Genomic DNA, 56,249 nt, shown 5'->3' with positions numbered 1-56,249 from the left:
CCAGGATCAGGTCGCGAAAGGAATAGGGTTCCGCGTCATGCTCGAAGGCATCGAACAGCGAGAGCAGGTCAAGATCGGCGCCGGACAGCCGCGATTGCTCGATCAGCGATTGCCTGGACAACGAGGACGTCTCCGGCGCCGTCATCAGCCCGAGCAGGCGCAGAAAGCCGTTTTCGCTGATCAGCGTTCGCCCAGCCACGCGCTCGGCGGCGACACGGCGCTCGATCTCGGCATCGCCGCCTTTCGTCAATCCGGCCCTGGCAAGAAATGTGCGGCCAAACACGACATGCGTGGTGCGCCGGGTGATGCCACGCCTGAGTTGGCCGTGCCGGCGCTCGACCTCGCGCGCGGCGAGCCTGAGCGGAAACGCCGCCAGCGCGCCGATCGTGCCGAAGACGGCGCCTGGAACCGAAACGGCTGGTGCCGTCATTTCTTGCTCTTGCCGACCGCCTTCAGCAGATTGGCCTTCAGCGGATTTTCAGCCGCACCGCCCGCTGCCGCCTTCTTGGCGGCCGGCTTGGCGACTTCATCGGCCTTGCTCTTCGACTTGGCCGGCGGCTTCGACTGCGAAAGGCTGGCCTTCAGCGCATCCATCAGGTTGATGACATTGCCGCGCTCGGGTGCTGCCGCGATGATCGGCTTATGCCCTTTGAGCTTCTCGCGGATCATGCCCATCAGGGCGATCTCATAGCGGTCTTCGTAGTTCTTCGGGTCGAAGGTGGTTTCCTTCTGCTTGATCAGCGCTTCGGCGAGTTCAAGCATTTCCGGGTCGGGCTTCCCGGCTGGAATGTTGCCGAAATATTCAGCCGTACCGCGCACTTCGTTCGGGTTCCTCAACGTGCACACGAACATGCCGTTCTCGCGCGCGCCGATCGTCACCACCCGCTCGCGGCTGGACAGCACAAGGCGAGCAATCGCCAGCTTACCGGATTTGCGCATGGCTTCGCGCAGCACGGCAAAGGTCTCCTCCGCCATCGCGCCATCGGGCGCCATATAGTACGGTGCGTCCTGGTAGATGACGTCGACCTCATCCTCGTCGACAAAGGCCTCGATGTTCATCGTATGGTTGGATTCGATCCTCACCGCATCGAGATCGGTATCGTCGATGATGATGTACTGCTTGTCCTCGTACTCGTAGCCCTTGACTAGGTCCGAGCGCTCGACGAGCCCCAGTTCCGGGTCGACCGGCTTCATGTTGATGCGGTTGTGGGTCTTCTTGTGCAGCTGATTGAACGAGATGCGTTCGCTGGCGCTGGTGGCGGGATACAGCCGCACCGGACAGCTCACCAGACTGAGCTTGAGATAACCCTTCCAACTTGCCCTGGGCGCCATGCTACACTCCTACGCGGCCATGCACTGACAAAGAACTGCAGCGCTTTCGTCCTAAGGACGATTGGCGCCGTGGAAATCCTACACCGACCCCGCATAATACCGGCAAATCCCTGACGAAATGTTTTAGCGCGCTGGAAGGGTCGGGAGCGGAGGATAGTTCAAATTGTATGAAGCGTCGATAATGCTCTTCGTCATCCTAGGGCGTAGCAAGGAGCGAAGCGACGCGGCGCAGACCCTAGGATCCATGCCGTGACATCGATCGAAGAATGCGGCGGATCAGAATAGCCGTAGATCGCGCCACCCGCTATCGTGGCCACATGACCGGTTACGTCTACATGACCGCAAGCCAAAAGCGTGGCACAATCTACATCGGTGTCACCAACGACCTCGGTCGTCGCGTACCCGAGCACAAGTCCGGCCAAGGCTCAGGCTTCACCAGTCGCTACGGTGTGCAACGCCTGGTCTGGTACGAAGAGTATTTCGACATTACTGATGCCATCCAACGTGAGAAGTCCCTGAAACGCTGGCCACGGCAGTGGAAGATCGAACTGGTCGAGACGACCAATCCGGAATGGTTCGAGCTCTTTCGCGGAACTGGTTGGTGAGCGTTTTGCACCGTCGCGGCGCCCTTAAGTCGCGGCATGGATCCTAGGGTCTGCGCGCGTCGCTTCGCTCCTTGCTTCGCCCTAGGATGACGAAAGAAGGGCCGGCAAATCCCGCGCGAACTCCTCGATCTCCGCCCAGGGATCCCCCGACGTTTCCAACAACCCCGGCAGCGACGAATAGTTCAGGTCCTGCGGCGCATCGATCGTCTCCAGATCGCCCCAGCTCACCGGCGTCGAGGCCGGCAGGTTGGTGCGCGCCCGCAGCGAATAGGGGGCAGCGGAGGTATGGCCGCGCGCGTTGCGATGATAGTCGATGAAGATGCGCTTCTTGCGGTTCTCCTTGCCCATTGTGGTGGTAAAAGTGTCGGGCGCCGTCGCCGCCAGATGGGTCGAGATGGCGCTGGTTGCCTGGTGAAGCTTCTTCCAGTTCTGCTTGCGCGTCACAGGAACCGTGATGTGGATGCCGTTGCCGCCCGAAGTCTTGGCGAAGGGCACCAGTCCCAGCCGCTCCAGCTCACCCTTGATGTGCACGGCGGCCTCGACCACCTCGCGCCATGAAATCCCCTCGCCCGGGTCGAGGTCGAAGACGATCTGGTCGGGCTTGTCGAGGTTGGCGCGATGCGTGCCCCAGGTGTGGAACTCGACGACGCCGAACTGCGCCAGCGCGAGGTAGCCCTTGGCGCCTTCCACCGAGAGGTAGGATTTGGTCTCGCCCTCGGAATTGGTCGCCTCGAACGTCGCCACCGAAGGCGGCATGCCGGTGAAGGCGTGGCGCTGGAAGAAACAGTCCTTGGGCAGGCCGGTCGGGCAGCGCACCAGCGACACCGGACGGCCGAGAATATGCGGCAGCATGAAGTCGCCGACCAGCGCGTAGTAGACGGCGATATCGAGCTTGGTCGGCCCGGTCTTGCCGAACAGCCGCCGGGTTGGGTTGGTGACCCAGATGGTGGCGAGGTCCGCCTCCGAGATCAGCCTTTTGCGCTTGGCCGAAACCGGCGTCGACAAGCCGACATCCCGCAGCCCCCGGAACACCGCGTGGCGCAGCGCATTGTCTGATGTGCGGTTGGCATAGTGGATGTGGGCCGAGAACAACGGCTTCACCCAGTTCATCTCGCGCATGATCTCGCGCGGCACGCCTTCCGGCGCGGTCGCCCCCAATGTCAGCGTCTCCAGCCGGGCGAGCAGGTCGGCGGCGGTTTCGGCATCGAAACCGGTACCGACCTTGCCGCGATAATGCAGCTCGCCATCCTCGAATTCGGCAAGGCCAAGCGCGGCGAGCCCCTCGGCCGCGTCGGATATGGTGAAGCCGGCGATGACGAAATCGCCGGTCTGCCGCGCCTTGGTCTTGGTCCAGCTCTTGGTGCGGCCGCTCTGGTAGGTCGCGGTCGCCCGCTTGGAGACCACGCCTTCCAGCCCGAGCTCCGAAGCCTGATCGTATAGCCCCTGCCCGGAACCTTCGACATGGTCGGAGAACTGGATGGCGGAGTTGGCGCCCAGCCCGCCAAGCAGTTCGGCCAGCAGCGCCTTGCGCCGAAGGAGCGGCGCCTTCATCAGGTCCCAGCCATCGAGATGCAGGAGATCGAAGGCATAGAAATGCAGCTTGCTGCCGGCGCCCTCGGCCAGTGCATCCTGCAGCAGCGCGAAGCGGCTGATACCCCGGCCATCGAGCACGACGATCTCGCCGTCGATGATGGCCTCACGGCACGGCAGTTTGGCAAAGGCATGCGGTAGATCGCCATAGCGCTTCGTCCAGTCGATGCCCGCGCGGGTCATCAATCTCACCGCTCCGTCTGTGAGATGCGCCATGGTGCGATAGCCGTCGAACTTGATCTCGTGCAGCCAGAGCTCGTTTGTGTTCTCGGCAAGGCTTTCGCCGCCCGGCGGCTTCGGCACCTGTGTCGCCAATTGCGGCTCGATGCGGCTCAGCGCCCGCGCCTTGACCGCGCCGGGCAGCGTGCCCGGCTTCAGCGACCCGGGCTTGGGCGCGGGTCTGGCCGCCGGTTTCGCGGACGCCGCCAGTTCCTCGATGCGCAATCCGGATTTCACGCTTTCCGGCCGCGCTTCCAGGATGTCGAGTGCGGTATCGGAGGCAAGGTCGCGCTCTTTGAACAGCAGCCAGTTTTTCTTGTTCTCATCCTCGCCGGGTTTGAGCTTCAGCCTGGTCAGCATCCAGCCGCCATTGAGCTTTTCGCCGGCCAGCCGGAACTTGAAGGCGCCTGTCCCGAGGCTCTTCTCGACATCGTCCATCGGCGCCCAGGTGCCGGTATCCCAGACGATCATCGGCCCGCCGCCATACTCGCCTTCGGGAATGACGCCCTCGAAGTCGATATATTCGAGCGGATGGTCCTCGGTCTCGACGGCCAGCCTTTTGTCGGCGGGGTTGAGCGAGGGTCCGCGCGGCACCGCCCAGCTCTTCAGCACATCGCCGACCTGCAGCCTCAGATCGTAATGGTCAGCGGTGGCGTGATGCTTGTGGACGACGAAGCGGTTGCCGTGAGCGGTGATCGGCCCGCCCGCCGGCTCCGGCGTCTTGGAGAACTCGCGCTTGGCGCGATAGGTTTTCAGTTTCGGAGACGTGGTCATGGCATGGAGCGAAGTATGGCAACCAAGTACCACCGCCGCGTTCCGTCACACCCCCCTCTGTCCTGCCGGACATCTCCCCCGCAAGGGGGGAGATTGGATGTCGCGAATGCTTTCGCCAATCTCCGATGGCGAAGAAGAGACGCCAAGCTCGAAGCTGCCGATCTCCCCCCTTGCGGGGGAGATGGCCGGCAGGCCAGAGGGGGGTGCTGTCCCTCCAGCGTTCCGGAAGGAGTGGGGATCACGCGCTCAATCGTCAGCAACCGGCGTCAGCTCGAGCTCCGCCGGGGTCAATCCTTGCTGCAGCTGGCTCAGCCGGAACTCATCCACCCAATAGGCCTCGCCGTCGACCAGCACGCGCGCCTGGTAGGCGCCGTCTGAAAAGCTCTGCGCGGTGATGTAGACCTTGTGGCGATCGAGCGCCTTGCGCACCGCGGCGCGCTTGGCATTCTGGCCGGAGACGGGACTGAACATGACGCTGCCCTCGGTCGCCCTGACAAACAACACGGCCGCTCCCGCGGCCCGGCGACTGGCCTCAAGGATGACGGAGACGCACGGTCCTGTCAATTTCGCGCAGCTCAGTCAAATTCTGCCAGGCTTTTGAAGAGGTTTGGGCCTCGGCCTGAATCAAAACATGAGACCGCTGTCGAAATTCGTTCTCCAGGAACGACATTGGTGCGGCGGCGATGAACATCGCGTTGCCGATCACGCCAGACAATGGGAGCACCACAATGGCCAAGATGCTTGTCATCTACAAAACCCCCGCCGATCCGGCTGCCTTCGACCGGCAATATTTCGACATCCACGTGCCGCTGGCCAAGCAGCTTCCCGGCCTGCAACGCTACGAGATCAGCCGGCGGCCGATCGTGAATGTCCTGCAGGGCGAGGTGCCCTATATCGTGGCGACGCTTTATTTCGACAGCCTGGAGGCCATCCGCAGCGCCTTTGCCAGCGAGATCGGCCGGGCCTGCGCCGTGGACAGGCGCAAACTCGCCGGCGATGACGATCTCGCGGCGATGCTGCTTTTCGATACCGAACCGCTGTGAACTGGCTTCAGTCCTTCAACCGCCGCAAACGGCGCATCACGCCCTGCACGGCCTTGAACAGCCCTGGCCGGGAGCGGATGAAAAGCTCGGTCTTCCCGCGCAGCCTGATAAAGGCCGTCGAGCCCCTGCCCCGCAGCGTAATCGGCACGCATAGCTCGGCCAGCACCGAACTCGACGCGCCGATATGCTGCTTGTAGCCCTGGCCGCCGACCGACAGGTCGAAATAGTCGAGCCCTCGCGCACGTCCCCACATCATCAGCTTGCCGATCATCGTCAGGCCCGGCGCAGCGTTGGCGACCGCGTCCTGATCGATCCCGAGCAGAAGGGCGTGCATGGTGCCCTTCATGATCAGCACGTACATGACGGCGAGATAGTCTTGACCGACACGCAGCCCGAAGACCCGCACCGATCCGTCGGTCAGGCCCCGCATGGCCGAGTCGCGGTAGAAGTCGACGACCGGCGCCTGGGTCAGGAGGTCGAAACGCCCGAGCTCACGAAACCGTTTCAGCCGCAGTTCAAGGAGCTTGTCGAAGAGTTCCTGCGTCAGCGTCGGCGTGTCGGCCTCGACCAGGGCGAGCCCTCCCATTTGTTCGAAGCGGCGGCAATGCTTGTGGAAATTCTTGGCGAAGGACGATTTGCAGATGCGCTTGATCAGCGTCTCAGGTTCGCCGTGCAGGACGAGGCCCGAGGCGATCTGGATCGAGTCGCGCGCCACCGAAAGCAGCGCCAGCGGATTGGCGGCGCCGTGGATCTGCTGCGGGATGCCCGCGATGTGGATGCGGTCCGCCGGCGGCAGAACCGAGCGGATCGCGGCCCAGGCTGCGTCGGCACCTTGCGTGGTCCATTCTCTCTTGTCCGCCAGCAGCGGTGCCGAATAATCGCATACGCCGCGGCTCAGCCATTCGATCACGGTGTGGCCGAGTGCCCGGCGCCGCATCAGCGGCAGCAACATGACAGGCGCGCCGGTGGCGGCGTCGTTGACTTCGACGACGAGCAACTCGGCGCCCTGGGGCATCAGCCGTTTGGCGATTCCTTCCACCCAGGCAAGGCTCTGGTGGCCAGTACACAGGCCATGCGCCTCAACGAGCAGCCATAGCAGCCTTACCGTGTCGAAGCTGGTGTGCAGCCGGGCCGTAAAGCGCTGGGTTGCAGCAGCACCGGCGACAGTCGGAGAAGGCGAGCCATCGGGCAAATCCGCTGTCGGAGTCGTTCGCATCGCGTAGCTTGCCACATGCTTCTCCTGTCATTGCGGCTCGCTGGATCCCCCACGCAAACGCCGCAAGCCTCGCATCAGTCCCTGGGCCGCCTTGAGCAGCCTTGGGTTGGAGCGCACGAAGGCCTCGGCCCGGTTGCGGAACTCGATGGCAGCGCCCGCGACACTGCCACGCATCGTAACCCCCTGGCGAAGCTCGGCCAGCACCGAACCCTTGGCGCCCATATGTCCCTTATAGCCCTGGTTGCCGACCGACAGATCGAAATAATCGAACCGCCGCTCGCGCGCCCAGCCTATCAGCCTGCCCATGATCAAAAGGCCAGGTGAGACGTTGGGAACCGCATTCTGGTCTATCGCTATCAGCAAAGCGTGAACAGTGCCTTGATGGACGACCAGATATTGAGCGGCGATCAGAGCCTCGCCAACGCGCAGCCCGAAGAGCCGCACCGATCCGTCCGACAGGCCCTGCAGGGCGGCTTTGCGATAGAAATCGACAACCGGCTCTTGCGTCAGCAGGTCGAAACGGCCCATTTCGCGAAAGCGGTTGAGCCGCATCCGGACCAGACCGTCGAAGATGAGCTCGACCAGGGCGGGTGTGTCGGCCTCGACAAACTCCAGGCCGCCGAGCCGTTCGAGCCGGCGCCAGTCCTTGCCGAATTCCTTGACGAAGGATGGCCTGCACAGACGCTTGAGGACGGTTTCCGGGTCGCCGTCGATGGCGAGCCCATAAGTGGTCTGCATGGAATCGCGCGTGGCCGCGAGCAAGGCCAGTGGATTGGCGACGCCGTCGATCCGCCGCGGAATTCCGGTGATGTGGACGCGGTCCGCCGGCGGCAGCACGGAGCGCACCGCCGCCCACGCGGCCTGCGCGGATTGTGCGGTCCACGCGCTCGCATCGGCCAGCAGAGGCGCCGAATAGTCGCAGACGCCGCAGCTCAGCCACTCGATCACCCGATGGCGAAAGGCTGGCCGCAGCATCAGCGGCACCAGCATCAGGGGCGCGCCGGTCACCGCGTTGTTTACTTCAACGATGAGCGCCTCCGCGCCGGCCGGCATCAGCCGCGCCACGATCCCCTCGACCCAGGCAAAATGCTGGTGGGCGGTGCAGACACCATCCGCCTGGAAGCGCAGCCAGAGCGGTCTGACCGCCTCGAGGCTTGTGTGCAATCGCGCCGTGTAGGCGTCGTTCGCAGAGACAGCGGCAGGTTGGGAGACCTGCCCGCCGGGCAGGCCGTCCACCGCAGCAATTTGCACTGCCTCGCCTGTCAAATCCATCTCCTACCGCTTTGCCGCGGCGAACGGGACCGCTCGCCGCCAAGTGCCCGGCCGGCTGTTGCGCTGCTGGTCCGGGTGCTCGATGTTCCACATGCGATGACGCACGAAATACCATGATGCCACGAGCACGAAGATCTCCGAGATCGCGGAACCCGCCAGCGACCAAGGTGGAGAGGCTATGGCCAGCAGGATCGCGATCAGCGCCAGCCCGACGATCGCGCCGCCCGTCGTGATGAACGCGACGATGCGGAAATCGCCGAGGATCTCGAGCACGATGCGGGGCATGATGTAGAGCATGATCGGGACAAAATTCGCGATCACGAACACTCCGATGAAGCCCACCGAGGCATCCTGTAGGGCTTGGGATTTTATCATCGGCAAGACCGCCATGATGGCGCACCCATAAACCAGGCCGCCGAGCCCCATGACGAGCGACCAGATTTTTGCCTGCGCCCAGACACGGGCCGTTTCGTTGTTCCGCATCAGCTTCGCCAGCTCCGGCTGCGTCATGTTCACGAAGGCAAGACTGATGATGCGCAGCGGGGCAAACAGCACCAGCACCGCCGCCAGCGGAGCATAGGCGGCAGGCCCGGCAATGCCGGCAACCAGCAGCGCCAGGCATTGGCCCTGGATGTTGGTGGTGGTGGCGCTGAAACCCGACCACCGCAGCTGGGGCCAGAGCCTGGCATAGCGCCGCCGCGTCGGCATGCGGAAGCTGATGCGGATCGTGCGGCGCGCCAGCCGAACCAGGACGACGATGCCAAACACGTTCGCCGCGGCGAGAGCATAGAACACCGTCTGCAGCGCGCCCTGGGCGAACCAGATGGTGAACCCGGTCAGGACGGTGCCGGCGATGGTGAAGGCGGCGTCGCTGATGGAGACGACCACCTGCTGGCGACGGGCGAAGAATGCCGTGCGCATGTGGCTGCGCAACGACCATGCGCCGACAAAGCAGCCGGCGGCGATGCCGCTCGGATCGCCCAGGACGCGCATCAGGATCGCGGTGCCAACGGCCATCAGCAGCGCCACCACCACCGCCGCCGTCCCGAAGGCGACATCATGGGCGTCGACGCCGGCGCTGTTGGTGCTTTTGCTCATCCAGATCGAGGCGGGAACGGCGGTGAGCGATCTGATGTAGGACAGGCCGACGCCGCCCATCACCATGCCAATGGCGAACAGGCCGTAGCCTTGTGCCGACAGCATGTGCAGCAGCGTCAGGTTGAGGGCAAAGTGAAAGCCGCTCTGCATCGCCTCGCCGCCGACCATCAGCACGAGGCGCCGCACCAGATGGCCCGGGTATCTCACGATCGTGTCTCCGCCTGGCGGCTGCTTGCCGCCCTGCCCGGCCTTGCCATGGTCGCCTTCAGCTTGTCGGCGGCGATCGCAGCGATCGCGGCCGCCGCGACCGGTTCGCTGAAGACCGCCTCATAGCGCGCGCGGCCTGCGGCGATAAAACCGCGCCAGGCCTCGGGGGTAAGGATGATCTCCTGCAATTTCCTCGACAGCGCCGCTGCGTCGCCTGGCGGCACATGCCAGCCGGTCTCGCCGTCGCTGACCACCTCGACCAGTCCACCGATCGCCGACACCAGCGGCGGCCGGCCATAGGCCATCGCCTCGATGGCGACACGGCCCAGCGATTCGGGGCGTCGCGACGGCACGGTGACGATGTCGGCCCAGCGATAATGCTCCGAAGGGTCCGGTATGAAAGGCAGGACACTGACACGCCCGGTCAGGCCCATGCTGCCGACCAGTTCGGCCAAGGCGCGCTCGCGCTCGACGCTTTCGAAGGCGCCGCCGACCAGCCGCACTTCGATCCTCGACTTGAGCTCCGCCGGCATGGAGGCGATCGCCTCAAGCAGCACTTCCTGGCCCTTGATCCGGTTGATGCGGCCAAGCAGCAACACCCGCAGCGGGCGCTTGCCGTCATAGGTCATCGCTTCGGCCGCCGGCGGGCCGGCAACGCCGTTGTAGACGACGTGCGAGCGCGCGGATTTGGGCTCACCGAATGCGGCGCGGGTTGCGCGCGAGTTGAAGATGAGATCGGCATGGCTCCAGTGCATCAGGCCGACGAGGATCCGGCGCATGGCGCCTTCGGGAATTTCATGGATGTGCAGCACCGCCTTGCTGGGCAGGAAGCGGGCAGCCAACGCGTAATCGGCGACGATCGAGGTGTTGACGTAGGTGAGATCGTAATTCCTGAGCCGCCGCCATGCTCTCAGCACGGCAACCGGCAGTCGGGCCATCTCGACGGTGGCAAGGCGCGCGATGGCCTGGCGCCTCAGCACCCATAGCGGCTCGAAGACGATGCGGCTGGCATGCGGTTCGAGGATCCGTACGATAGGGCCGCTGCGCGGCAGCACGACTTCGATGTCGGCGGACGGAAACGCCGCGCGCAACGCAGCGACGCTCTCCGCGAAGCTGCGGTCTGAACCATAGAGTTCATATCCCTGATGAACGCAGGCAATCCGCATCTTTGTATCCCGCCAGGTGCTGCACCATCGCATTGACTGACGATGTGCAGAAACCGCTACGCAAAAATCATGCCTGGCTTGATCTGCCCGGCCGCCGGCCAACCAACCATTGCACTGCCTCGTTTCGATGCAGCTACGCACAGAAGGGTTGACCGAGAATGAAACAACCACCGGTCCAACACTGTTTTTTTACAACCCGGAGCGATGATCACCTGCCCAAACGCGAAGATTGTGAGATGGCACGGAAATTGCGGTCTCTAATTATTAATGCAGCAATTGCTAATATAAAGAACCTCTGAAAGCGCCAACAGCCATGAAATCGGAAAAGCCTTCCATCCTGATCCTGGGGACCCGCGGCATTCCCGCGGCCCATGGCGGCTTTGAAACCTTCGCCGAGAAGCTCGCACTTTTCCTTGCCGGGCGGGGCTGGAAGGTCGGCGTCTACTGCCAGGAGGAGGTCGAGCGGGTCGACCGGAGGATGCGCACCGAAACCTGGCGCGGCATCGAACTCATTCACATCCAGGTCGCCTCGAAAGGACCGCGCGCGACGCTGGAATTCGATTGGCAATGCGTGCTCGACGCCGCCCGGCGGCCCGGCGTATGCCTGGTGCTCGGTTACAATGGCGCGGTCTTCCTGACCTGGCTCAGGCTGATGCGGCGCAAGATTATCACCAACATGGACGGCATCGAATGGCGCCGCCCAAAATGGGGACCGGCGGCACGCACATGGTTCTGGCTCAACGAGTGGATCGGCGCCTGGGCCTCGCACCGCCTGGTCGCCGACCATCCTGTCATCGCAGACCATCTGGCGACGCGCCGGCCGCGCAGTGCCATCACCACCATCGCCTATGGCGCCGACCCGGTGACGGCGGCACCGGAGGCGCCGGTTCGTGCGCTCGGCCTCGAGCCCGGCAAATACCTGATCTCGATCGCGCGCATCGAGCCCGACAACAACATCCTGCCGATCGTCGAGGCCTTCTGCAGCCAAAAGCGCGACATGAAGCTGGTGGTGCTGGGCACGCTCTCCGACGAAATCCCCTATCATGTCGCCATCCGCAAGGCGGCGAACGCCTCTGTGGTCCTGCCGGGCGCCATCTACGACCAGGCGACGGTGAAGGCGCTGCGGTATCACGCGCGCGCCTACCTGCATGGCCACACGGTCGGCGGCACCAATCCTTCGCTGGTCGAGGCACTGGCCGCCGGCAACATGGTGATCGCCCACGACAATCCGTACAACAGGTGGACCGCGGGTGCCGCCGCCATCTTCTTCAACGATACGCAGAGCTGCGCCGAGCGGATGCAGCAGGCGCTGGAGGACGACGTCCTGGTCAAGGCCTGCGGTGAGGCAGCGAGGACGCGCGCCCGCGAAGCCTTCCGCTGGGAGGATGTCCTGGTCGCCTACGAGAATGAAGCCTACCGGCTTCTCGGCGTAACCGCTGCCGAGAGGGTCGCGATCGACCGTCCCTCGGCCGGCGCGGTATGACGGGCTGGTCCCGACGGCGGCTTCTCAGGACGGCGCTGTCGCTGGCGCCGGCAGCAGTGGCGCTGGCACCGCTTTCGTCCATAACTCCCGCCCTCGCCGCCAGTGGCGAATGGCGCTTTCGCCGCGGCGTCAACGCCTGGCCCTGGTTTGCGCTGACGCGTGAATTTCCGGCACCGCGCACCGACTATACCTGGCCGCCGTTCCAGTCGCAGCGGCCGGTGCCGACACCAGACGATCTTCGCCGGTTGCGCAAGACCGGGCTCGATTTCATCCGCCTGCCCGTCGATCCCGGCCCGTTCCTGGCAGCCGACGCCGCCACGCGCGGCAAGTTGCAGGACATGCTCGACGCGGCCGTCACCGCCACAATCGACGCCGGTCTCGGCATAATCGTCAACGTCCAGGCCAATGGCGCCACCCATTACTGGAACCCCGACCGCATGGTCTCCAGCACCGCGGCGCCCGAATTCGCGGCCTATCGCGCGCTGATCGGCGAGCTTGCCGGCAGGCTCGCGCGGTTCACGCCGGGCATGGTGGCGCTGGAGCCGGTCAACGAACCGCCGCAATCCTGCGATTCCAACGTCTGGTCGCAGGTCCAGCTTTCCCTTCTGACGGCGGCCAGGGCATCGTCCGCGACCTTGCCGATGGTCGTCACCGGCGGCTGCGGCTCGATGGTGAGCGGGTTGACTGCGCTCGATCCCGAACCGCTGGTTGCCTTCGAGCCGATCCTGTTCACCTTTCATTTTTACGAGCCCTATCTGTTCAGCCACCAGGGCGCGCCCTGGATGCGCGAGCCCATCTATCGCGCGCTGAACAATGTGCCATGGCCGGCCTCCGCCGGTTCGCTCGACGCGACGCTGGCCTCCGTCAGGGCACGCATGGCCAAGGATAGCGAGACCTCCGAAGCGGACAAGAAAGCCGCCTACGCGGAAACCGAGCGCGTGCTGAAGGTCTATTTCGACGCCCGGCCCGACCGCTGGTTGATCGACAAATATCTCAGCCAGGCGCGCGACTGGGCCGACAGCCATGGCATTGCACCGGACCGTGTCGTCCTGGGCGAATTCGGCGCGCTGCGCACCGACGCGCGTTATGTGGCGGCGCCCAATCCCGATCGCGCCCGCTACATCGCCGATGTCAGGCAGAGCGCCGAGTCGTTCGGCTTCCCCTGGGCCTTCTGGGACCTCTTCGACGGCATGGGCATGATGGACGACACCACCCGCGCTCTGGACCCGGCGATGGTGGAGGCGCTTGGGTTGAGGATGCCGGAGTAGGCGTATTTCTAAATACGGTTGAGTTCCTTGGCGCCCCCCTCTGTCCTGCCGGACATCTCCCCCTCCAGGGGGGAGATTGACAGTTTTGGCGCCGGCTTGTCGCTTGCAACATAGGCGATTGGCGAAAGCCGGTGCAACATCCGATCTCCCCACTTGAGGGGGAGATGTCCGGCAGGACAGAGGGGGGCGCCGTAGGGCGCTACCTTCGCAACCCCGGTGCGCTCCGCCCCACCGCAGCCCGCGCCGGCCTGTACAGCACCAGCGCGATCGCCACGAATTTCGTCATGAGCGTCGTCTTGGAGGCAAGGCTCTCGGAGGTGTTGAGCAGGATCAGCCAACCCAGCATCGGCAGCCAGATGCCGGGATGGCAGCGGCGCGCGACCTCGAGCATGAAAAGGGTGAAGCCGAGCAGCATCAGCAAGGTGAAGAACGCGCCCTGGTAGAGGACCAGGCGGATGATCGGATTCTCGATGCCCTGCTCGAGGCCGCTGATGCGGCGCATGCTTTCGAGGAGATCGATATCGGGCCCGACGATCAGGTCGCGCAGTTCCAGATGCTTGAAGAGCTCGAACATTTCGACGCGGGCATTGGCGCTGCCGCTGTCCGACACGAAGCGCTCGAGCAGTGCATCGAAGAAGCCGTAGGAGAACAGCATGGCGAACACGACAGGTAGCAGCGAGGCGAGCATGACCGCCAGGGCGGCGCCCGGCAGGCTGATACGTCCTCGCCGCAGGTAAGCCACGCCACTGACAAGCAAATAGATGCCACCGAGAACAATCGTCGTCACCATCGCCGAGCGCCCGCCGAACGCGACCAGCGCGGCGAATTGCAACCCGACCAGCCCGAGCCGCATCGGCATCGACAGCGATCGTGAGCCCGAAAGCAGCGCCAGCACATAGATCGAGGTGATCGTGGCATTGGCCAGCGGATGCCCCTGAAGGGCGGTCGAGCGCAGGTCGGAAACGAACACCTCGCCGTCGAGCCGGTACGGGAAGATCAGCGTCTTGGTCGCGAATTCGAACAGCGCCAGCACTGCATTCGCCGTCATGATCGCATGAACGACCGTCTGCAGCCGGGCGAAGGTCCGTTCGTCGTTCTCGCTCAGCATCATCACCAGCAGCGCCGGTGTCACGAACGTGTCGATCATGCCGGCCATGCCGGGGCGTTGCCTGACGATGACGATGATCAGCAAAAAGATCGAAATGACTGCCAGCAATGCGCTGGCCGGCCGCCTGTCGGCGACATGGATGGTGTAGCCGACCGGATTGCCGAACGTGCATGAGCGCCAGACAAACGCCAGCACCAATACATAGGTGGACGGGTGGATCTTGGTCGCCGGATTGCCGATCAGGCCGTCATAATTGTAGCCCACCAGCCATAGCATGCCGCCCGAGACGGCGAACAGCAAAGCCACCGTCGCGACCAATCCGAAGCGGGTCACCAAGTCGACGGAGCTGCCGGCGCGGGGCGCGGCGGCTTGACCAGCTTCTGTCCAGCTGGCTGCCGGGTTGGTGGCCCGGACGGCAGCCATGTCAGGCCGCCTCGTCGACCAGCATCGCGCCTGTCGGCAGCCGCCCCATGACCGAAATGGCCTGCGTGGCTGCCGTGACATCGCGCATTGGTGTCGAATTCAGTGTGGCGACGATCAGGATCTCGTCGACCATGGACACCAGCGGCGAGGCGTTGAGATTATCGGCCAGCGCGCCGCCATCGATGACGACGAGCTCGAAGCTGCGGCTCGCCTGGGCCAGCATGTGCTGCGCGAAATAGGCGCCCTGCGCCTCCTGGAAGACCGCGGTCGGCCGGCCCCTGCCCAGCACCGCGACATTGCTGCCGGGCCTGTACTGGCTCAGCGCCTCGAAGGCGTATTCGCCACGCAGCACGTCGAGCAGGCCGGGTTGCGGGTCCTTTTGGCGGCTGCCGGCATTGACGTCGATGAACAGGACGCGGCTGCCCCGGGCAGCGGCTGCATTGGCGAGCAGGCGCGCCACCCTGCCGCGCTGCGCGGCGTCCTCGGGCGGCGACGTCAACAGGATCGACGGCACCAGCGGCCAGTTCGGCGGACGCCGGCCGGAAGAGAACATGCGCCGGAGCGCCAGCCCCGCGACCGCATCCATCTTCTGGCTGGCCGGTGCGGCCGAGCCGCCGAAAGGCCACCAGCGGCGACCGCCCGACTTTGCCGGCAGCACGCCCAGCACGGGGGCTTCGATGGCCGATTGCATCTGATTGCTGGAAAGCACCGTCGGCGAGGAATATTCCGCGATCAGCGCCAGGCCGGTGCCCAGGCCCAGGCCGCCGAAGATCGCGCCGACTAGCAACAGCGCGAGAGGCGGCCAGCTCTTCTTCAGGGCGGGCATGGCCTTGGAGATGATGCGCGCATTGGTGCTGTCGACATTGACCTGCTCGCGCGTTTCCTGCGCCCGCTGCAGATAGGTGGCGTAGACGGAGCGCAGCGCCTCGAGATCGCGCTGCAATTCGCGCAGCTTGACCGAGGCCTGGTCGGTATCGAGCGACTTGCTCTTCATGCCGGCGACCTTCGCTTCGAGCGCCTGCTGGTTGGCCAGCGCCCGCTCGTAGTCGGTTTCGGCGGCGGCGCTGATGCGGCCGAGTTCACGCGCGATGAGCGCGCGCGTATCGCGCAGCTGCTGCTGCGCCGCGATCATCGAAGGGTGGCGCGGCCCGAGTTCCGTGCCGAGCTGCGAAACCTGGTCGACAAGCGTTGCCTCCTGCGCCCGCAGGCTCGAAATCACCGAGGAACGCATGGCCTCGGAGGTCGCCTCCGGCGCACCGCCGGACCTGCGCAGTTGGTCGACCTGCGCCTTCAGCGTCGCGGTGCGGCTCTGCGCCGCCGAAAGCTGCGTATTAATCTCGGTCAGTTCCTGGTCGCTGACCAGATTGCCCGCCGCCATCACCATGTTGTTGGCGGACTTGTAAGCCTCGACGGCATTCTCGGCCTTCTGGACGCGCTTGCGCTGTTCTTCCAGCCGCGCGCCTATGGAATCGGAAGCATCCGTCGCCATCTTCGCGCGCGCGGCGGCCTGATCGGCCAGGTAGGCCTGCGCGATGGCATTGGCGAGCTTTGCCGCCTTGTCGGCGCTCTTGGCCGTGACGATCACGTCGAGGACCAGCACCTTGTCGGCCCGCTTCACCGCCAGCACCCGGCGCAGCGCATCGAGCGTCTTCCCCGTCTTGTCGGTTTCGGCCGATCCTGAACCTAGCAAGCCGCCGAGCCAACGGCTCAGTAACCCGCCCTGCCCGTTAAATTCGGGATCCTCGGTCAGGTTGGTCGCCTGGATGGCCCTGAGCAACACGCCCGTCGACTGGACGACGCTGACTTGGCTTTCCACGATCGTGATGCCGCCATCGGGCGGAACCCGGCTCGGATTGACGTCGTTGTTGACCACCTGCAGGTCTTGCGGATCGATGATGATTTCCGCCACCGAGCTATAGAGCGCCGGAGTGAACAACCCATAGAGCAGCGTCACGAGGGTCAACAGCGCGGCGGTCGCCAAGATCAGGAAACGGCGGCGCACCAATATGCGCTTCACGTCACCGAGTTCGACGGTCGAGGGTGCGTAAGACGGCGCCGGCACTGCCTCCGGAGCGTATTGCATCACCTCGGGAGGGTGTTGTTGCGGCATCGAGAGCAGGGATGATTGCAAGGGTCGCTCCGACAACACTCCATCTGCCTGCAAAGATCAAATTGCGGCGTGGTTCTAGCTATTCCTCCAATTGTTAAAACACTGTTAATTATATTGGGAAGTCTTAAGATTTCTGGCACGAAGTTTGCGTAGTAAAGGCACGGGTGTGTTGACACGGCGCGGGCGAGCGGGAAACGAATGGAAATGGGCCAGATTTTCACCCGACCCCGCCCGTCCGGCAATTCCCCATGCCCAATTTTCGATCAGCCAGATACCGAACGTCAGAATGCTAGGGGTGCGACATGCAGGTGAGCCTGCGCCTGGACAGCGAGGGCCTGCGTGCCTTTCACCTGAACCTGCTGCAGCGCCTGGCGGCGACGGCGCAGGTTTCCGTCGACGTCAGGCCAGCCGAAAGCGGCATTCCGGACAGCGCCGCGGCACTGTTTCAGCTTGAGACGGCCATTCATGGCCTGCCCGCCAACGGGCTGGCCAAACGCTTGCCGCTTTCGGCGCTCGGGCCCTACCAGGCGACGCAGCCCTCCGCGTCACCGGACCTGGTGATCGACCTTTGTGGCGACGTGAAGCTGGAAGGAACGCGGGTCTGGCGCGTCACCTATGACGGCGTCGCCGGCGAAGCGGCGCTACTGGCGCTGATCCTCGACGGCCGCACGCCGATTGCCCGCATCGAGGAGAATGACACCACTATCGCCGAAGGACGTCTGGGTACCGAATATGGCGGCATCGCACTGGCCACCTTCCAGGATATGCTGGCACGCACGGCAAGCCTGATCGTCGCGGCAATGACCAGCGCGACGCATGCCGCCCTACCCGTCCTGCCCGAGCCAGCGCAGGATGGCGCCCCGCCGCAAATACCCTCCACCGCCAAGCTCGGTGTCAGGGCGGGCAAGGCGCTGGCGCGGCGCATCGTCCAGAAAATCTACCACCTCTGCTACAACGCCCCGCACTGGAAGGTCGGCTGGCGCGACACCGCCGGGCGGGATCTGTTCGACCTGCGCGCGCATCCGGCAACCGGCTGGCAAGTGCTGCCCGACGACGGCAGCCGCTTCTACGCCGATCCGTTCCCGATCCTCTACCAGGGAAAGGTGACCCTGTTCGTCGAGGACTATATCCATCGTCTCGGCAAGGCCATCATCTCCGCCGTGCCGTTCGGCCCGTCAGGCCCGGTTGGCCGACCGGAGCCCGTGCTCGACCTGCCCTACCACCTATCCTACCCCTTCGTCTTCGAGCGCGACGGCGAGGTCTGGATGGTGCCGGAAAGCTGCGCCAACCGCACTGTCGATCTCTACCGCGCCACCGCCTTTCCCGGCGGATGGGTCAAGGAAGCGACGCTGCTGTCCGACATCGTGGCCAGCGATGCCACCCTGGTCGAGCATGGCGGGCGCTGGTGGCTGTTCGCCACCGTCCGAGATGGCGGCGGCGCGTTCTCCGACGCGCTGCATCTGTGGTCGGCGCCCGACTTTCGCGGGCCGTGGACACCGCACCCTAAGAACCCGGTGCTGATCGACATCGCCTCGGCGCGCCCGGCGGGCCGCATGGTCAAACGCGGCAACGACCTGCTGCGCCCTGTGCAGGACTGCCGCAGGAGTTATGGCGCGGCCCTTGGTATCGCACGCATCGCTCACCTCGATTTGAACGACATGGAGCAGGTTGTCGAGACGATCTTAACCCCTGGTGCGCTATGGAGTGGCCGCAAGTTGCACACGCTCAACGAGGCGGGCGGCCTGGAATTCATCGATGGCTCGGCGATCGCGCCGCGCTGGAAACAAAGAGGCGGCGGTCATTAACCTGAACATTGGTTACTACCAGCCGCTCGCGGTGGTTGCTTGAGGTTGATTTGGCTCGGGAAGATATTCCCACCACAGATTGTGGAGACGGAAGATGACCAGCGGAAAGGGCAATGAAATGACGATCGCTAAGGCTGGCGCGGCCGAAGTCGACGTGGCGATCGTAGGCGCCGGAATGGCCGGCACCAGCCTGGCAACGCTGTTGGGAAAAGCCGGACGCAAGGTGGCGCTGATCGATCCGCACCGCGTTCATCACGATGAGTTCCGGGCCGAGAAGATCGGCGCGGATCAGATGCAGCTGTTCGAGAAGCTCGGCCTCGACAAGACCGTCATGCCGCTCGTCACCCCGTTTTCCGATCTTTATGTCTTCCGGCTCGGCCAATTCTTCGCACGTGAAAAGAAGTGGGAATACGCATTTTCCTATGGCTCGCTGATCAACGGCCTGCGTGATGCCTTGCCGCCCCAAGTGCCATTGACGGTCGGCAAGGTAACCGAGGTCTCGACCGGACCGGACCGGCAGCGGCTTGTGCTGGTCGACGGCTCCGTCATCAATGCCCGCCTGCTGGTGGTGGCCACCGGCTACAGCGAAGCGGTGCGGCGCGCCATAGGCGTCGAGCGCATCGAAGAATCCAAGGCCCACTCGCTTTCGATGGGATTCGACCTCGCCATCTCGCCGCGTGATTGCACCTATCAGGCACTTACCTGCTACGGCAGGCGGGCCGAGGACCGTGTCGCCTACCTCACCATCTTTCCGATCGGCAACAAGATGCGGGCGAACATGTTCGTCTACCGCACCGTCGCCGAACAATGGACAAGGGACTTTCGCGCCGATCCGCAGAAGATGCTATGCGAACTGATGCCCGAGATTTCGGCGCAGTGCGGCAACTTCGAAGTAGCAAGCCCCGTCGAGGTCAGGCAGGTCAATCTGACCACGACGCAAGGCCACCGCCGCGACGGGGTCGTCTTCATCGGCGACGCATTCTGCACGACATGCCCGACGCCGGGCGTCGGCATCGGGCGGGTGATGATCGATGTCGATCAGCTTCACTCGGTTCACATTCCACGCTGGCTGGAAACACCAGGCATGGCGGCTGACAAGATCGACGCCTTCTATGACGACCCGGTGAAAGTGAGTTCCGATGAGAAAGGCATGCGTGTGAGCTTCTACGCCAAGCGGATCACCACCGAAACCGGGCTGGAATGGCGTGTCCGGCGCCTGCGCAACAACACCGCGCGCCAGTTGATGATCATCGGCCGCAAGGTGCGCCATCTGGGATCGCGGCGGCAGCCCGGTATGGCGTGAGGGATTCCTGTCTCGCCGTGGAGGGCAGCGAGGTGTCTTTCCTTCTCACGTCCCTGCGGAAAAGGAAGCCCTTGGTGTCTCAGGATGCGTCACGCCATCACCAAAAGCAAAAGGCGCGATCGACCGATCGCGCCTCGCATTTCGAAAGGCCAATGCGCCAGGCCGCTCAGGGCGGCGGCTTCGAACCGGGTGACGTCGCCGGCGCGGCCGACACGGCCGAAAGCCGTTCCCGCTTCTGCCAGCTTGGCTTCTCGTATTTCTTCACCGTATGGTGCCCTCCGCGTTGAATGCTGCCCCAGAAGAACCGCTTCGCGGCGCTGTGTCAATTATGCCAGGACGGACTCTCACAGCTTCGATCGGTGTCCTCACCCCAACTGCAGCCCAGCCTTCCTCGCTTCCTCGCGTAGGAACGGCAGCCCCACGCCAATCACATCGTCGGGATTTTCCGCCACCGGCCGCCACACGGCGAGCCCGCCGGCAATGTCGACATCGACATGGTTCATGCTTTCGAGCGTGATGGCGCCGCTGTAGCCGATGTCCGATATGGCCTTCATGCAGGCCGCCCAGTTGAGCATGCCGCGCCCCGGCACGCCGCGATTGGCTTCCGAGACATGGACATAGCCGAGATAGGGCGCCGCGGCGCGGAAGCCGGCCTCGAAACCCTCCTCCTCGATATGCATGTGATAGGTGTCGAGATGGATGAAGATGTTGTCGGCGCCGACGCGCTCGATAATCCGCGCCGCGTCGATGCCGCGGTTGATCAGATGCGTCTCGTAACGGTTGCAGGGCTCGATGCCGAGCTTCAGCCCATGCCCCCTGGCGGCCTTGGCCGCGCGCACCAGGAAGCGGCACATGCCGTCGATTTCGCCAGCCGTCGGCGCGCGGCCCGTGGTCTTGCCGATCGTGCCGTAGGTGACCCCGCCAAGGGCTCCGCTGCCCACCGCCGCGCAGACGCCAAAGGCCGGTTCGAGGAAGGCCAGCGCCTCGTCAGGCCGCGCCACCACGTCGAGTGAAGCAGGCAGTCCAAACGACGGAATAAGCTCGACATTCCACCGTTCGGCAAAGGCGCGCGTGCGCAGAGTGTCGATCTCTTCAGGGCGCAGCAGCGGGATTTCCAAAAGGCCGATGCCGAGCCCCTTCAGCCGCTCCATCTGGGGCTCGATCAGGTCCAGGTCCCAGACCGGCGCAATGGCAAATGTGTGCAGTCCAAAAACGTTCATCTCAGCCTCACCCGGAATGCGGGACGTTGCCAACGGATTCCCGCATCAAGACCCGGCAAGGCTCGAGCCGCGCCGTCGGCGGCCCCTCCTTGCCTTCGATCCGGGCGAACAGCGCATCCATCGCATGGCCGGCGATCTGGCGCACCGGCTGCACGACGGCGGCGATGGCCGGCCATGTCACCTGCATCCATTCGGCGTCGTCGAAGCCGATCAGCGAGATGTCGTTGGGGCAGTGCCAGCCACGGCGGCGGAATTCGGACAGCGCAACCAGCGTGCCCTTGAGGAACAGCGAGTACACGGCCGTCGGGCGCTCGCCTTTTGCAAAATAGTCGCGCAATTGTGCCCGCAGCGGTTCGACATCCGTTTCGGCGAGCACGACATCGATGCGCACATCCGGCGCCAGTCCGAGCGCCGTGGCGCGAAAGCCGTCGAGGCGCGCACGCACCGTCGCCGCCTGTTCGCCAAGGCCGACCACCAATATGTGGCGATGACCCTTGCCGAGAAGGTCGCGCGCCACCTCGGCACTGGCCGCGGCACTGTCGGCGGAGACCGTATCGAAGGCATCGTCGGAGAGCACACGGTCGATCAGCACGCCGGTCATGCCATTGGCCTTCATGAACGCGGCCGCCGGGCCATGCTCGTTGCGCACCGGCGCCAGCACGACGCCGGCGACCCGCCAGTCATGCATGCGGGCGAGAATTTCCGTTTCGCGCGCCTCGGATTCGCGGCTCGACGCCGCCACCAGCGTGTAGCCACGCTGCTCTGCCAGGCTTTCGAGTTGGGTGAGCATCTGGCCGAAGAATTCGCTTTCGAATTCAGGCATGATGGCGCCGATGATGCGGCGCTTGGCCCGGCGCATGTCGGAGGCCAGCGGATCGACGCGGTAGCCCAATTGTTCGACGGCATCGAAGACACGCTGCGCATTTTCCGGCTTCACCGTGGTGACGCCGGCCATGACCTTGGAAACGGTGGCCGCGGACACGCCGGCGCGGCTTGCCACGTCGTGGATCGACGGACGCCGCTGCTGGGCCTGCTTGTGCGCCATTGCTCCTCCTCCGAGGGCAGGCCCCGCATTTACCTGCTGCCGAAATGAGTAAATCGATTTTTCGTGGTTGTAAATCGTTTCACTGGCGGTATTTTGCTCGCCGAGAACGCGATGAGGATCGCGCCGGGAGGAATCGTCATGTCAAGCAAGGATTTGCCGCTGATCATCAGCGCGCCGGAACCACGCACGCTCGAGCTGATCTTCACGCCACCGCAGTTGGCACGTCTCAAGGCGAACTACCGCGTCGTCGAGACGACCGCCGACGGTGTCGCCAAACTGCCGGCCGATGTTTTGGCCGGAGCCCGCTACATCATCGGCCAGCCGCCGATCTCGGAAGAAACGTTGGCGCAGATGAAGGCGCTGCGCTGCGTCTTCAATGTCGAGACCAACCTCATCAACAACATGCCCTACGAGACGCTGTTTGCCCGCGGCATCCATGTCGTCACCACCGGTCTCGTCTTCGCCGAGCCGGTGGCCGAGCTTGGCCTTGCCATGGCGCTCAACCTTGCCCGCAACATCGTCGATGCCGACCTCGCCTTCCGACAGGGCAAGGAGCTATGGGGCGGCGACGGCAACCTGACGGCGCGGCTGCTTTCAGGCGCCGATGTCGGCATCATCGGCTTCGGCGATCTCGGCCGCGCGCTGAACCGCCTGCTCTCGGGATTTCGTACCCGCACCAAAGTGTTCGATCCCTGGCTGCCGCCGTCGATCCTGATCGACAACGGCGTCGAGCCGGCCTCGCTCGACGACGTGCTGTCGCAGAGCGACTTCGTCTTCGTCGTCGCCTCGGTGACCTCCGAGAACCAGGGCTTTCTGGGCAGCCAGGCCTTCGCCAGCATGCGCAAGGGCGCCGCCTTCATCCTGCTGAGCCGCGCCGGCGTGGTCGACTTCCCAGCGCTGATGGCGGCGGTCAAGAGCGGCCACATCGTCGCCGCCAGCGATGTCTTCCCCGAGGAACCACTGGCGCAGGATCATCCCGTCCGCGCCATCCCCGGCTTCCTGCGCTCCGCCCACCGCGCCGGCGCGCTCGACATCGCCTTCAAGCGCATGGGCGACATGGTGCTGGAGGACATGGACCTGATCGACCGCGGCCTGCCGCCGCTGCGCTCCAAGCGCGCCGAGCGCGAGACCGTGTCGAGGATGCGCTCGAAGCCGGCGGACAGGAACTAGGCCGAGACGCGGCAAGCAGACCGACGAGAACGAGATCACGGCCACGACCACCGGCTTTGCGGCTGCTGTGCGTGATTTTAGCATCAGCAAGAACTGAAATTCCAACGAGTGCGGGGCTGCAGGAGACGAAACGTTTTGACATCGGCCCTTTCCTGAGCGTCAAGTCCAGCTGGTAAACTTGGGCAAAGGGGAACAAAATGAGGAAAAGCTATGCAAAGCCGACGCTTCTGAAGCGCCAAAAACTGTCCTCGGTGACGGCGCTTGTCTGTCCGATCTCCCAGTGCGGAGACTGACCTGCGCGCGCGGCCCGGATCGTTGGAACCTTTATCCGGCCTTTGCGTTTTTCAGTCGGATCGTCTCCCATTCGATCCGTCACTCCTCCAATCAACACCCCGCCAGGCTTCGCCTGGCGGGCGTCTCTTTATTTTAGAGGCAACTTGACAACAACCGGACGCGGGGGCTTACGTCAGGCGCATCGGGGCATGGGGGATTCAAATGAAAAAGACCTACCAGAAGCCGCTTCTGGTGAAGCGCGACAGGCTGTCGGCGGTCACCGCGGTCGCCTGTCCGATCTCGGTATGCCCGCACTGAATCGAAGACTTGGCGAGACGACTTGGCAATCGAAGACTGGCACTGGCCGGCTGTAGAAAGCCCGTTTCCCCGAGGTAGCAGGCTTCTGATGGAACGATCGTCCCGCTGCGCGGTTTCTTAAAACAGCCGGGCGACGGCGAGCCCGGTCTACTCCAGAAGGCCCGCCACGAGTCGCGTCGGTGGCGGGCCTTTTCGTGTTGGCCCGCCCGTCGTGCGGTATTGGTCGAAGGTCCCATTCGCGGCAGCACGATCCTGTGCGAGATTGGCGGAATATAAGCACTTACTGAATAATGGTTCGGACGTCTGTCGGGGCGATGTCGTGCCAATCCGCAAGAATCTTGCCGCGAATCTCAGACGCTTGGTCAGCGGCCATGCGTCGGTCGCGGCCGTGTGCCGCGGATTGAACATGAACCGCTCGCAGTTCGAGCGCTACCTGCAAGGCAAGAGCGTGCCCAACCGGGCCACGGCGCGACTGATCTGCGACTATTTCCGCATCGAGGAGGATGAACTGTGCCGAGCGCCGGACGTTGCAGCGCCCGGACATCCTGCCCTGCCGCCGCTCCACCAGAAGCTCTACGAAAACATGGTGCAAGGCCCTTCTCCCGCCATCGCCGGCGGCACCTACTTCACCTATTTTTCGGTTCCCGACCGTCCCGACCTTCTGATGCGGTCGGCCACCTTCGTGCGGCGCGAGGCCGAGCTGGTGACCTTCAGGCGCGTGACCCGGTGGGCCGAAGGCCATCGGCAGGACGGAGCGCGGGCGCCGGGCTGGCACTATGGCGTGGCGATCTCGCGCCTGAACTGGATCTATCTCGCCGGCATCAACCGCCGCCAGACCGGCGAACCGTCGATCGTCGCCGTTCAGTGGGCGCCCTTCTCTGAACCGGTCCTGGTCGGCAACGCCTTCATTCTGACCGCGGCGGGGCCGGTCTGCGTGCCGGTCATCATGCGCCAGCAGGTTGGCAGGATCAGCCTGAGGCAGGCGCTGCAGATGTCCAGAGTGGTCAGCCTCGATGACCCGGGCGTCGACCAGCTTGTGGTAAGCCTTGTGCGTGAGCGCTAGAGTAGCATTGCTGGCCAATGAGAGGTTGGCCTGGGCCAATGAGAACACAAGGGTTCGCGATGCTCAACGCCTTCGACTATGGCGGCAAGGAAGCCGATACAGTGCATGCGCTGGAGGAGGACATCATCTTCGGCCGGCTGGCGCCGGGCGAGCGGCTGGTCGAGGACGTGCTGCTCGCCCGTTTCCCTGTGTCTCGCCACACCATCCGCCAGGCGCTTTACCAGCTGGAAAAACTCGGCATCGTCACGCGTGAGCGCAACAAGGGCGCCATGGTGCGCCGGCTTTCACCCGACGAGGTACGGCAGATCTACGAGGTTCGCGAAATGCTGCAGCGCCAGGCCGCGCTGATGATCCGCTTGCCGGCCAGCGATGCGCTGATCGCGGAGCTGATGGAGATCCACGATATCTATGGCGGCCATATCGATAACGGCTATCTGCGCGGCATCCACGAGGCCAATGACCGCTTCCACCTCACCATGCTCTCGGCCTGCGGCAACGCCTATCTCGTCTCCTCGATCGAGCACTACATGCGCCTCAGCCTGCCGGTGCGCGCCAATTCGCTGGCCGACAGGGAAAAGCTCGACGTCTCGCGAAAACACCACTGGATGATGATCGAGGCGATGAAGCGCCGGGACAATTGGGTGCTGGCGCAGCTCTGCGTCGACCATCTGCAGCCGAGCAAGACGTTTTATCTCCAGGAGATCGAGACCGCGCCGGCCGGCTGAAGCAACGCTTTCGTGCCCGCAACTGCGCAAAGACAAGGAGGCAGAGCGGTTCGCCGAACGCTCTCTTTATCTGATCTTGACGACGACCTTGCCCTTGGCACGCCCGGTTTCGACATAGGCCAATGCCTCGTTGGTGTTCTCGAACGGAAAAGTCCGGTCCATGACGGGACGTATGATGCCGGATTCGATGAGCGATGTGATCTTGCCCAGCTGATCGCCCTGCGCCCGCATGAACAGGAACGAATACCCGACACCCGCGCGCCTGGCCTTGCTGCGTATACTGCGGCTCAGCAGGCGCAGGACCAGCTTCAGAACCATGTTCAACCCCTGCTTGGCTGCAAATCCGGGATCCGGCGGACCGGAAATGGAGATGAGTTTACCGCCCGGCTTCAGCACATGCAGGGATTTTTCGAGCGTCTTGGCGTCCTGGCTGTTCAGGACGACGTCGTAACCTTGCAGGACGTTCTCGAAATCGTCTTTCTTGTAGTCGATAACGATATCGGCTCCGAGGCCTTTCACCAGATCTGTACTCGCCGCGCTCGCTGTCGTCGCGACGATCGCGCCGAGATGCTTTGCCAACTGGATGGCGAAGGTTCCCACGCCACCGGAACCGGCCTGGATAAACACTTTCTGGCCTTTCTTCAGCCCAGCTGTTTCGACCAAAACCTGCCAGGCGGTCAGGCCCACGAGCGGAATCGAGGCGGCTTCTTCCATGCTGAGGTTTTTGGGCTTCAGCGCCACGTCGGCTTCATCCATCGCGATAAATTCGGCAAACGCACCGATCCGGCCGTCGCGTGGCCGCGCATAGACCTCGTCACCGGGCTTGAATTTGCGGACTTTCGATCCGACCCGAACGACGATCCCGGCCACGTCATGGCCCAGGATGAAGGGCGGGCGATAGGGCAAAATCAGCTTGAACTCACCATCCCGGAGCTTGGAATCGAGAAGGTTTATACCGGCGGCGTGAATTTCGACCAGGACATCATTGTCCCGCAACTCGGGCTCCGGCATTTCGGCGAGCCGCAGGGCACCCTTCTTTTGATACTTGTCGACAACAAAGGCTTTCATCATGTTTTCTTTCTAAAATGATTTCGATGGCCGGCGCGAAACAGACCGGGCTTGCGTGTCGCATATGCGTTAGGTCACTCTCTTCGTTCAGACAGGCAGGCGAAATTGCTTGCGCAGGATTTTGTCGAACATCGCGGCCGGCGCGAACCGGCGCAGCATGCTGACCTGTCGCGCTGCCTGGCCGGCGGTGTAGCGCCGCCGTGGATGCCTGTCGGTCGCGACCCGGAGAACCACCTTCGCCACGACATCCGGCGGATCCGCCTTGGGCATCACGTCGCGAAGCAATGCCTCGAACCCTGCGCGCGCCTCATCATAGTCCTGCAGGACGGAATCGGGCTCGAATCCGTTCTGGTCGAACACGGTGCGCACGAATGCCGGTTCGATGACCGAAACGCGTATGTTGAAGGCGCGTACCTCGTGGTCGAGCGATTCCGAATAGCCTTCGAGCGCGTGCTTGACGGCTGAATAATGGGCCGAATACGGGGCCGGGACCAGTCTCAGGATCGAGCCGATATTGATGATGCGCCCTTCGCCCAGCCGGCGCATCGACGGCAGCACCGCGTGGGTGATGCGCATGACGCCGAACAGGTTGACGTCGAACAGAGCCTGCGACTGCGCGACCGAGGATTCTTCCGCGCCTCCCAGCAGCCCGACGCCGGCATTGTTGACCAAGAGATCTATACGGCCGGTCTTGCCGAGGACAGTTGAGACCAGGGACGCGACAGACGCGTCGTCGGTCACGTCGCAAACCAGCATCGATATCCCGTTCGAACTCTGGCTGGACGCCTTGCGGCTGGTGCCGAAGACAGTGAAGCCGGCGCGTGCCAAAATCTCGGCGCTGGCACGGCCAATGCCTGAGGAGGCGCCGGTCACAACAGCGGTCTTTCCCGAATTCCGATTCATTCTAAAGGCTCCAAACGTAAGAGGTCTTGCCTGTGATCGGCAATTGAATTATGATCGTAATATCACATTATGCTCATAATGCAATGGGAAAACGGGAAGGAACCATCATGCGCTATGACAAAGGCCGGAAGGATGCATCACGGAGCCGGATCATGGAGGTCGCTTCCCACCGCTTCCGAGGCGACGGCATCGCTGCCTCCGGCTTGGCCAGCATCATGAGCGACGCCGGGATGACGAACGGCGCCTTTTATCCGCACTTCCAGTCCAAGGCCGACCTCGTGCGCGAGAGCGTGGCCTCGGCCCTGGAGGCTCAGTCGCAGCAATTGCAGGATGTGCTTGCCTCTGGTGGCCTGGAACTGGCCCTGGCGATGTATCTGTCGCCCGAGCACCGCGATCATCCGCAGACCGGCTGTGCCTCCGCCGCGCTGCTGCCGGAAATCGCGCGTCAGCCGCCGGAGACACGCGCTTTCTACACCGAAAGGCTGCTGACCCTGGTGCGCCAGTTGGCGAAGGACCTGCCGCCGGGCATCCGTGATCCGGAAGGTGCGGCGCTGGGCGTCTTCGCCGCGCTCATCGGCGCCCTTCAATTGTCTCGCGCGGTGGAAGGAACGGAATTGTCGGACCGCATTCTAGCGGCGGGAGCGGATGCCGCGCGCACGCTGGCTCAACCGCAGCCGAAAGGCGAAGAATACTAGCCTAGTCTAGGCCGTAAACTCATTAATTCGGAATGACCGAAATGGGTTGAAGCTATCGGATATTGGATGGGGGAAGGCGGAGCTTGGCTTGCGAGGTAACTCTTTCGACAAGCTCAAGGGGGACAGCCTCCCGATGTGCAGTGAGCGTCAGCTTGCCATCAGCGTCAGCGTAAAACACCTCCAGCACAAGCACATAGGGGTGCTCGGTCTCATCCATCAATTCTAGCGCCATGCCGTCCCGGTGGACGTCACTTTGCATGTAAATCTCGTAGCGGCGGCCGAGGTGCTCAAAGCTCATCCCGTCATACTTTCAAAGCGATCAGCTGGCCGCAATGGTTTGAATGAGACTTTCATATTGAGACGAATTCTGATTCAGCTCCACATGAGCCGATATGACCTGACTGACTTCGAATGGCGCGCGATCGAGCCGCTGTTGCCTAACAAGCCGCGAGGAGTGCCGCGCGTCGATGACCGGCGGGTGCTGAACGGTATCTTCTGGGCGCTGCGATCCGGTGCGCCATGGCGAGACCTGCCTGAGCGATACGGCCGCGCACCACCTGCTACAATCGCTTCGTCCGATGGCGGAAAGCAGGTGTGTGGCCTCATGGATGCCATCACCAAAGCCCATGACGGCTGGGTGCAGATGATCGACACCTCCATTGTTCGCGTCCATCAGCAGGGCGCGACGGCAAAAAGCGGCATCGAGATCATTGTCTCGGTCGTTCCCGAGGCGGGCTGACAACCAAAATCCATGCTCTTGTCGACGCCTAAGGCAGGCCGATCAAGCTGACGCTCACGGCAGGCCAGATGAGTGACATCGCATCCGCAGCGGATTTGATCAAGGAATTGCCGGAGGGTGCCATGCTGCTCGCCGACAAGGGCTATGATGCCAACGCTTTGCGCAATACCGTCACCGAGCGAAAGGCATGGGCCAATATCCCGCCCAAGGCCAATTGCAAGGACCCGATCTGCTTCAGCCCCTGCCTCTATAAGGCGCGCAACCTCGTTGAGCGTTTCTTCAACAAAACCAACCAGTTCCGTCGCATCGCAACCCGCTACGACAAGCCGGCCGACGCCGCTCTCAAACTCGTCTCAATCCGCATCTGGCTACGCGGTAATGAGTCTACGTCCCAGTCATTGCATCGTGTTGTACACGCTGCTGGCTGTTGCCGGCTGCACGTCTTCGCCGGGCAAGGATTTTTTCACCGAAACCATCGACAGCCTGCATGCCAAGAATTCGCCCTTGCGGGCGGGATATGCCGGGCCGGCCACCGTCACCTCGGCGCAGAGTGCCGCGCAGCGCTTCAACGGCGCGCAGTATCAGGGGGTCGGGCCATTCGTGCGTGCGGAGCAATCCCTCTCTGCCAGACAGATAACGGCTATCTGCAAAGGCGCTGCGAAGGCTGGCTTTGTCGCCGAGATCTAGAGCTGGAACGGCGACTGTCGAACGACAACATCCCGCGCGCTGGTGCCACGGCGATCACTTGCAAAAGAACGAAAAAACCGTCGAAAGGTTTCCAAAAATATATTTCGATAAATCCCCACCGCTTCCGGCGTGTCATCGGAACTTTCCCTATCCCGACCCCGTTCCGGGCCTGACCGTTGCTTACACGGTCATAAGGCAACAGGGAAGGATCCTACCATGAACATCAAGATGATCTGTTTTGGCGCGATGACGCTTTCTATGGTCGCTGGCTCGGCTCTTGCCGCAGGCAATACCGGCACGTCCGCTCTCGACGACCCGGCCAAGATGCAGCCCTTCTACACCGACTCCAGCATGAAGACGCTGCGCAGCAACGACGACTTCGTCAAAGCCTGGAAGGCCCTGACGCCGGAAGACCAGACCGCGATGATGACGGCTTGCGCCGACGAGGCCAAGAACGCCAACCCCACCAACACCCATCCTGAATTCTGCAGCAGCGTGAAGCAGAACGGCGGCAGCAAGTAACCCGCCGGTCGCTCTAACAGGCAAACAGCCCCGTTCGCGGGGCTGTTTTTGTGACTGTCGGGCATTGGTGCTCGTCCGCCGCCGTACGCCCTAGCCGCTCCGCTGCCCTGTGGCGCCCGCCTCCTTTTTCTGGCCATGTTGCATTGCGATAATTTTGTTGCATTGCGATATCGACCGTCCCGGCCGACATTGCATCGAGCTGGGCTGGCGGGCTGGGCTTGCACGAAGGAGGCCTCGTGTCGGCATCGTTCCGGCCAGACATACAAGGGTTGCGCGCGCTCGCCGTCGGCGGCGTCGTTGCCTATCATTTCGGCCTTACGGCGCTACCCGGCGGCTTCGCCGGCGTCGATATCTTCTTCGTCATTTCCGGCTGGCTGATCACCACGCATCTGATGCAGGAGATCACGGAGACCGGCAGGCTCGACCTCTGGCGCTTCTATGCCCGCCGCGCCCGGCGCCTTCTGCCCGCCGCCCTGTTCGTCATCCTGGTCACGCTGGCTGTCGGCTACTTCATCCTGGCGCCGCAGGAACAGGCGCTCTATTCGCGCGGCGCCATGTATGCCAGCGCCTACGCAATCAATCTGTGGCTGCTGCGCTGGTCGTTCGACTATTTCGCCGCCGATGCCTTGAGCAACCCCTTCATCCACTTCTGGTCGCTGTCGGTGGAGGAGCAATTCTACCTCGTCTGGCCGACGCTGCTTCTGCTCGCCGCCTGGCTGCGCCCTGGCCGGCGAACNAACCGCCGTGGCGGTGATCGGCGTGGCCGGCCTCGCCTCTTTCGCCGCTTGCTTGTGGCTGACCAGCCTCTCGCCGGCCTGGGCCTTCTATTTCTCGCCGCTGCGCGCCTGGGAGTTCGCCGCGGGCGGCCTGGCAACGCTGGCGCCGACGGCCTCGTGCCGGCCGCAACTGCGGGCCGCGCAGGGCTGGCTCGGCCTGGCGCTGATCGCGGCGGCCTACCTTTGCTTGAGCGAAGACCTGCCCTTCCCTGGCTGGTACGCTCTGTTGCCGGTTGCCGGCACGGTGCTGGTGCTGCTGAGCGGCGCTGGCGAGCGGGAACTGACAGGCTGGNGGGCGCCCGCCGCCGCACTGTCGCTGCCGCCGCTGCAATGGATCGGCGCGCTCTCCTATTCGCTCTATCTCTGGCACTGGCCGGTGATCGTCTATGCGCAAATGCTGGTGCCGGATCTCAATGCGTCGCAGCGCCTCGGTTGCGGCGCGCTGGCGCTGGCGCTGTCGGTGTTCAGCTATCACCTGATCGAGAACCCGGGACGGCGTTTCGGCTGGCTGACGGCGGGCGCCCGGGCGTTGGCTCCAGCGCTGGCGCTAACGGGTGCCGGCGTGGCGGTGGCCTATGCCAGCGCGCATCTGGCCACCCGCAACATCGACCCCGCGCAGCGCGGCATCGAGCAGGCGGCCGAGCAGCCCTCAACCGCGCGCGCCCTCGACAAGAGCTGCCTGCTCGATTTCAACACGGTGAAGCCGAAACCCTGTGCGTTCGGCCCAGCCGACGCGGCCCACACCATCGTGTTGTTCGGAGATTCGCATGCCGACCACTGGTCGACGCCGCTGGTAGAGGCGGCCAAACGCAACGACACCAAAGTGGTCACCTACCTCAAATCGTCGTGCCGGGCCTCGCGGCTTTCGACCTTCAACGCGGTGCTGAAGCGCTACTACACCGAATGCGACGCCTGGCGCGAACAGGCGATTGGAGAAATCATCCGCCGCAAGCCGCGCCTGGTGGTGATCTCGGAATTCTCTTTCGGCAATCTGACCCGCGACATGCCCGACGCCAGCCGCGAAGCCGAGACCGCGCGCTGGCAGGCCGGCCTGCGCTCCACCTTGCAGGCCTTCAGCCAGGCCGGCGTCGAGACCGCCGTCATCCGCGACACGCCGATCAGCGACAGCTTCGCCGACTCCTGCGTGGCCCGCGCCCTGTGGTGGCGCGAGGCCCCCTCGCGCTGCGACACGCCAAGGACCGAAGCCGCCAATGACGGCGTGGCGGCCGCCGAGCGCGCCGTGGTGAAAAGCGTGCCAGGCACGCTCTATGTCGACCTCACCGACCGCTTCTGCGGCGCCACCGAATGCCACGTCTTCATCAACGGCAAACTCGCCTTCCGCGACCGGCACCATCTGGCGACAGCGTTTGCAAAAACGCTGGAAGGGCCGCTGGAGAAGGCGCTGTTTTAGGGAGATGGAAGAACGCTCTTTCCTTCTCCCCTGTGGTCGAGCGTTACGCGGATGGGAATCTGGAGGCAGCCAAACCTTGGAGGCATGTTGGCCTCCTTATCCACATCATAACCTTCACGGCCGGCCTCGTTGTGCTGCGTCGATTTCGGCTGCCAAAGCCAACCGAGATCGACGTGGATTGGGCTCGGTAGCCAAGACACGTTTTCTGACGTCTTGAGCGAAGCCGTCTTCCCAGGGATTGGAAGCGCGACAAACCCTTGCTCCCCCGCCCCTCACCGCCCCATTGCATCGGGCTCCCTGGTGAACACCTGGTTCGTCACAGCTGGCGAATTTTCGGAACGAGGCTGCATCTCGGGAGTTTATATTAGGCAAACCTTGAAAAGGAGGCAGCCATGAAAAAGCTCCTACTCGTCTCGGTTATCGCCATTGCTTCGGCGGCGGCGATGATCGCCCCCGCGGATGCTCGCAGTCACGTTTTTATCGGCATCGGCGGCGGTTATAACGATTATTACGGCAATGATTATTACGGTGGCTATGGCAGTCGCTACGTCTATAGCCCCTACGACGACGACTACGATAGCGGCTATAGACCGTACCGGCACCACCGGGGTTATTACTATCGGCACCACCGTTGCCACATCGAACTGGTCAGACACTGGCGCCACCACCACAGGATCGTTGAGGAAATCCGCGTCTGCCGATGACCTGACCTTCTGCAACTGACCCGGCCGGCGTCTGCCGGTCGGGTTTTTGCGCCGTTATCTCACCCTCACCGCCCCATCATCATCCCATAGTGCACCGCCAGCAGATCCAGCCCCACCTTCAAGAGCTTGGTCACAACGTCCCGGCCCTCGCCGGTCTGTTCGGCCAGGCTCTTGATCGACCCGCCCGCACAGCAGACCTTTTGCACCACGGCGGCGACCTCCCAGTGGCCGAGCGCCCTTGTGGCGGCGGCATTAGCGCGGCCGGCGTCCAGCACGCTGTCGGCAATGCCGCCGCCCTGGCGACCGCCGTCGACGCGTTCGGTCCAGCGCATGGGCTTGACGCTCGCCTGCTGGCTGCACTGGAAGTCCTCGCGGTAACGCTGGCCGGCCTCGCGCTGCTGGCGCGACAGCGAGGTGATGCCCAGAAGCGGATCGACATTGCGCACCCGCACGATGCCGCCGGTGGAGGTGAAACCGTCATTCGACACCTCGTAGACGCGCCGTGCCTCGTGCGTTCCGGCGTTCAGCCGCTTGCGGCCGAAGGCGTCATCCCTTAGCGCGAAATCATGGCCGACCTCACGGCGGATGCGCACCTGCTCGGCCTCGCCCTTCGGCAGTTTCGGCGCCTGCGGTTTGGCAGCTTTGGCTTTTTTGGGCATTGGTTGGCTCCTTGGGGTTCTTGGGGTGGTTGAAGAGGCTGGCGGGATGATCACCCCGCCGGCTTCGCGAGCGCTTGCGCCCCACGCCTCGCCACCGGTTCGTGCGGTGGAGAAGGGACATCGTGTCGCCGACGAAATCGGAGACGGGGAGCGGCATAAACGGCCGTTCGCTGATGCCCGCCTCCGCGCCGCGCTCATGGTCACGGTTGATGGAACCAGCCTCCAGCCCGCACGTTGTTTCGCGTCGATTCCAAGGAGAGAATTGCCGATGACGGCCTTCATGCCCGTGACGCTGCGCTTCTGCGACAACAAGACCATGTTGGTCGGCTCGGTGGCCGATGCCGCGACGGCGCTTCGGCAGCAATGGCCCGACAAAACCTCGCCCGGCTATCTCGACGCCGCACGGCTGGTGCGTCTGGCGGTCGAGGGCAGTTGCTGCCCGCGCACCGCCTTCGAAGCATTCATCCGCGCCGCCGGGCAGCAGGGCATATTGGTGGCCAGGCGCAGAAGCCGTGCGCATGACTGGCTGGACGCCGCCGCCCGCCCGTGAGGCAGGTCCAACCGCCATGCAACCGCCTGCTGGTCTCGCGCGTTTATGAGCGTCGGCTTGAAAGCCGCGCGCACTGCACGACCGAAGGTGAACGCCGTGGGTACGATGAAAACCGGAGTGCCGCTTAAAGTATGCCTGGACGGCCATGTCGAGGAGATCGACAACGTGGCCGACGCCGCCGATTTCCTGCAACGCTGGCCGATCGAGCGGCGCGGCCACGTCTACCGCAGCGCACTCAACGCCTGCAGCGCGGCCATTGCCGCGCAGATCTCGGAATCCGATGCGATAAAAGTGTTCACCGGCTTTGCCCGTGTCGCCGGCATTTTGGTTGGAGACAGCGGTCCGGCGATGACGCTCGAGGCCCGGACAGCGCAAAGCCGCCTGCCCAAACAGGGACGGCAGATGCCGAAATAGGGCGGCGAGAGTTCGTTCGTGCCGGGCTTGTTTCATTTGAAATCCTCAAATCCGCCGGCTGGCGCACACCTGCACGATTTGCGTTAGCGTCCATTCACTCATCCCGGCGTTACCCGGCAACCCGTCGCTGGAATCGCGCCTGGTGATAGCTGCAATAGCTTTTCAGCGCCTTGGTGCGCATGCCGCAGCACAGCATTTCGGCGCCCGGCCGCCCGCCCGGCGCATCCTTCTCGGGGTCTTCCTCCAGCGCCATGTCCAGCGGCGCGCGGCAGCGGGAAAACACGCAGTCGATGAACCGCATCGCCACGCCATGCGGCTGGCGGCCGATGGGTGCGCGCTGCGGCGCCGGCACCTCCAGGCGATAGGCCTCGCCATCGGCGATCAGCACACCCACCTCGCGCACCAACAGACGCGTCGGCAGCCAGGCCGGCGAAGGATCAGGCCTGGTCCGGATTTTGCGAGTGGCGCCGCCCCCGGCAATTTGTGCGTCGGGCAATTTTTCAGCGGCAACCTTGCCGTTGGCCCTGCTCTTTGCCCGCGTTCGGCCTTGTCGCCTGCTCTTCACCGCAACCCGCTTGACGCCGGTCGGCGATCCCTTGCGGTTGGCAAAACCAATCGCACACAGCATTGCGTTGCGGTGGACAATGCCGATGATGGCGTTGCGCGAAACCGGGCTGCCGCGCAGCGCACTGAACGCGGCGGCGATCCTCGAGGCCGAAAGCCCCTCCTTCAGCCAGCGGGCGATCTCCTGCAGTTCGGCGTCTGTATAGCTTGCCATTTCCAGGCTCCATCCAAAGGTTCGCCTTCGGCCACGCTTGAAAGCGCGCCGTCGGCCAGGCGTCAGGGTTGGGCCCGGTCTGGGCCGCGGTCAGGGTGTTCGATGCGAACGCCGGCTTCTCGCCGGCGATCAGCCGAAGCGGATCGATTGCCCGGCGAGGCGCGCAAGCCGCGCCTCGGCCGTCTTTCTATCGGAGGCGGACGCCGCCCTGCCCGTTGCGGGCTCCAACAGGATGACGGTGCCGTCCTGCGTGCGGATGCAGGATCGCGCGGGCAGGACACACCGGTCGAATTGGGGGCCGGAGCCGAGGGGAGCGGCGACTCCGGCCGTTCCGGTCGCCGCTGACGGGCGGACCGGACCCGAGGCTGGTGCAGTCAAGCACGGGGCCTCGGGCTTCACTCCGGCCGGGGAGGAGGACGGCCGGAGCGGAAGGGAATGGCTGGCGACTTCAGCCGCCGGAAGCGCCTCGCAAGAGGCCGGCGCTACCGCGCCATCGAAGCTGGACAGGTTTTGCATGGCCAGATATAAGCATAACTCGAAAACCGATGCAAGCCATTCTTTCATAGACGAGAGCAGCTTTCATCGCTCACATGGGTGCCATGGCAAAAACGGAACTGTCGATCAAGGTCGGGGCGGCGATCCGCCAGGCGCGCAAGCAACGCGGCCTGGTCATGCGCCACATCGCCGAGCACAACGACACCGATGTCGCCGCCGTCGGCAATTGGGAAACCGGCCGCAATCTGCCCAAGACCGAGAACCTGTTGAAGACCGCCGCCTTCCTGCGCGTCGACCCGGTCGCGCTCGGCCAAGGGCAGGTCGTCTTCCTCGACGATGCCGGTCCGGTGGCCGACGCCGAGATCGTCACCGATGCCGCCCCCCTGCCCGCCGGACCGATTGATATCGAGCTGCTGGGCGCGGCCGTTGGCGGCGACGACGGCGACTTCACATTCAACGGCGAGGTTGCCGGCTATGTCCAGCGCCCGCCCGGTATCGCGCATCTGCGCAAGGTGTTTGCACTGCACGTGCTTTCGGATTCCATGGTGCCGCGCTACGAGCCCGGCGAAATGCTCTATTGCGGCGGCCGCGATGCCGTCCCCGGCGACCATGTGGTGATCGAGACCTTCCCGGAAGAGAACGAGCGCAACGGCAAGGCCTTCATCAAGAAGCTGGTCAAGCGCACCGCGGGCGAACTGGTGGTCGAACAGTACAATCCGCCGAAGACACTTACCTTCAACCGCTACGCCATCAAACACGTCTGGCGGGTTATCCCGCTGAAGGAATTGCTTGGGTATTAGAGGTGGTGCGGTTCTTCCTTCTCCCCTTGCGGGAGAAGGTGGATCGGCGCGCCAGCGCCGAGACGGATGAGGGGTGCGTGACGGAATGAGGCGCTGGAGATCTTGCGCTCTTCATCTTGTCAGACCACCTCTCGGAAGTACAATGGCCGGGCGTCGGCGTGCCCTGGAACACCCCTCATCCGTCTTGGCGCTAAGCGCCAATCCACTTTCTCCCACAAGGGGAGAAGGAAGAACCAGCGCCACCGCCCCCATCAAGCCCGCCTCGACCGCTCCAGCGGCACCTCGCGGTCGCTCAGCATTTGCGCTTCGCTGCGGACGCGCTGGCGCTCGTCGATGAACGCGGCCTGGATCGACACCGCCGTACCCGGCAGCCCGTCGGCGCGGCAGGCGGAACACACGATGCGACCCGAAAGTACAGCCAGCGGCGTCTTGCCATTCACCCCGAACCGCTTCAGCTGATCGGGCCGCCACCACCTGTTGCGGCCGCAATCGGCGCACTCGACGGAGATCGAGGCGACCTGCGCTATTACTGCTTCCCTGCCCGGCAATGCCATCGCCCCTGCTCGCCTTTTGTTCGTGATTTGTTCTTATATTCCCGCGTTTTGCACGGAGAGTCGAGTCGCACTTTCAAGACTTTCCCAAAGTTTCTCTTCTCCATATTTTTGAGTTATGCTTATATTCAGTCACAAATGTGAGTCGGCCGGCGATCGCCGCGCCAGACCGGGGAGCCATGATGGATGACGCCGATTTCGCCCGCGCCTGCGGTTACACCGGCGACAGCCCCGCTTTGCTCCAGGCCTTCGAGGCGATCCGCCGCAACGGTATCGCTCACGCCCGCCATGACCATTTCAGGCGCAAGGCCGTCATCGACGAACTGAAGCAGGCGGAACTCCTGTTCCTGGCCGCGATCGGCCCTGCGCTGACGGCGCAAGAAGCCATCGAGGACACCGCCCATTTCATCGCCTGCTGGCGCAACATGCCGCGCTGGCGTCAGGAGCGTCGCCTGCCCGATCTGGTCCGGGCCAGGCAGCAGCGGCTCGTGGCGCGCTTCTTCCGCCGCTACGCACACCGTCTGTGGGCGCTCGAAGCAGCCTGAGGGCAGGCACGCCTGGACCAGCCATTTGCTGGTTCCATCAGCGGCCTTTTCTTTCTACATTGCCTGCGGGTGGCTGTTCGTTCTACGTGCATAGTTTGGAATGTTGAAGACTGCCCGCTCAAGAGTTCAGACCTGGATAACGGCCGGCGCGGGAACCATTGCCGCCCTGTTCGTCGCCGGCCTGATGGGAGCCTTCGGCGCCCTGCCCGCCCACGCACCGCCGCAATTGCCGCCGGACATCGCCATCGATGCCGGGCGCTGGCGTGTGCAGCCGGTGCGCGCCTATGTCAGCCATGCCGAGGTCCATGGCGTGCCCTTGAAGCCCGGCCAGAAGGCGCTGGTGCTGGAAGCCGACATGACCAACCGCACCGCCCAATCCGACAAGGCCTATTTCGATGTCTTCAGGCCGGACGGGATCGATCTGCCCGACGTTCAGCCGATGATCGCGCTGACCCGTGATGCGACGCTGACGCCGGAACTGCACCCCGGCATGACCGAGCGCATGGCCTATGTCTGGCCGCTGGCCGGCGACGCGGCCGTCCCACCAACGCTCGCCTTCGGCATTACCGCCGAGATCTTCAAGCCGCGCGACAATCTCTACGGCACGCCTGGCTGGTACAATCCTTATCGTCTCGGCACCGTCACCTTGCCGGTCGCCGATGTGCGGGCGACAGAAACGCCCGGGAGCGGATCATGAGAATCCGCGTCCTCGGCAATCTCGTGATTCTCGCCGCCACAGTCGCGCTGAGCTATGGCATGCAGGTCTCCAAGCCGCATTATGCCGACCTCATCGCGCCGATCCCGGTCGATGGCGCCATGCACGGCACGGTGCGGGCACGCAGCTTCGAGGTCCGCCTGGACAAGATCGTCTTTGCCCGCAAGCTCAAGACCAACCAGTTCGGCCAGGAGAGGCTTTTGACGACCGGCGGCCTGTGGGCGGTGGTGACGACAAACCTCGCCGCCACCGGCTCCTCCACCACGATCGCCGACGGCACCTGGCAAGGCCCGACCGGGCTGCGCTATCACCAGACGGAGCGGCTCGGCTATCGCCAGGACATGCCGCCGCATGGTGTCGATCCGGGCCTCGAAAAACGCGGCCTGTTCGTCTTCGAAGTGCCATCAGACCAGATCCGCGGCGCCAGGCTGCTGATCGCCTCGCGCCGGTTCGGCCCGCTCGACGCCCAGGCTCGCATCGGTCTCGACGCCGTGCAGACCGGCGCCGACGGTGAGCCGGCCGACATCGTGCCGGAATTCGATCTGGACGCGCAGCCGGGTGGAACATGACCGCCGTTTCCGCCAATGAGGAGCCAGCCACCGCCACCGACGCGCAGGCCGAGAAAAAATGGCGCCGGCTCAGCCTGGCGGCACTTGCCGTCCTGCTGCCGCTGACGCTGGCCGAGACCAGCTACGACAGCGTGCGCGCATGGCTGCGCGGCGAGGATCTCGTCGCCAGGGATGTCGACTTTGGCCAATTCGCGCCGTTCGGCGGCAGCGACTGGCGGCTGGCCGACCTGCGCGGCGGCAAGGCCGGCCGCTTGCCCGACCATGCCTTCGCCGTCATCGCCACCTTCTCCGTGACCATCGGCGACCCCGACCTGCAGAAGCAGTGGCTGGGCTGCAAGCTGATGCTGACCGATGCCGCGGGGCGCCGCTGGCTGCCCGACTTCATCTCGGGCGTCAGCCTGCCGGATGGCGTGATGAACTGCACCTCGGCAATCTTTTCCGGCGCCAGGAAGGGCGACGTCATCACCATCGGCGACATCTTCATCGTGCCCGAGGACGCCATCAAGACCATCCGCCCCGCCGTCGGACTGAGCAGTGAGCGACCCTGGTATCTGCGTTTTCAGCGGCCGCCGAAGTAGCTACTTTCTCCCCGTCACTATACGGGGAGAAATGCCCGGCAGGGCAATGAGGGGCAGCGCCAACGCTTCGGTAAGCGGCTGATTTGCCAAATGTCGCTGTCAGCGCCGGCTTGCATATCCAAGCTCAATTCTTTCGCGTCGGCGCCGCCCCTCATCCGCCTGCCGGCACCTTCTCCCCGTATAGCGACGGGGAGAAGAACGCTCTTCTACGCCGCGTCAGCCTTTACCTTCCCCATCCCCTTCGACAACGAAAACGCCGTCTCCAGCACGGCGGCGAGAAAGCAAATCCGCAGCGGCTCGATCAGGATGCCGGTGGAGGAGTCCTGGAACGGACTGCCGAACAGCAGCGTCACGCCGCGCGAGAAGATCTGCCAGACATCGAGCTCGTGCGGGCCGATCAGCCGCGTCGCGCCCAGCCACAGCCAGGCAGCACCCCAGTCGAGCAAGCGGTAGCCGACGACCAGCGTGCACAGAAGCACCAGGCTCGAGCTCACCGTCAGCCGCACGCCGTTGGCGATCGGCAGGTAGCGCGAGCGGTAGCCCTTGACGAAATGCTCGACGAAGTCGCGCAGGAATTTCGGCAGGCCGGCATAGCGCTGGCCGAACCGCTCCAGCCGGCCGTGCACGCGCATCAGGACGGCGTCGTCGCGCACATCATAGCCATAGATCAGCGCCGCCATGACCAGCCAGATCAGCGGCAGCAGCATGTAGAAGAACAGGTTCACCGCGACCGTCGACGGCGCGATCGAGGTGATCTCGACCGGCACCATGGGTGCCGCCGTCGCCATCGGCACCGGGCTCGCCAGTCCATCGATCGACGCCTGCACGGCCGACCAGAAATTGCGGCTCATCAGCCATTGCAGCGCCGAGTCCTTCCAGCGGCTGATGACGTAGAGGCCGACGAAGATCCAGTTGGTCTCGCAGATCACCACCACGATCTGCCAGAACGAAAGGGCCGTGGTCTTGTCCTGCATGAATTTGGCCAGCCGGCGGATCAGCCAGGACACCGCCACCGAGACCAGCAGCCAGCGCGAATCGAGCACGTCGAGCACATTGGCGCTCTGGCCGAAATCGGCCTGGTCGAGCGTTTCGCGCGAATATTGCCGCACGATGTCGCCAAGGAATCCCCATGCGGCGTAGTAGGCGAAGAACGGCAACAACGCGATGGTGAGCATGCGCACCAGCCGCGAGCCGCGCCGGTCCGCAGCATTGTTATGACTGTCGGCGGTCGCAGCCTTGTCCGCGCTGCGCTGCGCTGCAAGCACATTGGGCAGGCCCGGCCGCAGCACGTGGAACATCGCCACCGTCACCACCAATTGCGCCAGCGCCACCAGCGTCAGCATGGCGAGCCCGGCGAAATGGTTGGCGAGCGCCACCTTCGCCGCCAGTTGCAGCAGGATGTCGCCGGCCAGCACGCCTGCCAGCACCAGCGCGACGAGCTGCGGCCAAAACCGTCGCAGCAGCGTAAAACTCAAGCTGATCGGTCTGACGATGTCGGCAAACATGAGGTTCTCTCATGATGCCACCCGCCCCAATTCTTTCTAGCAAAGGACGGCTTTATTGCAAGGAATGCGAAGGAGCCTCCTGGCAAACTGCATGGCGAGACGCCCCCCTCTGACCTGCCGGACAGAGGCCCAGGCGCAAACCTCTCCTCACCGCCTCACCCGCGACTTCAGCCACCTGTCGAACGCCACCGCCAGGATGAGGATCAGCCCGATCACGATGCTTTGCGTGTAGGACGAGACGTTGTTGAACTGCAGCCCGTTCTGCAGCACCCCGATCAGCGCCGCGCCGACCACCGTGCCGCCGACCGAGCCAATGCCGCCGAACAGCGAGGTGCCGCCGATGACGACGGCCGAGATCACCGTCAGCTCGTAGCCGATGCCGGCGACCGCTTCCGAGGAGTTCAGCCTGGCCGACAGCACGAAGGCGGCGAGCCCGGCGAAGAAGCCGACGATGACATAGACCGAAACCAGGATGCGGTCGACGCGCAGACCGGACAGCCGTGCCGCCTCGGCATTTCCGCCGACGGCATAGACGGCGCGGCCGTAGCGCGTGTAGCGCAGCACGATGTGGCACAGGATCGCGGCCGCCGCGAAGATCAGCGCCGGCACCGGCACCGGGCCGATCAGCCCGGTGCCGAACCAGCGCATCGAGGCGTCGAAGCCGGAGATCGGGCCGCCATTGGAGATGGTCAGCGTCAGCCCGCGAAACACCGTCAGCCCGCCCAGCGTGACGACGAACGGCGGCACTTTCAGCCGGGTGATGGCTAGGCCCTGCACGCCGCCGGCGGCCGCGCCCACCACGACGGCGGCGAGCAGGGCGGCAAACCAGCCAAACCCTTGCGTGCCCGAGGTCGACAGCGACAGCGTGTTGGCGGTGCCGCCCTTGGCGACCACCGCGGCGACCATGCCGCAAAAGGCGAGCAGCGAGCCGACCGACAGGTCGATGCCGGCGGTGAGGATGACGAAGGTCATGCCGAGCGCGATCAGTCCGGTGATCGAGATCTGCCGCGTGATGTTGAACAGGTTGATTGGGTCAATGAAGCTCGGCTTCAGCACCGTGAAGACCACCACGAGTGCCGCCAGGAACAGCAGCGGCCCGAAGCTCATCAGCAGCCGCGCGAAGTTGATGCCGCCGCGCTCGTTCTGTTCCGTCACGCTCATCGTGCCCGCCCCTCGTCCCGCATCTGCCCCTCGTCCTGCCCTGAACCTTGCTTGTCGAGCGCCATCAATTCCATCAGTTTTTCCTCATTCGCCTCGACGCCCGGCATCTGCCCGGTGATACGGCCCCGCCGCATGGTGACGATGCGGTCCGACACCGCCAGCACTTCGGGCAATTCGGACGAGATCATCATCACCGCGATGCCGCGCGCCGCCAATTGCACCAGGATCTGGTGCACCTCGGCCTTGGCGCCGACATCGACGCCGCGCGTCGGTTCGTCGACGATCAGCACTTTCGGATCGCGCGCCAGCCAGCGCGCCAGGATCACCTTCTGCTGGTTGCCTCCCGACAGGCCCTCGATCGCCTGCTCGGCAGATGCCATGCGGATCGACAGCATCTTCCTGAAACCGGACAGCGCATCGCGCTCGCGTCGCTCGGCCATGAACCCGAAACCGTTGCTGAAGCGGCCGAGCGAGGCGACGGAGAAATTCGGCAGGATGCCGAGTGCCGCAAAGATCGCCTGGTGCTTGCGGTCCTCCGGCACCAGGCCGATGCCGAGCGCGATGGCATCCGCCGGCGAGGCCGGCGCGATTTGTCTGCCGTCGAGCGTGATGGTTCCGGCAGCGATCCGGTCGGCGCCGAAAATGGCGCGCGCCAGCTCGGTACGGCCGGAGCCGACCAGGCCGGCAACGCCAAGGATCTCGCCGGCCTTGAGGTCGATGTCGACATCGTCGAGCACGATGGCGTGCGGCGCCTCGGGATCGCGCACGGTGCGCAAACCGCGCACCGACAGCACGACATCGCCGGCCACCGCGCGCTGCGCCGGCCGCGCATAAAGCTCGGAGGCCGCGCGTCCGACCATCTTCTCGATGATCCGCGGCAATTGTATCGGCCCGCCCTGGCGGTCGAGATGCCCGGCCAGCCTGCCGTCGCGCAGCACCGTCATGCGGTCGCAAATGGCGGACGCTTCTTCCAGCCGGTGGGTGACGAACATGATGGCGACCTTGTCCTGGCGCAGCCGGTCCATGATCGACAACAGCCGCTGCACCTCGGTCTCGGTCAGCGCCGAGGTCGGCTCGTCCATGATGATCAGCCGGCTTTTCAGCGACAGCGCCCGCGCGATCTCGACCAACTGCTGCTCGGCCACCGACAGCGCGGACACCGGCGTCATCGGGTCGATGGAGAGGCCAACGCGGGCGATGATATCGCGGGAATCCCGCTCCATGCGCTTCCAACTCACCAGCCCGAACGGCCCGGTCGGCGCGCGACCGATGAAAATGTTCTCCGCCACCGTCAGTGTCGGGATGAGGCTGAGTTCCTGGTAGATGGTGACGATGCCGAGCCGCTTGGCATCCTGCGGGCTCGACGGCTGGTAGTCGGCGCCATCGAAACTGATGTGCCCGCTTGAGGGCGGCATGACGCCCGACAGGATTTTGAGCAGCGTCGACTTGCCGGCGCCGTTCTCGCCAAGCAGGCCGAGGATTTCGCCGGGGCGGATGTCGAGCGAGACATCGCTGAGCGCGGTGACCCCGGAAAAATGCTTGGTGACGCCTTGGACGGCGAGCAGGACGGGCGATGCGGCTTCAGCTGGCAAGGGTGGCTCTCTCGACAAAAGTTCCTCTCGACGTCAGCGCTTGAACACCCCCCTCTGTCCTGCCGGACATCTCCCCCGCAAGGGGGGAGATTGGCTGTCCATTCCGCTTTCGCCAATTTTCAACGCCGCAAGGAGAAGGCGGACATCGATACTGCCGATCTCCCCCCTTGCGGGGGAGATGTCCGGCAGGACAGAGGGGGGTGCTGTCCCACCGGCTTACCCTAGCCTGAGAGCCTACTTCGTCTCGCTCAGCCTTTCCGCCTTGTCGAGATTGTCCTTGCCTATGACGATGGGCGTCAAGAGCACCAGCTTCTCCTTTGGCTCGGTCTTGTCCTTGGCGTAGGCGACCGCAATCTGCACGGCGGTGCGCGATTGCTTGCCGGGGAACTGTTCGACCGTGCCGGCGAGCTTGCCGTCGCGGACCGCGACCAGCGCTTCCGGAAGCGCGTCGAAGCCGTAGATCTTGACGTCGGTGAAGTTGCGCGCCGCGCACGCCTCGAGCGCGCCGAGCGCCATGTCGTCATTGGCGCAGACGATGGCGTCGGGCTTGCCGTTGGCGGCAAGCCCGGCTTCCGTCACCGACAGCGCTTCGGCGCGGGCGAAGTTGGCGGTCTGCTCGAAGACGATCTGGTACTTGTCCTTCAGCGGATCGAGGATGTTGTGCACGCCCTTGTTGCGGTCGATCGCCGGGCCGGCACCTGGCTGGCCCTGCAGATGGAACAGCTTGGCGCCATTCGGGAACGCCGCCACCATGGCGCTGGCTTCCGCCTCGCCACCCTTGACGTTGTCGGCCCCGACATGGGCGAGGATGCCCTCGACGCCGTCGACGCGGCGGTCGATCGTCACCACGGGAACGCCGGCCTTGACGGCTTCCTCGATCGCCGGCGCCAGCGCGTTGACGTCGAGCGGCGAGATGACGATGGCGTTGACCTTCTGCACCAGTGCCGCCTCGATGTCGGCGGTCTGCTTGGTGGCCGAGTTCTGGCCGTCGCTCTCGGTCAGGTTGACGCCTTGCGTGGCGGCTTCCGCCTTGATCTCGTTCAGCATGTGCACGAAGAACGGAAAGCCGAGACTGGGCACCGAGCCGAGGATGGTCAGCTTGTCCTCGGCGAACACCGAGGGCGCCGCCACCATCATGGCGCCGAAAGCCGCGGATGACAGCAGGAATTCACGTCTATTCATGGTTGATCCTCCTCCACAAGAACGCACGGCCCCGGAAACCGGGCCGGTTTCAGGAAGGATCATGCGTCGGTTCAAAGTGTTGGAGCATCCTCCTTGCGCCCGAGAACGCATGCCGCTCCAGCTGATCGCCGTAGCAAAAACTGCCTCCCATCGGCATCAGCATCGGGATGCTAACCCAGGGTCAACCATTTGTGCAACATCGATATAACAGAGTTGGCTGAGCTATTATCTGAATTGTCGGAATTTCGGATTGTCGGCATCCTGCTCCTTAGTGGCTCGAGCCGGGGGAGCGAGAGCGCGGTTTCACATCCTTTGTTGAAAGATGGCCGTTCAATGTGTATAAATACACATCAATAGGCCGACATCATCCGACTGCTGGAAGCTGAGGGCTGGTTCGAGGTTGCTCGAGGTCACCGTGCCTCACCCCAGGCGCGATATCCCGATAGGCACTCTGCGCAGCATCGAAAAGCAATCTGGACTGAAACTGAGGTGACGGACATGAAGCAGTATATCGGACTTATCCATAAGGATGCCGGCAGCGACTTCGGTGTGTCTTTCCCTGATTTCCCCGGCGTGATCACCGCCGGCAAGGATTTGGATGACGCGCGATCCATGGCTGAAGAGGCGCTGGCCCTGCATATCGAAGGGTTGGTCGAGGATGGTGATGCCATTCCGGAGCCTTCCAGTTTGGAGGCTGTGATGGCGGACGCCGATAACCGTGACGGTGTTGCAATCCTGGTCGCGGTGAAGACCGAGGCCAGGAAAACAGTGCGTATCAACGTGACGCTGCCGGACGACGTTCTGCAACGGATCGATGCCTTTGCCGAAGCCCACGGCTATACTCGATCCGGGTTTCTCGCAAAGGCGGCTGAAAAGGTGATGGAGCTTGAAATGGCCTGATGCATTCCCAAAATGACGGCGTTTTGGGGAACGACATGCACAACAACAAGGTCTGGACATCCAAAGTCCATCTCCGGAGAACCGCATGAAGCCGCAAATCATCTGCCACATGCTCGCGTCGCTCGACGGCAGCCTCCATCCGAGCCGCTACACCACCAGCCCCGATGGCACCCGGGCCGAGTGGTCGAGCCTCTACGAGCACATCCACAACGACATGGCGGGCGACGCCTGGATCGTCGGCCGCATCACCATGGCCGAGATGAGCAAGGCCGCCGCGCACCCGCCGGCTAATGCCGGCCAGGTCGACCGGCCCTATCATTTCGCGCAAGGCCACGCGGCTACCTATGCCGTGGCGCTCGATGCTTCCGGCAAGCTGCACTTTGCCAAGCCCGACATCGGCGGCGACCATGTCGTGGTGCTGCTCGGGCGCGGCGTCGCCGACAGCCATCTCGCCGAACTCGCCGCCGATGGCGTGTCCTACATCATGTCGGAAACGCCCGACATCGATCTTGCAGCCATGCTTGAGGTTCTCGGCCGCGAACTCGGCATCCGCCGGTTATTGCTGGAAGGCGGCGCCGGCATCAACGGTTCCTTCTTCGCGGCCGGGCTTGTCGATGAGCTCAGCCTTCTCGTTGCCCCTGCCATTGACGGGCGGGCGGCAAACCAGGGGTTTGTCGAGTTCGGCGAAGGCGGCCTGGCGGGCAAGATGCAATTGTCGCTCACAAGCTGCGAAGCGCTGGTGCACGGGCTCGTCCACCTGCGCTACGCCGTCAGGCCTGGCTGAAGCCGCTTCCTCAGTATTGCATCGCGTCGAGATCGGCGATCAGCGTCGGGCCGGTCGGGTGCCAGCCGAGCCGTGCCTGGGTCAGCGCGCTGGAGGCCGGCAGGTCCATGGGGGCGAACATCGCCATCCAGCCGAAATGCTCCGCCGCCTTTTCCGGCGCGATCGAAACGACAGGCAGGTTGAGGCCCCGGCCGAGCGCCTCGGCGATCGCGCGCACCTCGACACCTTCCTCGCCGACCGCATGATAGCGTGCGCCGGGCTGGCGTTTTTCAACGGCGAGCCGGTAAAGGCGCGCCGCGTCGAGCAGATGGCCGGCGGAGTAGCGATTGCGGCCCTCTCCGACATAGGCCGAGACGCCCTTCTGACGCGCCATCTCGATGAGCGGCGAGATCAGCCCCTGCTTGACCGGGTTGTGGACCTGCGGCAGGCGCACCACCGACACGTTGACGCCGGCCTCCAGCAAGGCATTGCCGGCGAGTTCGGAGGCGATGCGGGGATTGGGATGGCTCGGATTGAAGACGTCCTCGACCGCCAGTTGGCCATGTCCTGGGCTGCCCACGCCGACACCTGAGGTGATCACCAGCGGCCGGTCGGATCCGGCAAGCGCGGCGCCGAGGGCTGCGATGACGCGCCTGTCCTTTTCGCAATTCTCGACAAACCGCGAGAAATCATGGTCGAAGGCTGTGTGGATCACGGCGTCCGCCTTCGCCGCGCCGTCGCGCAGCCCCTCGGGCTCCTCGAGGGTTCCGCGATGCACTTCGGCGCCAGCGGCGGCCAGCGCCTCGGCGCCGGCATCGGAGCGGGTGACGCCGACCACCTGATGGCCCGCGCCGATGAGTTCGGGAACCAGCGCCGAACCGATGAAGCCGGTCGCGCCGGTCAAAAAGATACGCATGCAAAATCTCCTGCACAGTTGCCCGCGCAGTATCGCCGGTCTATTATTCCATTAAAGTAGTGACTTTATCCTATTATAATTGCTAACAGGATCGACCATGCCCATCAATTCCGCCGGCACGCTCGCAGCCTTCCTGAAGGACCGGCGCACCCGGCTCGACCCGGCGTCGTTCGGGTTTTCCGGGCGCCGGCGCACGCCCGGGCTGCGCCGCGAAGAAGTTGCCCAGCGCGCCAACATCAGCCCGACCTGGTACACATGGCTGGAACAGGGTCGCGGCGGCGCGCCTTCGGCCGATGTGCTGAATCGCATCGCCAAGGGGCTGATGCTGACCGAGGCCGAGCGCGAACATCTTTTCATGCTCGGGCTGGGGCGCCCGCCCGAGGTCCGCTATAACGGCGTCGAGGGCGTCAGCCCGCGCCTGCAGCGCCTCATCGACACGCTCGACGCAAGCCCGGCCCTGATCAAGACCGCCACGTGGGACGTCGTTGCCTGGAACCGCGCCGCGCAGATCGTGCTGACCGATTACGGCGCCCTGCCCGCCGGCCAGCGCAATATCCTGCGCTTCATGTTCCGCAGCCCCGCCATCCGCGAAAAGCAGCACGACTGGGAAAACCTCGCCCGTTTCGTGGTCGGATCGTTCCGGGCCGATGCGGCACGCGCCGGCGCGGTGTCCGAGGTGCGCGAACTCGTCGACGAACTTTGCAGCACTAGCCCGGAGTTTGCCGCCCTGTGGCGGGAAAACGACGTGCTCAGCCATGGCGACGGGACAAAGCGCCTGAAGCACCCGGTACTCTGCGACATCGAACTGGAATATTCGGGGTTCGCGGTCGACGGCCGGCCGGATCTGAGCCTGACCGTCTACAACCCGATCGACAGCAAGGTCGCCGACCGCATCCGTGACCTGGCGAGGCGCCTCCCGGGGCAAAAGCTGGGCGATCCCCCGCCACGATGACGCAGCGGAAGGCTTACGCTTTGCGCTGGGAACCGGCCGAGCGTGGCTGGCTGAGATGCGGGCGCCAGCCATGCACCCGGTCCCGTCCCGCGGCCTTGACGCCATAGAGCGCCTCGTCGGCGCGCCTGACAAGATCGGCGATCTCGATCGAAGCACTGCCCGCGTCGAAGGTGCCGACCCCGATGCTGACGGTAACGATGCCCTTTTCGCTGCCGGCATGCGCCAGCCCGAGATCGCGCACCTTGGTCCTGAGGTTCTCGGCGATGACGAAGGCGCCTCGCGCGTCGGTCTCGGGCAGGATGAGTGCGAACTCCTCGCCACCGTAGCGAGCCGCAGCGTCGGCCGGCCGCCGCGCCGCCGCTTCGATGCAGCGGCTGACGGCGCGCAGGCAATCATCACCGGCCGGATGGCCATAATGGTCGTTGAACCGCTTGAACCAGTCGACGTCGACGAGAAGCAGGCTGAGCGGCGTCGCGTTGCGCCTGCAGCGTGCGAACTCGCGCGCCAGCGCCTCGTCGAAGGCGCGCCGCGTCATGAGTTCGGTCAGGCCGTCGCGATGCGCCAGCAGGTTCAGCTTCTCGTTGGCCGACAGCAACGCGGCTTCGACCTGCTTGGCCTCGGTGATGTCGGAAAACACGCTGAGGCTTCCGCCATCGCCGGTCGGCCGGGTCCGCACATCGAGCCAGCGCCCGTCGGCGAGCCGGATCTGGCGGTGGCTGTCGAGTTTCTGCGAGGCCATGATGGCGGCGATCCAGTCCTCGACCGCGTCCGGCGGCGTGATCGCCTCGCCGCGCGCCGCCGAGGCGCGCAAAATATCGCGGTAGTCGGCACCGGGCACCCGTATGTCGGCCGTCTTCGGAAACATGGAGCGGTAGCGGGCGTTGCAAAGCAGCAGCCTGCCATCCGGGTCGAACATCACCAGCCCATCGGCCATGTGCGTCAGGGCGTCTCCGAGCCTCGCCTGGCTCGCCGCCAGTTCGTTCTCGAGCTGCTTGCGCGCGGTGATGTCGCGGTTGTGCGTGATCAGGCCGACGATCGCTCCGGCCTTGTCGCGAAACGGCGCTTTCAAGGTCGCCAGCCAGCCATCGGTGCCGTCCTCATGGTGAAGGCGCTGTTCGATCGTGGACGAGACGCCAGCGGCCAGGACGGCAAGCTCGTCCTCGCGGAATCCCTGCGCCGTCTCGCGCGGGTAGAAGTCGAAATCGGTCTTGCCGATCAGCGCCTTGGCGTCCGTCGAATGCATCAGTTCGGCCGTTGCCGGATTGGCGACGATGAACCGTCCGTCGAGATCCTTCACATTGAGGCAATCGGGCAGTGTCTCGACCACGGCCTTGAAGATGCGCCGGGATTGCAGCGCTTCGATGCGACGCCGCTCCTGGTAGAGCGTAAGCCCCGACAACGCCACCGAGACGAAGATGAGAAGGGTCGAGGGGAAAACCACCTTCGGCAGGACGGCTTGTATGACGGACTGCGGCAGCATGCTGAGGCCAAGCAGCGATCCGCACGCGGTCGCGGCGCCCAGGATCATGATGTCGACCATGCCGGGCGAACGCCCCTTCAGGGCAAGGTTGCCGGCAACGCCGATCAGCATGGTGGCCGCGATCCCCACCGCACCGGCAAACGCGCCGATGCCGCCCTCGAAGGTCCGGAAGGCACCGGCCATGACGCCGGCGACGATGCCGGCTATAGGACCGCCGAAAAAGCCGGCAACGGCAATCATCGTCGCCCTGAGATCGACCAGGATGCCCGGCTGCAGCTGCATGGGGATCAGCATCAGGATGATGGCGCCAGTGCCCATCAAGAGGCCGAAAGCCGCGGCCTTCGCCGCGGCCGGCCTGCGGTCCAGCCACACATGCGTGTGGATCCAGACCGAAACGAACATCGCAACGACCGCGAGATTGGCCAGCAATTCGGACCAGGGCGAACCCATTGCACGCCTTTCCTGTCACCGGGCTTTCGCCGTGTCGCCTCTTCGATAGGCTCTCAATGACAACAAAGTGTTACGGTGGGCATTGGACCTGTGGTCTGCGAACAAATCGTCGCTTTCGATTTTACGTCGACATCAAGCTGCGCTGTTTTCTCATCCATCAACCGATCGGCCGAGACGGAGATTCCACTGTGGTGCGGCGCAGGATGGCTTCAGCCGCGAGGGCTTGCTCCTCCACGTGGCAAGCGAGGTGCGGGTTTCGGAGAGCTGGGTAACGGCCTGCTCGACCCTTTGTGTCTTGCCGCGCTCGGGCATAACATAATCTGCCATCAATACTGTCCGCTAAGATTGAACGTACTGAGGATAGCCAAATCCGCTTCCGACAGGAGGGATGCGTCGCAATCAGGGATCAGCCCCTTCGACGCATCCCTGAATCGATATCGCGGGACGAAAGCTTCGCTTTTTTCCGATGTGGCCGTCCAGGTGGCGGGGGCGGCGTGCACACACGTCTGGAAAGCAATCATGCGCGCCCATTTCTGGGCCATGTCGTCGCCCGCATACCCTTTCAAGACAAAGAACCCGTCGCATGTCGTCTTGAGGCAATACAGAAGTCTATCGAAATACCCGGTGAAGTATCTCTGGACAAAATCACGAGCGTCCACCTGCCGGCTGACGCTGAGTTTTTCGAGAATCGCTATCATTTCCCGGTGTATTTCAAGACAATGGGTCCGATCGTCCCCCCAGGTCGTATTCTGGGCACTTCTTTACATATGCGCCTATCCCGCCTTGATCTAAAAGAAGATACGAAATGTGATCGATGGTTACCGCGCCCGCGGTCGAAGTAAGATCTTCGGCCGCCGCGGCCCCGGGCAGGACAACACCGCTCATCCCACCGACCAGCACATAGACCGCGAAGATAGCCGCATATGATTTCATTCGCTGGCCCGTGGCTGATCCTGCACGCCATGCCTTTCGAGCGCCATGCCAAATCCGAGTTCCGGCGCAAACCGCGCACAACACTAATTTAGACTAAGATAATTGCCTGAACTACGAATTTATTTTCATACTGGACAGAAAAAATGGAGATTACAAGATAGAATTCCGTCAAGACACTTGATGCGTTCAGAACAGTCGGTATTTCTATTAATTTTATGCAATGTGTCAGCGATGCCCACCGGTTCGACCAATATGCACCTGAGCGCGCCTCGGCCGGTGTCACTTAGCCTCTGGGCGTCATCCCCAGATCACCCCCACCGCATCGTTCCGACAAAATCGATGAACGCCCGCAGCGGCGCCGGCGTCAGGCGGCGGCCGGGATAGTAGAGGAACGGGCCGGAAAATTCCTGCCACCAGGGCTCCAGCACAGGCTCCAGCCGGCCATCGTCGAAATAGGGGCGCAGCCAGTCCTCGAACAGCGAGACGATGCCGCCGCCGGCGACCGCCACCTCGAGCGCAAGGGCCATTGCCGTGCCGGTGCTGACCAAAAGCGGGCCGGTCGGTTCGACGCTCACCAGCTCGCCGTCGCGTTCGAACTCCCAGGCCGGCGTCAGGCCGCTGGCGAAGCGGCCGCGCAGGCAGGCGTGGGCGAGCAGGTCGCGCGGATGGCCGGGCCGGCCGCGCCGATCGAGATAGGCCGAAGCGGCGNCTTCCATGCGGATGTCGGGATAGGCGGCGAGGAAAGGCGGCAACAGGCGCGGCAGCACCAGCTTCGCCGCGACGACCGGCACGTTGAGCCGCAGCGTGCCGGCCGGGCGGCCGCGAAACCCGTTGACCACGTCGAGCGCCGCCTCGACTTCGCCCAGCGCCGGGCCTAGCCGCTCCAGCAGGCGCGCGCCGGCCTCGGTGGGAGCGACGCTGCGCGTGGTGCGATTGAGGAGCCGGACGCCAAGCTCGGTCTCCAGCCGCCGCACCGTCTCGGAGAGGCTGGAAGCGCTGACGCCGCCCACCCTGGCCGCCTCGCGAAAACCGCCGGCGCGCGCCACTGCCATGAACGCCTGGAGGTCTCCCAGATCCGTCGCCATTGTTCGCTTCTCCGTACAGGCTGTGCCGATTGCACCATATTATCGTGCAGGTGCGCTCTGTCTACATTGGGCCGATCCAAAGGAGATGAGACCATGACCAACATCAGCAAGGCCGGAACCTTCAAGCTCGGCGACCGCACTGTGAAGCGCCTCGGCTATGGCGCCATGCAACTGGCCGGACCCGGCGTCTTCGGCCCGCCGAAGGACCGTGACGCGGCAGTGGCCGTGTTGCGCGAGGCAATCGCCAGCGGCGTCGACCATATCGACACATCGGATTTCTACGGCCCGCACGTCACCAACCAGATCATTCGCGAGGCGCTGCACCCCTACCCGGCCAACCTCACCATCGTCACCAAGGTCAGTGCCCGGCGCGGCGCCGATGCATCGTGGATCCCCGCAATGTCACCGCAGGAGCTGACGCAGGCCGTGCACGACAATCTGCGTAATCTCGGGCTGGAAATTCTCGACGTCGTGAACCTGCGCTCCATGCATGGCATTCACGGACCGGCGGAAGGGTCGCTCGAACCACAGCTGAACACACTCGCAGAACTGCAGCGCCAAGGCTTGATACGCCATATCGGCATGAGCAACGTCACATCGGCCCAGATCGCACAGGGACGCAGCATGATCGACATCGTCTGCGTGCAGAACCAGTACAACATTGCGCACCGCGAGGATGACGCGCTGATCGACGAGCTTGCCGTGGCAGGCATCGCCTATGTGCCGTTCTTCCCGCTCGGCGGCTTCACGCCGCTGCAATCGGACACGCTCGCCAATGTCGCCAGGAAACTCGGCGCAACCCCGATGCAGGTGGCGCTCGCCTGGCTGTTGCGCCGCGCGCCCAACATCCTGCTCATCCCCGGCACCTCCTCGGTCGGCCATCTCCGCGAGAACCTCGCCGCCGCCGAACTGGAGCTGCCGGCCGACGCGCTTGCCGTGCTGAACGGTATAGCGGACGAGAAGGCAGCCGCCTGAGGCGGTTCGACCCGCGCCACTTGCGAAGCCGCCGCTGCCCGTGGCATCTGTCCGGCACAACGGACGATCCACACCAGCATGGCTTCACGACGACCACCACAGCCCACCAACCCGGGCAAGCTGCCCAAACCGCCCACCGGTAAACCGTTGGGCGTCAGCCTCAACCGCGCGCTGTCAAAACTCGGCCTGTGCTCGCGCACACAGGCCGAGCTGCTGATCGCGGAGGGCCGCGTGCGCGTCGGCGGCAAGGTGGTGCGCGATGCTTCCGCGCGCGTCGACCTGAATCGCGATAGCATCGTCGTGGACGGTGAAAAGGTGATCGCCGAGCGTAAGGTCTACGTCATGCTCAACAAGCCGCGCGGGCTGGTCACCACCCGCGACGATCCGCAACAGCGCGACACCGTCTACGCTCGCCTGGAAGGGCTCGACCTGCCCTTCGTCTCGCCGGTCGGCCGCCTCGACAAAGCGAGCGAGGGGCTGCTGTTGATGACCAACGACACGCGCTTCGCCAACCGGCTGATGGACCCGGCCTCGCATCTGCCCAAGACCTATCACGTGCAGGTCGCCACGGTGCCCGACGCGGCGATGCTGGAGACGTTGCGAGCCGGCGCCACTGTCGACGGCGAGATCCTGACCGCCAATTCGATCGACCTTCTGCGCAGCGGCGGCCGCACCGCCTGGCTGGAGGTCGTACTCGACGAAGGCCGCAACCGCCACATTCGCCGCCTGCTCGCCGCCCACGGCATCGAGGTTCTGCGCCTCATCCGCATCGCCATCGGCCGCTTGCCACTGGGCGACCTTGCCAAGGGTACGGCACGGCATTTGACGGCGGAGGAGTTGGCGTTGCTGGGTGGGTGAGCGAACGGGCCGGAGGCAACGCCCTGTGGCCCCCCTCTGTCCTGCCGGACATCTCCCCCACTTGGGGGGAGATCGGCAGCTCGATCGCCGGCTCTCCTCCTGCAACGTCGAAGATTAGCGAAGGCCCCGATGACATCCAATCTCCCCCCTCGTGGGGGAGATGTCCGGCAGGACAGAGAGGGGCGCCATAGAGCTCGACGGCGCGTACCGGATTCTCAGAAAAAATTTCGTCCCCCCCGATGATTCCCACCCCTCCGCGCTGTCTTCACCTACAGGCGCCGGAATCCTCCGGGCCGGTAGAAGCGAGGTGATCCATGGGATCGTTGAAAGGTCAAAATGTCGTCGTGGTCGGAGGCAGCCGGGGTGTCGGCCGCTCGATCGTGGAAGCTGCGCTCGTTGAAGGAGCGACCGTCCTCGCCGTCGCCCGCGGGCTGGCCGCCCTGAAGGAACTCTCCTGGGAAGCGTCGGGCGTCAAGACGCTTGCGACCGACGCCACGCAGGACACCGCGCCCGACGCGGTGTTCGCCGCCATGCAGCCGGACGTGCTGGTGATCTCGGCCGGTGCCTTCGCTGCGTCGGCGTCCATCCAGGACCAGAGCTGGAGTGACTTCTCGGCGAATTGGGAGACGGACGTCAAGGCTTCGTTCCTGTTCTGCAGGGCAGCGCTGCGGGGCAGGCTGAAGCCGGGCTGCCGCGTCGTGCTGATCTCCAGCGGCGCCGCATTCAGCGGCGGCCCGCCGAACTCCGGCGGCTATTCCGGCGCCAAGTGCATGCAGATGTTCCTGGCCGCCCACAGCCAGAAGGAAGCGGATCGGCTGGGTCTTGGCATGCGCTTCATGGCGCTGGCGCCGATGCGCATCATGGCCGGCACCGGCGTCGGCGAGCGCGGAATATCCAGCATCTCGGCCTATCTCGGCATCAGCCCGGCGGATTTCCTGGCCAGCCTGAGCGATATGCAGACGCCAGCCGATGTCGGACGCGCCGTGGTCGCGCTTGCCGGCGGCAAGCGGCAAGGCACTGCCTTCACGGTGAGCGGCAGCGGCCTTGCAGAGGCGGCATGACACGCGCAGGATGCCAGGCGAATTCCCGCAAATTCCGCACGGCAGGCTCGCCATGACAGACGCTCCCGGTCCGCTTGAGCCGTTGGGCCCGACAGACCGGCCGATCCTCGATCGGCCGGTCTTCGAGCGCCTGACCATGGCCCACCGCCGCGAGCTGAAGCTGCATTGCTACCGGATGATGGGCTCGCTGCACGAGGCCGACGATCTCGTCCAGGAGACGTTCCTCAAGGCATGGCGCGGCCGCGCGCAATTCGGCGGGCGCGGCTCGCCGCGCGGCTGGCTCTATACGATCGCGACCAACGCCTGCCTCAATGCCATCAAGGCGCGGGCCACGGCGCATCGCATTCTCGAAGAGCCCGCACGGCCGCCGACCGAGGGGCGTGCCGCTGCCGGGCCGGCGGCCGAGCTTTCCTGGCTGGAGCCCTACCCCGACGCCGAGCT

General features: G+C 64.3%; 53 protein-coding genes and 3 pseudogenes (1 of these 56 running past the window's edge). 30 read left to right on the top strand and 26 right to left on the bottom strand.

Features of this window, described 5'->3' with window-relative positions; genetic code table 11:
* A protein-coding gene (locus X743_RS148325) for a tetratricopeptide repeat protein (protein ID WP_023767195.1) crosses the window boundary here: on the bottom strand, nt 1-430 show its 5' portion. It extends 695 nt beyond the left edge of the window; the window shows 430 of its 1,125 coding nt (coding positions 1-430); the start codon lies at nt 428-430; its stop codon lies off the left edge, out of view.
* Nucleotides 427-1,332 carry a Ku protein gene (locus tag X743_RS148330; protein WP_023767194.1) on the bottom strand — a complete coding sequence of 302 codons (906 nt, stop codon included), beginning with the start codon at nt 1,330-1,332 and terminating at the stop codon, nt 427-429. Before X743_RS148330 ends, X743_RS148325 begins: the two co-directional genes overlap by 4 nt.
* A gap of 317 nt (nt 1,333-1,649) precedes the next feature.
* Between X743_RS148330 and X743_RS148335 the strand changes: the two genes are divergently transcribed.
* Complete coding sequence (locus tag X743_RS148335; RefSeq protein ID WP_023767193.1) at nt 1,650-1,937, top strand: GIY-YIG nuclease family protein; 288 nt, start codon at nt 1,650-1,652, stop codon at nt 1,935-1,937.
* An 81-nt stretch (nt 1,938-2,018) separates the two neighbouring features.
* Here the strand turns inward: X743_RS148335 and ligD are convergent, their stop codons facing one another.
* From ligD to X743_RS1000000172260, 3 genes are all read right to left on the bottom strand, one after another.
* Nucleotides 2,019-4,520 (bottom strand): DNA ligase D, encoded by a 2,502-nt coding sequence (gene ligD / locus X743_RS148340; RefSeq protein WP_023767192.1) that lies wholly within the window; start codon nt 4,518-4,520, stop codon nt 2,019-2,021.
* A gap of 246 nt (nt 4,521-4,766) precedes the next feature.
* Nucleotides 4,767-4,991: a hypothetical protein gene (locus X743_RS148345; protein WP_031250567.1), complete on the bottom strand. Its 225-nt coding sequence runs from the start codon at nt 4,989-4,991 to the stop codon at nt 4,767-4,769.
* Nucleotides 4,992-5,052: 61 nt separating this feature from the next.
* Nucleotides 5,053-5,256: a hypothetical protein gene (locus tag X743_RS1000000172260; protein ID WP_156934470.1), complete on the bottom strand. Its 204-nt coding sequence runs from the start codon at nt 5,254-5,256 to the stop codon at nt 5,053-5,055.
* On the opposite strand from X743_RS1000000172260, the gene X743_RS148350 reads away from it, so the two are divergent.
* On the top strand, nt 5,249-5,563 hold the full coding sequence (locus tag X743_RS148350) for an EthD family reductase (protein WP_031257971.1): 315 nt from the start codon (nt 5,249-5,251) through the stop codon (nt 5,561-5,563). The genes X743_RS1000000172260 and X743_RS148350 overlap by 8 nt on opposite strands.
* Nucleotides 5,564-5,570: 7 nt before the next feature.
* Here X743_RS148350 and X743_RS148355 read toward each other — a convergent pair whose 3' ends face one another.
* Genes X743_RS148355 through X743_RS148370 form a run of 4 tightly spaced genes read right to left on the bottom strand, consistent with a single transcriptional unit; the run spans nt 5,571 to nt 10,522 of the window.
* A complete protein-coding gene (locus X743_RS148355; protein ID WP_031257970.1) occupies nt 5,571-6,794 on the bottom strand; it encodes a GNAT family N-acetyltransferase in 1,224 nt (407 codons plus the stop codon).
* 12 nt (nt 6,795-6,806) lie between these two features.
* A complete protein-coding gene (locus tag X743_RS148360; RefSeq protein WP_023767188.1) occupies nt 6,807-8,051 on the bottom strand; it encodes a GNAT family N-acetyltransferase in 1,245 nt (414 codons plus the stop codon).
* A gap of 3 nt (nt 8,052-8,054) precedes the next feature.
* Nucleotides 8,055-9,356 carry a hypothetical protein gene (locus tag X743_RS148365; protein WP_023767187.1) on the bottom strand — a complete coding sequence of 434 codons (1,302 nt, stop codon included), beginning with the start codon at nt 9,354-9,356 and terminating at the stop codon, nt 8,055-8,057.
* Nucleotides 9,353-10,522, bottom strand: a complete 1,170-nt coding sequence (locus X743_RS148370) for a glycosyltransferase family 4 protein (protein WP_023767186.1) — start codon at nt 10,520-10,522, stop codon at nt 9,353-9,355. The genes X743_RS148365 and X743_RS148370 overlap by 4 nt, the downstream gene beginning before the upstream one ends.
* A gap of 313 nt (nt 10,523-10,835) precedes the next feature.
* On the opposite strand from X743_RS148370, the gene X743_RS148375 reads away from it, so the two are divergent.
* The gene (locus X743_RS148375) at nt 10,836-12,005 is read left to right on the top strand and encodes a DUF1972 domain-containing protein (protein WP_023767185.1); all 1,170 of its coding nucleotides are present in this window, start codon (nt 10,836-10,838) and stop codon (nt 12,003-12,005) included.
* Nucleotides 12,002-13,273, top strand: coding sequence for a cellulase family glycosylhydrolase (locus tag X743_RS148380; RefSeq protein ID WP_023767184.1), 1,272 nt, complete (start codon nt 12,002-12,004; stop codon nt 13,271-13,273). The genes X743_RS148375 and X743_RS148380 overlap by 4 nt, the downstream gene beginning before the upstream one ends.
* A 199-nt stretch (nt 13,274-13,472) precedes the next feature.
* On the opposite strand, the gene X743_RS148385 is transcribed toward X743_RS148380, so the two are convergent.
* Nucleotides 13,473-14,804 carry a VpsF family polysaccharide biosynthesis protein gene (locus X743_RS148385; RefSeq protein ID WP_023767182.1) on the bottom strand — a complete coding sequence of 444 codons (1,332 nt, stop codon included), beginning with the start codon at nt 14,802-14,804 and terminating at the stop codon, nt 13,473-13,475.
* 1 nt (nt 14,805) lies between these two features.
* Nucleotides 14,806-16,935 carry a Wzz/FepE/Etk N-terminal domain-containing protein gene (locus X743_RS148390; protein WP_031257969.1) on the bottom strand — a complete coding sequence of 710 codons (2,130 nt, stop codon included), beginning with the start codon at nt 16,933-16,935 and terminating at the stop codon, nt 14,806-14,808.
* A gap of 281 nt (nt 16,936-17,216) precedes the next feature.
* Here X743_RS148390 and X743_RS148395 point away from each other — a divergent pair, with 281 nt between their 5' ends.
* The 3 genes from X743_RS148395 to X743_RS1000000173980 all read left to right on the top strand — a co-directional run bounded on the left by X743_RS148395 (nt 17,217) and on the right by X743_RS1000000173980 (nt 20,309).
* The gene (locus X743_RS148395; RefSeq protein WP_023767180.1) at nt 17,217-18,719 is read left to right on the top strand and encodes a formyl transferase; all 1,503 of its coding nucleotides are present in this window, start codon (nt 17,217-17,219) and stop codon (nt 18,717-18,719) included.
* A gap of 94 nt (nt 18,720-18,813) precedes the next feature.
* Nucleotides 18,814-20,022: an NAD(P)/FAD-dependent oxidoreductase gene (locus tag X743_RS148400; RefSeq protein ID WP_023767179.1), complete on the top strand. Its 1,209-nt coding sequence runs from the start codon at nt 18,814-18,816 to the stop codon at nt 20,020-20,022.
* Between the two features lie 152 nt (nt 20,023-20,174).
* Nucleotides 20,175-20,309, top strand: a complete 135-nt coding sequence (locus X743_RS1000000173980; RefSeq protein WP_280801312.1) for a hypothetical protein — start codon at nt 20,175-20,177, stop codon at nt 20,307-20,309.
* A gap of 78 nt (nt 20,310-20,387) precedes the next feature.
* Here X743_RS1000000173980 and X743_RS148410 read toward each other — a convergent pair whose 3' ends face one another.
* Together X743_RS148410 and X743_RS148415 are read right to left on the bottom strand one after the other, a co-directional pair.
* Nucleotides 20,388-21,242, bottom strand: coding sequence for a sugar phosphate isomerase/epimerase family protein (locus X743_RS148410; protein WP_023767177.1), 855 nt, complete (start codon nt 21,240-21,242; stop codon nt 20,388-20,390).
* Nucleotides 21,243-21,249: 7 nt separating this feature from the next.
* Nucleotides 21,250-22,287 (bottom strand): LacI family DNA-binding transcriptional regulator, encoded by a 1,038-nt coding sequence (locus tag X743_RS148415; protein ID WP_023767176.1) that lies wholly within the window; start codon nt 22,285-22,287, stop codon nt 21,250-21,252.
* A 138-nt stretch (nt 22,288-22,425) separates the two neighbouring features.
* Here X743_RS148415 and X743_RS148420 point away from each other — a divergent pair, with 138 nt between their 5' ends.
* The 3 genes from X743_RS148420 to X743_RS148430 all read left to right on the top strand — a co-directional run bounded on the left by X743_RS148420 (nt 22,426) and on the right by X743_RS148430 (nt 25,836).
* Complete coding sequence (locus tag X743_RS148420) at nt 22,426-23,457, top strand: hydroxyacid dehydrogenase (protein WP_031257968.1); 1,032 nt, start codon at nt 22,426-22,428, stop codon at nt 23,455-23,457.
* A 910-nt stretch (nt 23,458-24,367) separates the two neighbouring features.
* Nucleotides 24,368-25,111: a helix-turn-helix transcriptional regulator gene (locus tag X743_RS148425; protein WP_023767174.1), complete on the top strand. Its 744-nt coding sequence runs from the start codon at nt 24,368-24,370 to the stop codon at nt 25,109-25,111.
* A 59-nt stretch (nt 25,112-25,170) separates the two neighbouring features.
* On the top strand, nt 25,171-25,836 hold the full coding sequence (locus tag X743_RS148430; RefSeq protein ID WP_023767173.1) for a GntR family transcriptional regulator: 666 nt from the start codon (nt 25,171-25,173) through the stop codon (nt 25,834-25,836).
* Between the two features lie 66 nt (nt 25,837-25,902).
* Here the strand turns inward: X743_RS148430 and X743_RS148435 are convergent, their stop codons facing one another.
* Nucleotides 25,903-26,904, bottom strand: coding sequence for an NADP-dependent oxidoreductase (locus X743_RS148435; RefSeq protein ID WP_031257967.1), 1,002 nt, complete (start codon nt 26,902-26,904; stop codon nt 25,903-25,905).
* A gap of 87 nt (nt 26,905-26,991) precedes the next feature.
* Complete coding sequence (locus X743_RS148440; RefSeq protein ID WP_023767171.1) at nt 26,992-27,807, bottom strand: oxidoreductase; 816 nt, start codon at nt 27,805-27,807, stop codon at nt 26,992-26,994.
* 107 nt (nt 27,808-27,914) lie between these two features.
* On the opposite strand from X743_RS148440, the gene X743_RS148445 reads away from it, so the two are divergent.
* The 5 genes and pseudogenes from X743_RS148445 to X743_RS148465 all read left to right on the top strand — a co-directional run bounded on the left by X743_RS148445 (nt 27,915) and on the right by X743_RS148465 (nt 33,341).
* Nucleotides 27,915-28,502 (top strand): TetR/AcrR family transcriptional regulator, encoded by a 588-nt coding sequence (locus X743_RS148445; RefSeq protein WP_031257966.1) that lies wholly within the window; start codon nt 27,915-27,917, stop codon nt 28,500-28,502.
* A 382-nt stretch (nt 28,503-28,884) separates the two neighbouring features.
* Nucleotides 28,885-29,615, top strand: a pseudogene (locus tag X743_RS1000000170980) (IS5 family transposase); the annotation flags it as partial.
* Nucleotides 29,616-30,144: 529 nt separating this feature from the next.
* Nucleotides 30,145-30,450, top strand: a complete 306-nt coding sequence (locus tag X743_RS148460; protein WP_023767165.1) for a hypothetical protein — start codon at nt 30,145-30,147, stop codon at nt 30,448-30,450.
* 236 nt (nt 30,451-30,686) lie between these two features.
* A pseudogene (locus tag X743_RS01000000169250) lies at nt 30,687-32,637 on the top strand (acyltransferase family protein).
* 392 nt (nt 32,638-33,029) lie between these two features.
* The gene (locus X743_RS148465; protein ID WP_023767162.1) at nt 33,030-33,341 is read left to right on the top strand and encodes a hypothetical protein; all 312 of its coding nucleotides are present in this window, start codon (nt 33,030-33,032) and stop codon (nt 33,339-33,341) included.
* Between the two features lie 65 nt (nt 33,342-33,406).
* Here the strand turns inward: X743_RS148465 and X743_RS148470 are convergent, their stop codons facing one another.
* Nucleotides 33,407-34,000, bottom strand: a complete 594-nt coding sequence (locus X743_RS148470; protein WP_023767161.1) for a DUF6456 domain-containing protein — start codon at nt 33,998-34,000, stop codon at nt 33,407-33,409.
* Nucleotides 34,001-34,268: 268 nt separating this feature from the next.
* Here X743_RS148470 and X743_RS148475 point away from each other — a divergent pair, with 268 nt between their 5' ends.
* The gene (locus X743_RS148475) at nt 34,269-34,550 is read left to right on the top strand and encodes a DUF982 domain-containing protein (RefSeq protein WP_023767160.1); all 282 of its coding nucleotides are present in this window, start codon (nt 34,269-34,271) and stop codon (nt 34,548-34,550) included.
* A gap of 45 nt (nt 34,551-34,595) precedes the next feature.
* Nucleotides 34,596-34,964 carry a DUF982 domain-containing protein gene (locus X743_RS148480; protein ID WP_023767159.1) on the top strand — a complete coding sequence of 123 codons (369 nt, stop codon included), beginning with the start codon at nt 34,596-34,598 and terminating at the stop codon, nt 34,962-34,964.
* A gap of 109 nt (nt 34,965-35,073) precedes the next feature.
* On the opposite strand, the gene X743_RS148485 is transcribed toward X743_RS148480, so the two are convergent.
* Nucleotides 35,074-35,742 (bottom strand): GcrA family cell cycle regulator, encoded by a 669-nt coding sequence (locus X743_RS148485; protein ID WP_023767158.1) that lies wholly within the window; start codon nt 35,740-35,742, stop codon nt 35,074-35,076.
* 590 nt (nt 35,743-36,332) lie between these two features.
* On the opposite strand from X743_RS148485, the gene X743_RS148495 reads away from it, so the two are divergent.
* Nucleotides 36,333-37,037, top strand: coding sequence for a helix-turn-helix transcriptional regulator (locus X743_RS148495; RefSeq protein ID WP_023767156.1), 705 nt, complete (start codon nt 36,333-36,335; stop codon nt 37,035-37,037).
* Nucleotides 37,038-37,288: 251 nt separating this feature from the next.
* Here the strand turns inward: X743_RS148495 and X743_RS148500 are convergent, their stop codons facing one another.
* Nucleotides 37,289-37,591, bottom strand: a complete 303-nt coding sequence (locus X743_RS148500; RefSeq protein WP_023767155.1) for a hypothetical protein — start codon at nt 37,589-37,591, stop codon at nt 37,289-37,291.
* A 179-nt stretch (nt 37,592-37,770) separates the two neighbouring features.
* Here X743_RS148500 and X743_RS148505 point away from each other — a divergent pair, with 179 nt between their 5' ends.
* The 4 genes from X743_RS148505 to X743_RS148520 all read left to right on the top strand — a co-directional run bounded on the left by X743_RS148505 (nt 37,771) and on the right by X743_RS148520 (nt 39,995).
* Nucleotides 37,771-38,133: a hypothetical protein gene (locus X743_RS148505; RefSeq protein WP_031250551.1), complete on the top strand. Its 363-nt coding sequence runs from the start codon at nt 37,771-37,773 to the stop codon at nt 38,131-38,133.
* Nucleotides 38,134-38,233: 100 nt separating this feature from the next.
* Nucleotides 38,234-38,830: a hypothetical protein gene (locus tag X743_RS148510; protein ID WP_023767153.1), complete on the top strand. Its 597-nt coding sequence runs from the start codon at nt 38,234-38,236 to the stop codon at nt 38,828-38,830.
* Nucleotides 38,827-39,417 (top strand): hypothetical protein, encoded by a 591-nt coding sequence (locus X743_RS148515; RefSeq protein ID WP_023767152.1) that lies wholly within the window; start codon nt 38,827-38,829, stop codon nt 39,415-39,417. Before X743_RS148510 ends, X743_RS148515 begins: the two co-directional genes overlap by 4 nt.
* On the top strand, nt 39,414-39,995 hold the full coding sequence (locus X743_RS148520; RefSeq protein ID WP_023767151.1) for a hypothetical protein: 582 nt from the start codon (nt 39,414-39,416) through the stop codon (nt 39,993-39,995). The genes X743_RS148515 and X743_RS148520 overlap by 4 nt, the downstream gene beginning before the upstream one ends.
* A 206-nt stretch (nt 39,996-40,201) precedes the next feature.
* On the opposite strand, the gene X743_RS148525 is transcribed toward X743_RS148520, so the two are convergent.
* The 4 genes from X743_RS148525 to X743_RS148540 form a co-directional block, all read right to left on the bottom strand.
* Nucleotides 40,202-41,500: a hypothetical protein gene (locus tag X743_RS148525; protein WP_023767150.1), complete on the bottom strand. Its 1,299-nt coding sequence runs from the start codon at nt 41,498-41,500 to the stop codon at nt 40,202-40,204.
* Nucleotides 41,501-41,647: 147 nt separating this feature from the next.
* A complete protein-coding gene (locus X743_RS148530; RefSeq protein ID WP_013894283.1) occupies nt 41,648-42,661 on the bottom strand; it encodes an ABC transporter permease in 1,014 nt (337 codons plus the stop codon).
* The gene (locus X743_RS148535; RefSeq protein WP_023767149.1) at nt 42,658-44,253 is read right to left on the bottom strand and encodes a sugar ABC transporter ATP-binding protein; all 1,596 of its coding nucleotides are present in this window, start codon (nt 44,251-44,253) and stop codon (nt 42,658-42,660) included. Before X743_RS148535 ends, X743_RS148530 begins: the two co-directional genes overlap by 4 nt.
* Before the next feature lie 234 nt (nt 44,254-44,487).
* Nucleotides 44,488-45,435 carry a substrate-binding domain-containing protein gene (locus tag X743_RS148540; protein WP_023767148.1) on the bottom strand — a complete coding sequence of 316 codons (948 nt, stop codon included), beginning with the start codon at nt 45,433-45,435 and terminating at the stop codon, nt 44,488-44,490.
* A gap of 363 nt (nt 45,436-45,798) precedes the next feature.
* Between X743_RS148540 and X743_RS1000000172255 the strand changes: the two are divergent.
* From X743_RS1000000172255 to X743_RS148550, 3 genes and pseudogenes are all read left to right on the top strand, one after another.
* Nucleotides 45,799-45,928, top strand: a pseudogene (locus tag X743_RS1000000172255) (type II toxin-antitoxin system HicA family toxin).
* Between the two features lie 5 nt (nt 45,929-45,933).
* On the top strand, nt 45,934-46,335 hold the full coding sequence (locus X743_RS148545; protein ID WP_023767147.1) for a type II toxin-antitoxin system HicB family antitoxin: 402 nt from the start codon (nt 45,934-45,936) through the stop codon (nt 46,333-46,335).
* Between the two features lie 85 nt (nt 46,336-46,420).
* Nucleotides 46,421-47,119 (top strand): RibD family protein, encoded by a 699-nt coding sequence (locus X743_RS148550; protein ID WP_023767146.1) that lies wholly within the window; start codon nt 46,421-46,423, stop codon nt 47,117-47,119.
* 10 nt (nt 47,120-47,129) lie between these two features.
* Here X743_RS148550 and X743_RS148555 read toward each other — a convergent pair whose 3' ends face one another.
* Complete coding sequence (locus X743_RS148555) at nt 47,130-48,014, bottom strand: SDR family oxidoreductase (RefSeq protein WP_023767145.1); 885 nt, start codon at nt 48,012-48,014, stop codon at nt 47,130-47,132.
* A gap of 97 nt (nt 48,015-48,111) precedes the next feature.
* Here X743_RS148555 and X743_RS148560 point away from each other — a divergent pair, with 97 nt between their 5' ends.
* A complete protein-coding gene (locus X743_RS148560; protein WP_023767144.1) occupies nt 48,112-48,966 on the top strand; it encodes a helix-turn-helix transcriptional regulator in 855 nt (284 codons plus the stop codon).
* Between the two features lie 13 nt (nt 48,967-48,979).
* Here the strand turns inward: X743_RS148560 and X743_RS148565 are convergent, their stop codons facing one another.
* The 3 genes from X743_RS148565 to X743_RS148580 form a co-directional block, all read right to left on the bottom strand.
* Nucleotides 48,980-50,896: a diguanylate cyclase gene (locus X743_RS148565; RefSeq protein ID WP_023767143.1), complete on the bottom strand. Its 1,917-nt coding sequence runs from the start codon at nt 50,894-50,896 to the stop codon at nt 48,980-48,982.
* A 326-nt stretch (nt 50,897-51,222) separates the two neighbouring features.
* Nucleotides 51,223-51,594, bottom strand: a complete 372-nt coding sequence (locus tag X743_RS148570; protein ID WP_023767142.1) for a hypothetical protein — start codon at nt 51,592-51,594, stop codon at nt 51,223-51,225.
* A 543-nt stretch (nt 51,595-52,137) separates the two neighbouring features.
* Nucleotides 52,138-52,914: a LysR family transcriptional regulator gene (locus tag X743_RS148580; RefSeq protein WP_023767140.1), complete on the bottom strand. Its 777-nt coding sequence runs from the start codon at nt 52,912-52,914 to the stop codon at nt 52,138-52,140.
* A 93-nt stretch (nt 52,915-53,007) separates the two neighbouring features.
* Here X743_RS148580 and X743_RS148585 point away from each other — a divergent pair, with 93 nt between their 5' ends.
* The 4 genes from X743_RS148585 to X743_RS148600 form a co-directional block, all read left to right on the top strand.
* Complete coding sequence (locus tag X743_RS148585) at nt 53,008-53,889, top strand: aldo/keto reductase family oxidoreductase (RefSeq protein ID WP_023767139.1); 882 nt, start codon at nt 53,008-53,010, stop codon at nt 53,887-53,889.
* A 78-nt stretch (nt 53,890-53,967) separates the two neighbouring features.
* Nucleotides 53,968-54,747, top strand: a complete 780-nt coding sequence (locus X743_RS148590; protein ID WP_031257964.1) for a pseudouridine synthase — start codon at nt 53,968-53,970, stop codon at nt 54,745-54,747.
* A gap of 314 nt (nt 54,748-55,061) precedes the next feature.
* Nucleotides 55,062-55,808 (top strand): SDR family NAD(P)-dependent oxidoreductase, encoded by a 747-nt coding sequence (locus X743_RS148595; RefSeq protein ID WP_023767137.1) that lies wholly within the window; start codon nt 55,062-55,064, stop codon nt 55,806-55,808.
* Nucleotides 55,809-55,860: 52 nt separating this feature from the next.
* The coding region (locus tag X743_RS148600) for a sigma factor (protein WP_032923260.1) at nt 55,861-56,249 on the top strand (389 nt) is incomplete at its 3' end.

Source organism: Mesorhizobium sp. LNHC232B00 (genome assembly GCF_000502435.1).
Lineage (GTDB): Bacteria > Pseudomonadota > Alphaproteobacteria > Rhizobiales > Rhizobiaceae > Mesorhizobium > Mesorhizobium opportunistum.
The sequence above is the reverse complement of the archived record's forward strand: the minus strand, read 5'-3'. Positions and strand labels throughout refer to the sequence as shown.

Excerpts from the sequence above, each read along its gene's own strand:
- X743_RS148385 (WP_023767182.1), bottom strand. The coding sequence starts at position 14,804 with ATGGCTGCCGTCCGGGCCACCAACCCGGCAGCCAGCTGGACAGAAGCT.
- X743_RS148565 (WP_023767143.1), bottom strand. The coding sequence starts at position 50,896 with ATGGGTTCGCCCTGGTCCGAATTGCTGGCCAATCTCGCGGTCGTTGCG.
- ligD (WP_023767192.1), bottom strand. The coding sequence starts at position 4,520 with ATGACCACGTCTCCGAAACTGAAAACCTATCGCGCCAAGCGCGAGTTC.
- X743_RS148395 (WP_023767180.1), top strand. The coding sequence starts at position 17,217 with ATGCAGGTGAGCCTGCGCCTGGACAGCGAGGGCCTGCGTGCCTTTCAC.
- X743_RS148590 (WP_031257964.1), top strand. The coding sequence starts at position 53,968 with ATGGCTTCACGACGACCACCACAGCCCACCAACCCGGGCAAGCTGCCC.
- X743_RS148550 (WP_023767146.1), top strand. The coding sequence starts at position 46,421 with ATGAAGCCGCAAATCATCTGCCACATGCTCGCGTCGCTCGACGGCAGC.
- X743_RS148560 (WP_023767144.1), top strand. The coding sequence starts at position 48,112 with ATGCCCATCAATTCCGCCGGCACGCTCGCAGCCTTCCTGAAGGACCGG.
- X743_RS148415 (WP_023767176.1), bottom strand. The coding sequence starts at position 22,287 with ATGGCGCACAAGCAGGCCCAGCAGCGGCGTCCGTCGATCCACGACGTG.
- X743_RS148420 (WP_031257968.1), top strand. The coding sequence starts at position 22,426 with ATGTCAAGCAAGGATTTGCCGCTGATCATCAGCGCGCCGGAACCACGC.
- X743_RS1000000173980 (WP_280801312.1), top strand. The coding sequence starts at position 20,175 with ATGCGCCAGGCCGCTCAGGGCGGCGGCTTCGAACCGGGTGACGTCGCC.
- X743_RS148540 (WP_023767148.1), bottom strand. The coding sequence starts at position 45,435 with ATGAATAGACGTGAATTCCTGCTGTCATCCGCGGCTTTCGGCGCCATG.
- X743_RS148440 (WP_023767171.1), bottom strand. The coding sequence starts at position 27,807 with ATGAATCGGAATTCGGGAAAGACCGCTGTTGTGACCGGCGCCTCCTCA.
- X743_RS148435 (WP_031257967.1), bottom strand. The coding sequence starts at position 26,904 with ATGAAAGCCTTTGTTGTCGACAAGTATCAAAAGAAGGGTGCCCTGCGG.
- X743_RS148460 (WP_023767165.1), top strand. The coding sequence starts at position 30,145 with ATGAACATCAAGATGATCTGTTTTGGCGCGATGACGCTTTCTATGGTC.
- X743_RS148335 (WP_023767193.1), top strand. The coding sequence starts at position 1,650 with ATGACCGGTTACGTCTACATGACCGCAAGCCAAAAGCGTGGCACAATC.
- X743_RS148585 (WP_023767139.1), top strand. The coding sequence starts at position 53,008 with ATGACCAACATCAGCAAGGCCGGAACCTTCAAGCTCGGCGACCGCACT.
- X743_RS148570 (WP_023767142.1), bottom strand. The coding sequence starts at position 51,594 with ATGATAGCGATTCTCGAAAAACTCAGCGTCAGCCGGCAGGTGGACGCT.
- X743_RS148465 (WP_023767162.1), top strand. The coding sequence starts at position 33,030 with ATGAAAAAGCTCCTACTCGTCTCGGTTATCGCCATTGCTTCGGCGGCG.
- X743_RS148445 (WP_031257966.1), top strand. The coding sequence starts at position 27,915 with ATGCGCTATGACAAAGGCCGGAAGGATGCATCACGGAGCCGGATCATG.
- X743_RS148375 (WP_023767185.1), top strand. The coding sequence starts at position 10,836 with ATGAAATCGGAAAAGCCTTCCATCCTGATCCTGGGGACCCGCGGCATT.
- X743_RS148505 (WP_031250551.1), top strand. The coding sequence starts at position 37,771 with ATGGATGACGCCGATTTCGCCCGCGCCTGCGGTTACACCGGCGACAGC.
- X743_RS148555 (WP_023767145.1), bottom strand. The coding sequence starts at position 48,014 with ATGCGTATCTTTTTGACCGGCGCGACCGGCTTCATCGGTTCGGCGCTG.
- X743_RS148495 (WP_023767156.1), top strand. The coding sequence starts at position 36,333 with ATGGGTGCCATGGCAAAAACGGAACTGTCGATCAAGGTCGGGGCGGCG.
- X743_RS148470 (WP_023767161.1), bottom strand. The coding sequence starts at position 34,000 with ATGCCCAAAAAAGCCAAAGCTGCCAAACCGCAGGCGCCGAAACTGCCG.
- X743_RS148520 (WP_023767151.1), top strand. The coding sequence starts at position 39,414 with ATGACCGCCGTTTCCGCCAATGAGGAGCCAGCCACCGCCACCGACGCG.
- X743_RS148595 (WP_023767137.1), top strand. The coding sequence starts at position 55,062 with ATGGGATCGTTGAAAGGTCAAAATGTCGTCGTGGTCGGAGGCAGCCGG.
- X743_RS148475 (WP_023767160.1), top strand. The coding sequence starts at position 34,269 with ATGACGGCCTTCATGCCCGTGACGCTGCGCTTCTGCGACAACAAGACC.
- X743_RS148410 (WP_023767177.1), bottom strand. The coding sequence starts at position 21,242 with ATGAACGTTTTTGGACTGCACACATTTGCCATTGCGCCGGTCTGGGAC.
- X743_RS148430 (WP_023767173.1), top strand. The coding sequence starts at position 25,171 with ATGCTCAACGCCTTCGACTATGGCGGCAAGGAAGCCGATACAGTGCAT.
- X743_RS148525 (WP_023767150.1), bottom strand. The coding sequence starts at position 41,500 with ATGTTTGCCGACATCGTCAGACCGATCAGCTTGAGTTTTACGCTGCTG.
- X743_RS148485 (WP_023767158.1), bottom strand. The coding sequence starts at position 35,742 with ATGGCAAGCTATACAGACGCCGAACTGCAGGAGATCGCCCGCTGGCTG.
- X743_RS148350 (WP_031257971.1), top strand. The coding sequence starts at position 5,249 with ATGGCCAAGATGCTTGTCATCTACAAAACCCCCGCCGATCCGGCTGCC.
- X743_RS148400 (WP_023767179.1), top strand. The coding sequence starts at position 18,814 with ATGACCAGCGGAAAGGGCAATGAAATGACGATCGCTAAGGCTGGCGCG.
- X743_RS148515 (WP_023767152.1), top strand. The coding sequence starts at position 38,827 with ATGAGAATCCGCGTCCTCGGCAATCTCGTGATTCTCGCCGCCACAGTC.
- X743_RS148545 (WP_023767147.1), top strand. The coding sequence starts at position 45,934 with ATGAAGCAGTATATCGGACTTATCCATAAGGATGCCGGCAGCGACTTC.
- X743_RS148360 (WP_023767188.1), bottom strand. The coding sequence starts at position 8,051 with ATGGATTTGACAGGCGAGGCAGTGCAAATTGCTGCGGTGGACGGCCTG.
- X743_RS148345 (WP_031250567.1), bottom strand. The coding sequence starts at position 4,991 with ATGTTCAGTCCCGTCTCCGGCCAGAATGCCAAGCGCGCCGCGGTGCGC.
- X743_RS148510 (WP_023767153.1), top strand. The coding sequence starts at position 38,234 with ATGTTGAAGACTGCCCGCTCAAGAGTTCAGACCTGGATAACGGCCGGC.
- X743_RS148530 (WP_013894283.1), bottom strand. The coding sequence starts at position 42,661 with ATGAGCGTGACGGAACAGAACGAGCGCGGCGGCATCAACTTCGCGCGG.
- X743_RS148480 (WP_023767159.1), top strand. The coding sequence starts at position 34,596 with ATGAGCGTCGGCTTGAAAGCCGCGCGCACTGCACGACCGAAGGTGAAC.
- X743_RS148370 (WP_023767186.1), bottom strand. The coding sequence starts at position 10,522 with ATGCGGATTGCCTGCGTTCATCAGGGATATGAACTCTATGGTTCAGAC.
- X743_RS148330 (WP_023767194.1), bottom strand. The coding sequence starts at position 1,332 with ATGGCGCCCAGGGCAAGTTGGAAGGGTTATCTCAAGCTCAGTCTGGTG.
- X743_RS148500 (WP_023767155.1), bottom strand. The coding sequence starts at position 37,591 with ATGGCATTGCCGGGCAGGGAAGCAGTAATAGCGCAGGTCGCCTCGATC.
- X743_RS148380 (WP_023767184.1), top strand. The coding sequence starts at position 12,002 with ATGACGGGCTGGTCCCGACGGCGGCTTCTCAGGACGGCGCTGTCGCTG.